We start from the raw sequence: 57,671 nt of genomic DNA, 5'->3' as shown, positions 1-57,671 counted from the left end.
TTTACACTATCATGAAGTGGACGTAGAAGAAGTGCAGCAACAACTCACAAAAGATAAACAAAGCTATAAAGCAGCTATGCTACAAGTACCACTTGCAAAGGAAACAAATTGGTCAAACGAAGATATTCAAAATGAATTAGATAATAGCTGTCAAACATTGCTCGGCTATGTCGTGCGTTGGGTGGATCAAGGTATAGGTTGTTCCAAAGTTCCAGACATAAATCATATTGGCTTAATGGAAGATAGGGCAACCTTACGAATTTCCAGCCAAATGTTAGCCAATTGGCTCTATCATGGCATCTGCAGTGAAGAACAAATGATGGATGCATTAAAAAGAATGGCGCAAATGGTCGATAAGCAAAACGAAGGAGATGCAAATTATCAACCAATGTCTGTAGACTTTCAGGCTTCCATTGCTTTCCAAGCTGCTTGCGACCTAGTGTTCAAAGGAAAAGAGCAGCCTAATGGCTATACAGAACCCATTCTTCATCGACGTCGACTTGAAGTGAAGAGGGAAGGTCAAAAAGTTAGGTGAAAATGAACCATCACACTTTCTAAATGCTGTTTTACACTTGTTGTTCTCTAGCTTCTTATTTATGTTACATGCAAAAAGGAAAGGTTTTTGTATAGCCTTCCCTTTTTTTGTTGTATAGGTAACTATAAAATGAGGTGCTTGTGGATAACGAAATAACCGAATAGTCACGCTCGGCGCATGAGCTCAGCAACGATGTGACTTTAGAAATGCGCCCTACGATAAGGCCTCATCGGTTCGTCGCTAAGGGGAAGGCCGACTAAAAACGGGCTTGCCGCTCAGGCGTCGGCATACCCCTGTTTTTAGTGGCATGATTCCTTTATCTTTAGTTGATTCGTTCCATTCGCTACGTTGCTAAACGGGCGCCCCGAGCCTTTGTTCCACTATAGGGAAGTATAAGATTTTTTTGGTTTATAGTATAAGAAAAACAAAGGCTTCCGCATAAGACTTGGCGACAAGCCAAGTTTTTCTAAGAGAATAAGAAAGCATAAAATTTGTTGCTTTGGGATAAGGGAATAACTGAATAGCCACGTCCGGCTTCAGCGCCCAGCAACTAGGCGACTTCACGAAATCGCCCTACGATAAGTCATCATCGGTTCGTTACCTCACCGTGATTCCTTTATCTCCGTTGATTCGTTCCATTCGCTACGTTGCTAAACGGGCGCCCCGAGCCTTTGTTCGAACAGGGGTTTTGTGTGATACTATCTACAACAGTATGGCATCTCTCTCAATGACAGGACAAGATTAATCAACCTTTTCCTCTGCAACAATTTTTTCATATCCATGCATATGAAATAACCAATAGGAACTAAAAAACAAGAACAAGAAGATAAAAAAGTCATAAAATGTTGACCAATCTTTTGGATTATAAAAATCAAGGGCATTAAAAACATTCATCCCACCGAACGCAGCAATCGCTGCAAAGATGCTTCCTTTTAAAACCGGATTTGCCCTAGGCTTGATTTGGAGGACAAACATAATAGCGACAGGGGCTAGTGCCAAGTGATAAGGAAGAAAAAGGATTGGAGATATGGGTGAAAATTTCATCGGATAGGACCATAAACCATAAGACAAGGATATAAGATCGATAAGTAAGGATAGTGCAATGGTTAGGAAGGCACATCCTAATAAACGCCCAGTGCTGCTTTTTTTTCTAAATAGAATCCATAGTGCCCAAGGAACGATAAATAAAATAACTCCTAACCACCACTGCCATGTGAATAAAAAAGCATGCAACAGGGCATCTGTAATCATTTGATTGACTTCTATTAATTTTAGTGAGGCTCTTTCTGTTTGCTCTAAACCTTCTCTTACCGTCATCCAGAATACTCCTTTTGAAGCGTATTTATTATGGTAGTTATTATGCTCTCAATGGTGTTTATTATGTATAGAAGAAGAGTATATTTGGATTAGTCATTTTATGTAATGATGCTAAACGAAAGCTATACTAATTTAGCGGAGGAAAATATGACAAAGGGGAAACGATTTTTACTCGTGATGGCAATCATCGGTTTGTGTTGGCAGTAAACCATTTTTTCAAACCTGACACAGATCAAACAGAAGATACTCTGAACAAAGAATTAGAAAAAAGTATAATGACATCTATTTAAAACACTTAAATTTAAGAAAAGAAAACAAGCAACTACGTGAAGAAATAGATCAATTGAACGATCACATTTTTGAGATAAATCAAGTTATGCTGGAAGGCAAAAATAACATTATTCCAGAAAATGCCGATGTATTTTATAAAGATTTGGATAAAGAAAAAACGATAATCTTCTTTAAGGAAGCTGAAATAAAACATACATTAATAATCTTTATGAAAAAACATTATATAAGTGGTCAAATGGATCTGCCATCCATACGACCACAAAGCGGGTTTGCTTGGACAATGGCGCAATATCCTGATTTTGCTTTTTATGCTGGTGTGATGACAGATGAAAATATGAACGACGTGCAAGTAACTTGGAAAGGATATGTCGAAAAGGTAATTACTATTCCATTAAATATGCGAACTTATGTTTGATTCGTTTTGCTTCCTTCAGGTTTGGGTTAAGCGGAGGAGATAAAAGTGCAAGCTCTGAATAAAGCTGGAGCAGTTGTCAGAGATGAAAATGTATTTGATCCCCCGCCTGCAGATTAACGTAAGGTAAACATGCAAAAGATGACGGTAACATGAATACTTGACTTTGAATGATAATGTAGATGTGAATTCAAGAAAGTAAGCAGCTTTTTTCCCACCCCTTATCCGCTTTCTGCTGCTATATGTTCGTCTGCATGAATAAAATGCCATACTAAAAAAAACAACAACAATCCGATGCCCCCCATCGTAATATAACTGACATGTATATATTGGCGCATAGCCATCGATATAACAGGTGGTCCTAGAGCCACACCGATAAAACGCGAGGAGCTATAAAAGGCAGTAATAGTTCCGCGTTCTTCTTTATCAATTCCTTGTGTAATCATTGCGTCAAGCGTAGGTAAGACGGCACCAATTGCAATTCCCAAAATAGACGTAACGATAAGCAAAATGTATAAATTACCACTTGAAAAGCCAACAAATACAACACTTGCCGCAGTAATAGGCAAGCTAAATAATAACACTCGTTTCATCGTTGCTAAATCACCTTTTATTTTGCGCCCAGTAATGAAAGAAGCAAGGCAAAGGCCAAATAATGGGATCGCTAATACAAAACCTTTGGTCACGCCATATAACTGATGTTGTTTTTCAAAAACATCCGATAGAAAGAATAGTACCCCAAATAAAATTAGCATTAAATGAATACCAATGAAAAACACCGTATATAACCATTTACCCTCTGTTTTGAAAGTGCTTTTCGTTTTCTGAAGAAATTCCTGAAATGGCTGCACCTCTTCTTTTTGTTTTGGAACTTTAATAAATAGATAAATGAGCACAATCGATATAAGACTGAACAAAGAGATGGAAAAAAAGGGGATATACCATAAAAAAGACGCAAACAGTGCACCTAAAATAGGACTTAACACTTTTCCAAAGGTGTTGGAGGTCTCAACGATCCCAAGGCAAGCACTAGCTTTTTCATCATCCCCTTTAAACAGATCTCCAACTAAAGGCAAAATAATTGGGAAAGCTCCTGCTGCGCCTATACCTTGCAGTACTCGACCGATAATAATCCAAGTAAATGGATCTGAAAGCTTCCATGAGGCGAACCCTGCAATTAATCCACCAATAAACGCTAATACTAAGCTGGTTAAAATGACAATTTTTCTACTGTAGCGATCGGATAAATAACCTGCCACTGGAATGAGAAAAATGGCGGCAAGGGAATAGCTCGTAATGATCATACTTGATTGAAAGGTAGTGATTCCTACTTGTTTTTCAAAAACAGGTAGTACAGGAATTAGCATAGAATTTCCTAATGTCATTACAAGTGGTATTGAGGCAAGACTAATAATACTCCATGTTTTAACAGGTTGCTTGGTCATAACTAAACGCTCCATTTCTTTCTGCTTTCTTTCCGCTTATTCCTATATCATGCCAATAGTAACTTTTCTTATGCATAATTATAAATGGCGGGTTGAAACTAGTATAGAGCCCGCCATTATGAAATTTGCCAAAAGCTAAAATAGCAATAAGCAAGCAGTAAGCATCATTCATGCGAGTGCAAGATGCTGGAGAATGTTGGTTTACCTTGTTTTAATTAACTAGAAGAACAAATGATATTTCTTAGGGCAGACTTATATACGGTAAAATCAGTTTCTGAAAAAAGCACCATCCTTACCTGACCGAAATCCACTGTCTGTAAGTAATTGGTGATTGTTCTCATTGCTATCTTCGCTGCCCGCTCAATGGGAAAACGATATACACCAGTAGAAATAGAAGGGAATGAAATGCTAGTTAGCTTATACTCTTTAGCAAGCTTGAAGGAATTTTGATAGCAATCTGCCAACTGAATGTCTTGGATTGGATTATGTGTATTCCAAATAGGACCTACTGTATGGATCACATAACTAGCAGGTAATTTAAATCCAGGAGTAATAACAGCTTCTCCAGTGCCTAAAGGCTCCTCATTTAACTGCTCTTTTCGAAGTCTTCTGCAAGCTTGCAACAATTCTTGTCCTGCCGCTTTATGAATGGCTCCATCTACGCCTCCACCGCCCATCAACGATCCATTAGCTGCATTAACAATCGCATCTGTTGCCTGTTTAGTAATATCCCCAATTAACAGCTCTAATGTATTTTCACCTATCGTGATTTGCAAATCAAATACCTCCTTTTATTACCCTCTCCTTATATTTTGAATAAAATAACTACTATTGTCTAATTTTTGAGTGTCCATGACGATGAATTAAAGGTTTATTAATAATAAGTGCTTTTAAGGAAGTAACTATGGATGAAAACGCCCTACAATTAGTTGTTAAATTGTTTATTATCCATTACTTATACGGGCATTTCAGCAAATGAAATCATCACTTCCATTTCGCCTTTTAAAGGCTAGTTCCCCCTTCTTCAAACCTCATACAAAAGTATTTAACATTCGTATAAATACTAGACCGCTTACAGAAATAACGGTTTCTAACATAGTCCACGTTAAAAATGTCTCTTTGATCGTTAATCCAAAAGATTATTTAATGATCCAAAACCCTGTATCATTCACATGCGATGCAATGAGACTACCAGTTCCTGTTGCTATTACCATGAAAGCCAAAACAACATCTGTTCCAAACATCAATGGGATAACCAATCCTGCTGCAATTAGTGCAACGAATGTATCTGCCCCTTGAGCAATTCTTAATACTGCTGCAATTAATCATGCTAAGATAATCGGCGAAATAGAACTCCCTTGGAATAAAACGGCAACATAATCACCGAATCCGCCCCACAGTAATAAAGGGGGTATAGGGTCTGTGAATAAGTGAGAATAATTGTGTGTCACTATATTTTAGCTTAGCATTAGGAATAGAAAAAATGAGTACGGTTTCTTGTGTTGGAGAGCGTATACTAAAGGTAAAGGATGAAAAAGAGAGCCTAATCTATTTCAAATATTCTTTTTATAACAATAAGAAGTATAAAATGAGGTGCTTGGGGATAACGAAATAACCGGATAGCCACGTCCGTCGCATGAGCCCAGCAACGATGCGACTTTAGAAATGCGCCCTACGATAAGTCATCATCGGTTCGTCGTAAAGAGGAAGGCCGACTAAAAACGGGCTTGCCGCCCAGACGTCGGCATACCCCAGTTTTAGTGGCATGATTCCTTTATCTTTAGTTGATTCGTTCCATTCGCTACGTTGCTAAACGGGCGCTCGCTCCTTTGTTAAACAGTTTGTTCTTTAAGTATAGATGAATGTTACGTATAATTTTCCATAGCTATTCCATTAATGAGTCGAGATTTTAGCAACTAGTGTATACCCAATAAGTAATAAATGATTGAAAATGGTGCGATTTGCAGCGATTAATTTTATTTTAATAAAAGGGGGGAGTGTAACAAATGGGCAAGCTAATTAATGAAGAGATACCAAAGGAAGCGGTTCAAGCATTAAAAATTACGATGGAGTTGCAGGGACAAACCGTAATTGGTGTATATATGTTTGGTTCTGCCGTAATTGGTGGCTTACGCATCAATAGTGATGTAGATATCCTAGTTGTCGTAAATCACCGTTTATCAGAAGAGATGCGAAGAAAACTGACAGAGAGACTCATGCTTATCTCGGGAAAGGTAGGGAATACAAAGTCTGTCCGACCGCTGGAAGTAACGGTAATCAACCATAGTGATGTGGTACCCTGGAGATATCCGCCAAGAAATGAATTTTTGTATGGAGAGTGGCTTCGAAGTGAGTTTGAGGCAGGTCAGATTCCCGAACCAACTTGTAACCCTGATTTAGCTATTGTCTTAGCTAAAACAAGAAAAAATAGTGTTTCTCTATATGGTCCTGATGCTTCAGATATACTTGATCCCGTTCCGAAAACAGATATTCGAAGGGCGATTAAAGATTCCTTACCAGATTTAATAGAAGGGATGAAAGGTGACGAACGTAATGTAATTTTAACGATGGCTCGCATGTGGCAGACAGTAGCTGATGGAGAAATTTCTCCAAAAGATGTGGCTGCAGATTGGGCGATACCTCGGTTGCCTCAAGAATATGCGAATTTACTTGATTTAGCTAGAAAAGGCTATCTAGGAGAGTATGCTGATAATTGGGAAGGACTGGAATCAGAGGTGCGTGCACTCGTTAATTATATGAAGAACTCTATAGCATCTTATGTAAGTATTTGAGCATAATCTCAGAAAAGCGGTAACTATTCAATAAAAACAACAAATCTACTTGAATTAAAAAGAAATTGCAAAGTAACGTACTTAAACAGACAGGAACTTTTTCTGAAGTTAAAGATGTTGATGCAAATGAGCTAATGCATAAAAAATAGATAGATGGAAGCTGGTACTCACCCCGCTCGCTCATCTATCTTTTTCTTTTGCTTTGCTTCATGGATCCCATCTAATAAGTTGAGACATATGTTTCTAATATTTACAATAAACAAGGTGCCCCCTTTGCTGCATAAAAAATGTAAAAAACTACAATTATAACGCTTTCACATCTAATGTCTCGATAAACTGAACAAAAGCTTTTACAATGTTTAGCTGTAACGTGTCTTCGTGGTAATACATCCATGTTTTACGGGTAATAAATCTACCGGACGGCAGGGGAAGGGGTTTGATAATTAAATCCGTGTATGGGCGAACAACTAGATTAGCAATAATAGCATAGCCGAGACCGTTAATGATCATTTCCTTGCACGTCTCTACTTGGTTAACTTGGATATTAATATTTGGATTTTGTTTATAGTTGCTGTACCACCAATGATCAACAATACTTCTCATTTTTTCGTCTGTATGATAGTCAATCCGAGGTAAGTGAGGAAGTTCCTCCCATGTGAAATCCCAGGGCGATGCAACACAAATTTCTTCTTCGTAGAGTAAATGTTTCGTTTCGTTCCAAATGTAATCTCCTTTAATGAAGGCTATATGAACATCATGATTTAAAATGAGCCGGTGCATTTCACTACTCCACCCAGTAACGACTTGAAATTCGACATCGGGGTAGCTTTGCTTAAATAAACGCAGCAATTTTGGCATTTTATTTAAAGCAAAAAAATTCGATACGCCAACCCGAATAGTGCCGGAGACTTGATCCTTCATATTGTGAAGCTGTTCTTCAATTTTTCTTTGCTCATATAGCATTTTTTGTGCATGAAGTGCCAATTGTTCCCCTTCAGGCGTAAACGTAATGCCGCGTTGCTTGCGAATAATGAGCTGGACCCCGTAATAGCTTTCCAGTTTTTTTAATCGCGACGTTAATGTCGGCTGAGATAAAAACAGGCGTTGCGCAGCTTGAGTAATATTTTCCGTACGATAAAGTTCTGCTAACATTTCCCAATCCTCAGTTCTCATAAATTAACACCCCACTTAGATTATTTTGATATTGAAAAATTTTATGCCTATTAATTAAAATTATATATTTTCCTAATCTTCATTTCAATTTTATAATAGGAATAGAGGGAAAAAAGAAAATTATCGAATAACAAAGGAGGATGTTTATGAGTACGAAGCAGCAGTTTGTCCCTGGTTTGGACGGAGTTATTGCAGCAGAGACAGCAATCTCTTTTCTTGATACAGAGCAAGAAAAAATCATTATTCGAGGTCATGAACTAATCGATTTGTCGAAAAGCAACGATTATATTGATGTTGTCCACCTTTTATTAGATGGAAAATTACCAAATGCCTCAGAAAAAACTGCACTTGAAAAAAAGCTAACCTCCAATTACGACATCCCAGATCAAGTCATGCAAATTTTATCTCTGTTACCAAAAGAAACACATCCAATGGACGGATTGCGCACAGGATTGTCAGCGCTTTCGGGATACGATAAAGATATTGATAATCGTTCATTGGAGGCGAATAAAAGCAGAGCGTATGCATTACTAGGAACGTTGCCTGCTATTACGGTGAATAGCTATCGTCTCATTAATGGGAAGGAGGCTGTGAAACCGGATCAATCGCTTTCTTATAGTGCAAATTTTCTATATATGATAACAGGAGAAAAGCCAACTGACTTTGAAGCGGAAATTTTTGACCGTACATTACTTCTTTATAGTGAGCATGAGATGCCAAACTCAACATTTACTGCCAGAGTAATTGCTTCGACGAATTCTGATCTTTATGGCGCATTAACGGGTGGAGTTGCCTCTTTAAAAGGAAATTTGCATGGTGGAGCGAATGAGGCGGTCATGTATATGTTAAATGAAGTGAAAACTGCTGCTGCTTTTGAAGAGCTTATCCAAAGGAAACTCGCCAATAAAGAAAAGATAATGGGCTTCGGGCACCGTGTTTATATGAAAAAGATGGACCCGCGAGCCTTAGTTTTGAAAGATTCCTTAAAGCAATTATGTGAGAAAAAAGGCGACTATATGCTATTAGAAATGTGCGAAGCAGGAGAAAAAGTCATGCGAGAGGAGAAAGGATTGTATCCAAATCTCGATTATTATGCAGCCCCGGTTTATTGGATGCTAGGGATTCCGATTGGTTTGTATACACCAATTTTCTTCAGTGCACGTACAGCTGGGTTAGCTGCACATGTCATTGAACAGCATAACAATAATCGGATTTTCCGTCCACGTGTGCATTATATTGGAGAAAGCTATTAAGGAACTAGAAGGAGCGAATGTAATGGTACAAGTTAAAGATGAAAGAAAAACAGATGTATTATTAGAAGAGATAGCTGATTATGTATTAAATAAAGAGATTACTAGTGAAGAGGCTTTTTCAACCGCCCATTATGTATTAATCGACTCAATTGGCTGTGGAATTCTAGCCCTTAATTACCCAGAGTGTACGAAGCATCTTGGACCAATTGCCCCTGGAACAGTTGTACCGAACGGGGTTCGTGTGCCTGGTACATCTCATGTGCTAGATCCTGTGCAAGGGGCTTTTAATATCGGCACGATGATTCGTTGGCTCGACTATAATGATACGTGGCTTGCAGCTGAGTGGGGCCATCCTTCCGATAACCTTGGCGGTATTTTAGCGGTTGCTGATTTTATTAGTCGCCAGAACGTGGCGAATGGGAAACCCCCACTAAAAGTCAAAGATGTATTGGAAATGGCTATCAAAGCTCATGAAATTCAGGGAATTCTAGCGTTAGAGAACAGTCTGAACCGAGTAGGGCTCGATCATGTACTATATGTTAAAATTGCTACTACCGCCGTGGTAACGAAAATGCTTGGTGGTAACAGGGAAGAGATTATTAATGCATTATCCAATGCTTGGATTGATAATTCAAGTCTACGTACGTATCGTCACGCACCAAATACTGGCTCACGTAAATCATGGGCTGCTGGCGATGCTACGAGTCGAGCTGTTCGATTAGCATTCATGGCTATTCAAGGTGAAATGGGTTATGCTACGGCTTTAAGTGCTCCAGGATGGGGCTTTCAAGACGTGTTGTTCAACAAGCAAGAGCTTGTGTTAAAACAGCCGTTAAATAGTTATGTGATGGAAAACGTGCTCTTTAAAGTATCTTATCCTGCTGAATTTCATGCCCAAACAGCTGCCGAAGCGGCGATTGAATTACATCCTGAGGTAAAGGATCGTTTGGATGAAATTGATTATATTACGATTTCCACACATGAATCGGCTATTCGAATTATTGATAAGCAAGGAACATTGTATAATCCTGCCGACCGTGACCATTGCTTGCAGTATATAACAGCAATTGGTCTATTAAAAGGGGACATTGTCGCAGAAGATTATGAGGATGATGTAGCCGCAGATCCACGTGTTGATATGCTACGAGATAAAATGGTTGTAACGGAGAACAAAGCATATACAGTAGATTATTTAGATCCGGAGAAACGCTCGATTGCCAATGCAGTACAAGTCCATTTCAAAGATGGTACCCAAACAGCAGCTATTGAACGTGAATATCCGTTGGGGCACCGTTTCCGCAGAGAAGAAGCGATTCCAAAGATCTTAGAAAAATATGCAACGAATTTAGCTACGCAGTTTGCAAGTAAGCAGTTACGGGAAATTGAAGCTGTGAGCTACGATTATGATAAACTAGCAGAAATGGACGTTCATGAATGGATGAAACTATTTGTGAAGTAACGAGGAGGTCTCCGAAAGATGGCATGGATTGTTGATGAACCAAAAACGCAAAAGGAATTGGCAAAAAGCTTTAAAGAGCTTATGCAAGCGGATGAAATTTTGCAAATTCCAGGAGCTCATGATGCTATGGCAGCACTCGTAGCCCAACAAACGGGATTCTCTGCACTGTATCTGTCAGGTGGTGCATATACGGCAAGTAAGGGCTTGCCGGATTTAGGGATTGTCACATCGACCGAAGTAGCAGAGCGGGCAAGAGATCTTGTCAGAGCTACGAATCTACCTGTTTTAGTAGATATAGATACAGGCTTCGGTGGCGTCTTAAACGTGGCGCGTACTGCGCGAGAGATGTTAGAAGCAAACGTAGCCGCCGTCCAAATAGAAGATCAACAATTACCAAAAAAATGCGGTCATTTAAATGGAAAACAGCTTGTCACTAAAGAAGAAATGGAACAAAAGCTGCAAGCAATTAAAAAAGTAGCCCCTTCGTTAGTGATTGTAGCCAGAACAGATGCACGGGCAAATGAGGGATTGGATGCAGCGATCGAACGCGCTAACGCATATGTAGCAGCTGGAGCTGACGCTATTTTTCCTGAAGCGTTGCAAACAGATGAGGAATTTCAAGTTTTTGCTCAAAAGGTCCAGGCACCATTACTGGCAAACATGACGGAATTTGGAAAGACGCCGTATATATCAGCAGAAGAATTTCAGCGGATGGGGTTTCATATGGTTATTTATCCGGTAACCTCTTTACGAGTGGCAGCTAAAGCGTATGAGCGAATCTTCAAGCTGATTAAAGAAGAAGGAACACAAAAGAACGGTGTTACGGACATGCAAACGAGAAAAGAATTATATGAAACCATCTCCTATGACGATTTTGAAGCATTGGATAAGAATATTGCCAAAACGGTATTGGGTGAATAAATAGAGAAGTGGGCTTTACTGAGTTTTCGGTAGAGTCCTTTTTTTGGGTATTTTAAAAAGGGCTCAAGGCAGATAAGGTATATTGGATAAGTAAATGTATCATTCGTAATGAAGGAAGCAATATATTATAAAAGTAACTATCTGCCTCATCTATATAGGGGTAAAGAAATAATCGTTGATCTCTCATGTTCTAAACCCGCTTTGGTGGGTCATATTGATTTATTAATCTGGTTGTTCCATGAAAGGTGTCCTACGTAGTGGAACTTGAAAAATTGCTTGATTAATACAAATGTGAATGATTATTCATTCATGAAAAAACTAAGCAAGAAAATAAAAAAAGATAAAGCTTGTTAAGTATAATGGTCTTAAACTATGATGTAAATTTAATAATGTATCAAGCTGTTGGCTGCATTTTACTGTTCTTCGATCTGTTAACCCGTACTTTAAGCCTAGCGCAATCATTTCTTGCTTTTTCTTATTGATCCTTGCGGCTAGCCGAGAGGGATCTGGTTCAATCACTTTCATTGTTTTAAATCTCCCTTTCTATCGAGAATTTTATAGAGTTATGTCGGAAACACACAAAAATAAGTATGCTCATTAACCAAAAAAAAAGCAATAGATTCAACAAAGGTTGTCAAAACATCTCAAAATATGACAAAATTTAAAGTATAATTAGACTTAATGAACGTAATTTTGGATCAATCTTCCGCTGGATCTAGGGAAATGGAATCAGTTGTAATGTAAATTATTCGACGTTATTTACTTACGCGTAATCCATTTTTTCTCTGTGTTACTAATCTTGTAGCAATCTATATGTAAATATTCGTGTAAGCTGTTACAATGGAAAGAGTAAATGATACTTGTAAATGAGGTTTCGATAATGAGTAGAATAAATGAAGTAAAAGAGTTGCTTCAGACAGATACAGGAAAGAACGGAGGATTGACTGCTAAGGATGTCAGTCTAAAACTACATATTGATCGTTCTACCGCTAGTCGTTACTTAAACGCATTAGTAAAGCAAAATAATGCTGTGAAAGTACCGGGGAAACCAGTAAAATACATCGGACATACTCCTGCTGAGGAAGAAGCTGATCTTATCGATTTAGAAGGCATCGGCAAAAGCCTACGCCCCATTTTAGAACAGGGGATGGCAGCTCTATTATATCCCTCTCGTAATATCCCCATTTTACTTACTGGAGAGACTGGTACAGGAAAAACGTATCTTGCGGAAACATTATGTGAATTAGCGAAAAAACGTATGAGTGATCAAGGTGAAGTACCTTTTGTAGCTTTTAACTGTGCAGATTATGCACAAAATGCAGAGCTATTGGTTGGACAAATTTTTGGAATTAAAGAGGGGGCCTTTACAGGGGCAATCGAGGATCGGGTTGGTTTAGTAGAAAAAGCAAATGGTGGGATTCTATTTCTCGATGAAATTCATCGCTTACCGCCTTCTGGACAAGAAATGCTCTTTTATTTGATGGATAAGGGAATTTACCGCGTACTAGGAGAGGCAACCAAAGATCGTTATGCGAATATTACTATTATCGGAGCGACAACTGAAGATCCACATAAGGCCCTGCTGCCTGCTCTGGTACGCCGCTTTTCTATTAAGTTGACGTTGCCATCGCTAAAAGAACGCACTCGTAAAGAAAGGGAAGAGCTAGTTAACCATTTTTTAAAGCAAGAAGCGAATAAAATGGATACGAGCTTAGCCATTACAGATAATAGCCGCGAAGCATTGCTTCATTACCCATGTCCAGGAAATATTGGTCAATTAAAAAGTGACATTCAGATTGCTTGTGCCCATGCCTACTTACGTTATTTAAATAAGCATGAAGAAAAAGTAATTATCCAAATTGCTGACCTGCCAGATAATATTGCAAGCTTTGCAAATTCCTTATCATTTGATCAACAAGAAGTGACCTCAACAATAGAAAGTGAAAAGAAAATTAGTGAGCATTTGCCTAATATTTATCAAAAAATAGCAAGTCAAGAAGATTATCATTCTATTCATGCAACGATTAAAAAATATATTTCTGACTTATCAAAGAAATACCGACAACCCCATTTTGTCCAACAAGGGTGGCAACAATTAATTGATGAGGACTTATTTCATGCCTTATCGGAAGCAAAAAGTCATTTATCTTATTTGCCGTTACATTTTAACAACAATCAGTTATATGTTATTGGACTGCATTTGCAGAATTACCGTAATCACCAGTATGAGGCAAAAAAAGAGCTGCCGATTGTAACGCACCCAAATCCGATTTACAGAGAAGCTGCCCAACAATTAGCTGCCTATTTAAACACAACCATTGGTCTGCAATTACCTAAAGAAGAAATTGCATTATTGGCGCATTTTTTAACAACGGATGAAAAGAATACCGTTCATTCCGAACAATCGATAGCCGTCATTTTAGTGACGCATGGTGCCTCAACTGCTTCTTCCATGGCCGAAGTGACCAACACATTACTTGGAAATAAAGTTATTCAAGCCATTGACATGCCGTTACATGTTTCAGCAACGGAAATATATCAGCACGTCAAACAAAAAATTAGTGCTATGACTCACATAAAAGGTGCACTTCTGCTTGTAGATATTGGCTCTCTTATAACAATGGGAGATGCTATTCAACATGAGTTAGATGTAGAAGTGAAAACTTTATCCAGTGTCAATTTACCGATGGTATTGGAAGCAGGTAGGAAATCACTTATCTCCAATATGTCGTTGGAAGAAATATACCATGATACCAAAAAGGCTATGACTATCTTTGTGAAAGAAAAAACAACATACTCACCTGTGGAAAAGAAACGAATGATTACAACAGTATGTTTTACAGGTGAAGGAGCCGCCCAATTATTAGAATCCTGGATTGAGGATCAGCTTGCTGATGTGGATGAAGATGTTCTCATTCGTTCGGTTCGTATTGATCCGACTACGAAGGATACGTCAATTTTAGAAGAATTAAAGCAACACTATGATATCGTTGCTATTATCGGAACGGTTCCAGTTACTATAGAAGGGGTTCCTTATATTCCTGCTTGGGAGCTTTTGCAGGAGGAGGGGATATCCAGAATGACGAAATTATTAGAAGTCACTCGAAAATCCCCTAAGCTACGTGAAGGAGACATAAAGCGTAACGAAATATTTCCGCTCGTTTCCAAAGGACTTGCTGAAATCGTTACCTATATTAATCCGCAATCTTTAGCTACTATTCTAAACGAATATATGGAACCAATTGCTGCCTATTATAAATGGGATGTGAATAGAAAATTAGGTATGTGGATGCATATTGGCAGTTTGATGGATCGTTTAGTAGGAGCAAAGCTACAAAATAATATGGAGCAATTACTTTCGTCTGTACCGATTGATCGCAAATTTTCAATGGACGACGAAGAGATGAAAGTTTGGGAGCCTTTGTTTACAAAATTGGAAGCCACGTATCATCTTCCGATCTATGTTCCTCTCCGAAAAGCATTGCTAAAATTATCACGTTAATGTGTGCAGATTTTCTGCACACATTTTTTAATGCGCTCTAGTCCTTGCTATTAAGGGGTTTATTTGTGTTGGCATGAATTTTGCATAATAGTAAGTGGAAGGGCACAAATCAGAGAGGAGGGAGGAAAGTGAAGAAGTTTTTAACCGTTTATGCTTCTGTTTTTACGGCTATATGGATAGGCTATGGCATCTATGCATTGTGGTCAGGACAGGAATCAGCCAGTCTCATACTAGGGTTCGGCATTGCTTTTTCTGTCGTTATCAGTTTAGCATCCTGGTTTTCTTATTGGCTTATGTGCCACTATAAAAAAGTTGATCGCGTAGCAAAGAATATTTTAAGCAATGCGCAAAACAAACAATAAAAAATGACAGATGGGAGTTTTGAAAATGGAAACAAACAAAGACATCAAATTAATCATTCTATGCAGTTGGGGGGCTACATCCAGCCAACTAGCTAAAAAGGTACAAGAAGCTGCCGAGAAAAGGGGTTTCACCATGACAGTTGACGCTGGTGGGACAGGAGAATTTAAGCAAAAAGCGGAAAAATACAATGTTGCGTTGTTAGAGCCACAAGTACGTCACCTAAAAAAAGAAGTTTCCAAAATTGCTGATGCATACCAGATTCCTGTTGAACTTGTTGATCAACGAGCATTCGCATTAATGGACGGAGACAAAGTATTGGATCAGGTCTTAAAAATGATAAATAACTAGGAGGCGTTTTAAATGATTGAATGGTTGGAAAATCACTTAATGGAACCGTTGGGGAAAATTGCACAAAATAGATATTTGCAAGCAATTCGTGATGCGTTTGTTATTTTTGCACTTCCTGTTATTATTACTGGAGCAATCTTTCTAATTATTGCCAACCCGCCAACATCTTTAGATTGGGGGATCATTAATGCGTGGGAAGATGCGGTCACCCCGATACAGGCACAGTTACTCTTTCCGTTTAATTTAACATTCGGTTTGATGGCTTTAACCGTAGCCTTTGGTGTTGGTTACAGCTTAGCCATTCGCTATGATATGGATGCGGTGATGGCTGGAATTCTTTCCATGCTGGCATTTTTCATGACAGCATTTCCTGTAACCGACATTACGCAAGTTCCATTTGGTGAAATTTTAAATTACCTTGGTGGACAGGGGTTATTTATTGCTATCATTTTAGGGATTTTAACAACAGAAGCGATGCGCTTTTTAATAAATAAAGGAGTTACCTTTGAAATGCCTGCAGGGGTTCCGCCATATGTTATGCGGACATTTCGCGCATTAATTCCTTTTATGATTATTTTACCATTGGTTTGGGCGATTGCCTGGATTGTGTGGGCGAATTTTGAAGTAACGCTGCCACAATTAGTGCTTGATTTATTTAGCCCATTAGTAAGTGCATCTAATTCATACTGGGCAGCACTTGGTATGATTTTATTAATGTTAATTTTATGGTCTATAGGAATCCACGGAATGAACGTTGTTTCTTCTGTAGCGTATCCATTTTGGATGACGCAATTAGCCGAAAATGCGGATGCAGTTAAAGCTGGAACGGAAGCAACTGGTATTGTAACAGAGCCATTCTTCCATATGTTCACACATATCGGTGGATCTGGTGCAACGCTTGGACTTGTCATTTTCATGTTATTTTCCGCTTCCGTCCAATTAAAACAAGTTGGGAAAACAGCAATCATTCCGTCATTATTTAATATTAATGAACCAGTTATTTTTGGATTACCGATCGTATTAAATCCTATTTTAATTATTCCGTTTGTTTTAGGTCCAGCAGTAATCGTTACCATCAACTATATTCTATTTGCAACCGGCATTTTACCGCCAGTCGTTATTCAACCACCGTTTACGGTGCCGATTTTCTTTGGTGGATTTATTGCAACAGGTGGTTCTTGGTTAGCCGGGCTTGTACAAATTATGAATGGTGTTATTGCCACCATTATCTACTATCCTTTCTTTAAGAAATATGAAAAACAATTAGTGCAACAAGAACAAGAGGAAGCAGCTGAAACAAGCGTCAACTAGAGGAGTGTTTGAAGATGGACTACGAAACAATTATGATGCAGCTTATCTTGCACGGCGGTAATGCCCGCGGTGCAGCATATGAAGCATTGGATGCCGCAGAAGAATATGATTTTACCGAAGCAGAAAAGAAACTGGATGAAGCGCATGAGGAGTTTGTCAAAGGGCATAAATATCAAACCGAACTGATTCAAAGCCAAAATGAAGACAAAACGCCAAGCTTTTTCATGATTCATGCGCAGGATCATATTATGACAGCGCAAGCAGAAATTCAGTTAATTAAGCGCATGGTTGGTCAACTGAGAAAAACAGAAGCATTGGAGAAGCAATTGAAAGAGTTGAAGATGAATTAGCGTCTATAAGCGTGCCTCGTAGATTTGTCGTGAAATCTACGGGGCAGTTTTGTGTTTGAGCGGATTCGAATGGTTGTGTGGTAATTCATTATAGGTAACTCGCTATTATAATTTCAATTTACTTGAGCAAGAAGGGGTTGAGCTTTGTCAAACAAAAGAAGTATTTTTCTTTTTCAAGAACGTCTTCGTTCCTACTCCTTTGACCTAATGTACTAGTGAAGAAAAAAGAAAACCCTGCTGATTAAAGATTTACTTTATATTTAGTTATTTTGATACTGCTGAGCGTCACCTGATCTTTTCCATTTTCTAATTTTAGTTCTAAATGATTTGAATGGTGCAACTGTATTTATATGTATCCATTTCCAAATGGGCCAGCTAGAAGGAGTTGTAGTTGCCCATTGTCTACCGCCCTGTTCAAATAGTTCCTTATCATTATAGCTTTCTACTAGTTGAATAATTTTATTTACATCGCAATTAAACATATCAATTAACGTTTCCAACGAATAATCAGCATACCGATCATAAAAGTTTTGATAAAGTCCACCAAGGTTATTCCATTTATAATTTCTTGTCGGTGTTATGACTTCTTTCCCATCTTTATTATCTTGTTCCCACGATAATATTAAATTTAGCCATCCTAATTGGTAAGCAATCATTTGGGATGGCGTTCTATCAACTTCATCTACAAAAACGTCTTTACCAAGATTATTAATAGAACGAAATTCATCTATAAATAGCTTTGCTCTTTTCGTAATTTCATTAACCAAGGCTTGTTTATCAGCATATGCTTGCAATTGAACCCCTCCTTTTCTAATTCATTTTAGTTTATAATATTCTCATTCATTATACATGTAATCTGCTGAGCAGTTAACGTGTATGTTAATGACAATTGATAGATTAGTGTTGCGTTAGTCTTATTAAATAAAGGTGATAGCAAGGTAGCGATTAAACAGATTTTTTGTTTTCTTCGCCTATCTAGCTAGTTGAATCGGAGTGACGTTTATACTGTCATATTATTCCTTAACCACATTGTCTTCTAATCGGCTCTGATAGTAATATTTCTCTGTCTGTAAGCCTATAAAATATTGCCTTCATACATAACAGTACGTTTGTTATGTATTTCTATTTTTATTTGTTTGTCTAAAATCTTCAGCTAAAATTCATGATAGGAATTACGAAGACCACTGAAAAAGTCCTTAATTTAAAAACACAAAAAATCAATTCCTTCCAAAAATTACGTGATATATTAGCATATTGTGGGGACTAAAAGTCTATTTAACCCCAAACCCCATTAATTGTGGGGGGTTCATAGGCCTGATTTTCAAATGTTCTACTTTTTCAGTGGGCGCGGGATTACAGGGCATCCTCTTGCTTCACAAAGCTATTATGTATGAAACAAGAGGATGTATGCTTTATATGGAATTACATATTATTATCAACATAGTAGTCCAGTTAACTTTTTAACCCTCTTTTTTCAGAATACCTGGGTTAATGATGGTAACATTAAAGTCAGTTTAACGCTCGCTTGTAAAACCATTGAGACAAGCGATAGCTAAAACCAATAAAAACCCAATAACTGACCAAGTAAGTAGTGGTGTACGTATTAATTTCTCCATGAAGCCAAAACATGAAAAGTGAGGCTGGGAACAGGAAAAAAGGGATTAGACACTTAAAATAATATAGCGCTTGTACTTCTAATTTCCGCCAATCCTTTTTAAAGAAAAGATGAATAATGGAAATGGTTACAGCAAGTATGCCTGCAGTCAGACCTCCAAGATTGTAGATGTCTAGTAATTGTGCAAGTAGCCCACCACTTCCCGCTACCCATAGGTTAATAACAAAAAAAGATACTGTAAGTTGGTCGAAGTTGCTTTGGCTAGATGTCGTTACATATGCTTCTGCTAAGTCTTTGGGAGATTTAAATTGGTGAATTACCTTCCATTCGGCGTCTTCTTTGCTTTTTCCTTGATGCATTTGTTCCATTATTTCATTGGAGAAATGGTCTTCAATTTCAGCTACGATGGCTTTGCGTTCTTTTTTTGGTAATTCAATTAACTCTTCTTCCAATTTTCTTAAATAGGTATCAGTATTCTTAATCCTCATCTTTCTTAACCTCCTCCTGTAATTTCCATAACATATCGATAGACTGTTGAAACACATTTAAACGTTCCGTTAAAACTTGGGCGCCTTTTGTAGATAGTTGGTAGTACTTTCTTCGTAAGCCCGTATTTGGATTATCCCAATACGTATCTACTAGTTGGTTAGCTTCTAATCTTTTTAAAAGTGGATAAATGGACCCATCAGAAAGCTCGAACATGGGGTTGGACTTTAGTGCTTTGGTGAGTTGATATCCATAAACAGCACTGTCTTTCATCAGAATCATAACAGCGAGTTCAGCGAGCCCTTTTCGAATTTGGATAAACCATCTATCATGATTTGACAATTTTACTTACCTCCTTTTTACACTGATGAGGGAATAAAACTCTATGGCTTATAGTTTAAGAAAAACGATGAAGACTTGATGACAAGCCAAGTTTTTCTAAAAGTATAAGAAAGTATAAACTTAGGTGCTTGGAGATAACGAAATAACTGAATAGCCACGTCCGGCGCATGAGCCCAGCAACGATGCGACTTTAGAAATGCGCCCTACGATAAGGCCACATCGGTTCGTCGCCTCACCGTGATTCCTTTATCTCCGTTGATTCGTTCCATTCGCTACGTTGCTAAACGGGCGCCCTGCGCCTTTGTTCAATAGGTGGCATTGCTACATATATATCTTTGCTATCTATTATAGCAGGAATTGCTCGAAGTTCACAATTAAGTCGCCGAAGTTCACAATTCGTTCGGTGAAAGTAGAAGTAATCCCTGAATTTTTTCTTTTCCATAAACGTGCACATATTGCTCGTAACATTATGGTATAATTTCCTATGATTAGAAATAGTCGAAAAAATAAAGCTAATGAAAGGAGCACATCTATGCGAACAGAACAGGAAATGATGCAGCTTATTATGCAAACAGCGCAACAGGATGAGCGGATACGCGCAGTAGTTTTGAATGGTTCGCGGGCAAATCCAAATGTGGAAAAGGATATGTTTCAAGACTTTGATATTGTTTATGTGGTAAAAAATATGGCTTCTTTTACTTCTGATCATACATGGGTGGATATTTTTGGTGATCGGATCATGATGCAAATGCCTGAGGAAAAGGTTACGCCACCGCCTGAGAATAAAGGTCATTTTGTTTATTTAATGCAATTTATCGATGGAAATCGGCTTGATTTAACATTGATTCCGGAAGAGAAACTGGCTTTATTTCAACCGTTTAACAGTCTGAGTATGTTACTGATGGATAAAGATCAGCTTATTGGGAACTTACCGCCAACCAGTGAAAAGGATTATTATATTCAAAGACCAAGCGAGCAAGAATTTGCAGATGTGTGTAATGAATTTTGGTGGATATGCTTAAATATAGGCAAAGGGCTATGGCGAAAGGAAATAACCTACACGATGTTCATGTACGAACAAATTAACCGAAATGTGCTTGTGCAAATTATCGATTGGCATATTGGTGTGAAAACTAATTTTTCGGCTAGTTCAGGAAAACTTGGAAAATACTATCCCACATACTTAGATAAACAGGACTGGGAAAACTACATGAAGACATATAGTGGCGGTAATGATTTTGAACAAATTTGGCAAGCTTTATTTACCATGTGTCAGCTGTTTACTAGGTTATCTAAGCATGTGGCACATACACTTGATTTTGCATTCCCGCATGAAGACGTAACCAATGTCACGATGTATTTAAGGCGAATAAGGGAGCTGTCAAATCATGCATAAAACCTATATTGTATCGTTATCAGGCATTTCTGGTAGCGGCAAAACGACCATAACGAAAACAATTGGAAGTCGAGTATGATAACGCAACAGCGTTATATTTGACGATTATCATTTTTCTAATGCCCCTACTGATTTTGCTAGTTGGATAAAGCGTGGAGCGAATTATAATAAATGGAAACTGGATTCTTTCGTACATGATGTGAAACGCCTGTATGAAACTGCTAATCTGGACTATATTTTTCTAGATTACCCTTTTGCTTATTTAAATGAGGCTACAAAGGCTATGCTTGATTTGGCAATTTACATGGATACTCCATTGGATATCGCGATGGCAAGGGGAGTAATAAGGGATTACCATGAACTAGATGTAGTTTCCTATATGAAAGAATATTTATTGCACGGAAGAAATGTGAAAGCTTCCGCTGACGAAGTTGTTAATGGTTCTTTGCCAGTTGCAAATATAATCAAGGTTGTGAAGGAAAAGATTCATTTTAAAAAAGGGAGTGGAAAACTTGTTAATAAAACCAAATAAACTGCAAAAAGGTGACTGCGTGGCAACGGTCAGCCCAAGCTGGGGCGGGGCAGGTGAACCAGAGCTTCGTTATCGTTATGAAATTGGTGTGAAGCGGTTAAAAGAGGTGTTTGACCTCGAAGTTGTTCCAATGCCTAACAGTCTTAAAGGTGCTGCGTATTTATATGAAAACCCACAAGCTCGCGCAGAGGATATAATGCAAGCCTTTCAAGATCCAACGATAAAAGCCATTATCGCTAATATTGGTGGAGAAGATAGTGTTCGACTTTTGCCTTATATCGACTTTTCTGTCATTCGCAATCATCCGAAAATCTTTATGGGTTATTCCGATGCAACAATCGTGCATTTATTCTGTTACAAATCCGGACTGTCTTCTTTCTATGGACCAGCGATATTAACCGATTTTGCTGAAAATGTGGAAATGCATTCGTATACGATTGATTTCATCGAGCGAACCCTGTTCTCTAATGAACTGATTGGAACCATTGAACCAGCAAAGGAATGGACGAGTGAGTTTTTAGATTGGTTTGTCCCTTCAAACAGCCAGATAAAAAGAAACATGCAACCGAATCACGGGTATGAGTTGCTACAAGGAGAAGGGATTGTTTCTGGGCGTTTAATAGGTGGATGTATGGAAGTATTGGAGTTTGCCAAAGGAACAGAGCTTTGGCCGAAGATGGATAGTTGGAAGAATGGAATTTTATTTTTTGAAACATCAGAAGAAAAACCATCTCCTGAGCTTGTGAAACGCTGGTTAAGAAATTATGCTGTCCAAGGAATTTTACAAGTAGTAAAAGGTATAATTTTTGCAAAGCCGCAAAATGAGAAGTATTATGAAGAATATAAAGCTGTGATTAGGACTGTATTACAAGAATATGATTTAGAGCATTTGCCAGTCCTTTATAATTTGAACTTTGGTCATACAGAGCCGAAATTTATTTTGCCATATGGGGCAATAGCTGAAATAAACTGTGAAGCGAAGACATTTTCGATATTAGATAGTGGAGTAAAATAGGAAATGAAGTCAGTTCAGTTCTCACGAAGTAAGGATGCATAGTTTTAACCCGATGATGGATACTAATGGTAAAATAATAGCGACGCAAGTTAATTTACCGCAGATGTCAGCGAGGTGTGTTGGCAGACTTGTTCGTGATCCACATTGCTAAAAATGACTATGGATAAAAGTTGAACATCAAGAAAGGATGAGGACGCATGTACATGACGATACCTGAAACAGCTGAATATCTGTCGATAGATGAAAAGCAAATACATGCTCTCGTATTGCAGGGAAGAATCCGCGCCGTTCATGATGGTGAGCAGTTTCTAATTAACAGCGAACAATTTCAAACACATTTTGAACAGGTGGAAAAGTACCGAGCAATGATCCAAGACTATTTAAATGAGCCAATTCCTGAAGATTTGGACGTAAAAGATGAAGACTAACTGAGAGTAGTTTATCTAATAAGATAAGAAACCACCATGGCTCGCCTAGAGCGCGAGCTACCATCTATGATGAAAAATGTTGCTTTATAATGTTTAGATTATTGAAATACTACCTAAAATAAATAAGTTATATAATGGTAAATAGCGTTTTTTCATACAAAAGTATAAAATGAGGTGCTTGGGGATAACGAAATAACCGAATAGCCACGTCCGGCGCATAAGCCCAGCAACGATGCGACTTTAAAAATGCGCTCTACGATAAGGCATCATCGGTTCGTCACTAAGAGGAAGGACGACTAAAAACGGGCTTGCCGCCCACACGTCGGCATACCCCAAGTTTTAGTGGCATGATTCCTTTACCCCGGATATAAGGTGCTATAGACTCCCACTTCAAGAATGGAAGATGCGAGCGGAGCAAGTCGAAGTGGGAGGTAAAAGCACCTAAATCCCCGATTCGTTCAAGGGCCTTTAGGTCATACCCTGGTGGTACTAACCACCAGCGGGGGTGAAGAAAACCCCGCTGATGGAAGGTTCACTTTATCTTTAGTTGATTCGTTTGTTCTGTAGCCCTATTCCATTGCTTGCAAAAAAATAATCCGAGGTTAGGGCATAAGTAAAAAATAATTATTATAAAATGTATTAAAAATGAAGCTGCATGATAGTAAAGCTAACATTTACTATCATGCGGCTTCGTCATTTTTCCTTAGCTTAAAAGGAGGTGGTTAAGTGTAGAGCCAATAGAACCCCTCCGTAACTAGCTTGTAAGAGCCTCTCTGTCAAGCCTACAAGGGTAAGCAGGAGATGTTGCAAGCCAAATACATGATTAGTTGATTTTCAAGCAGTGGGGGATAAAACTCCACTGCTTGAAAGTTCACTTTAGGAGGATAACCCCATAATTGCTTTCACTTCAAGATATTCTTCAATCCCAAAGTCGCCCCACTCTCTACCAATGCCAGATTGTTTGTAGCCTCCAAATGGAGCAAAGAAATCTGTTTTTCCATTGTTCACTGTAATTTGTCCTGCTTTCATGTTGTTGGCTACATAAGAAAGAGTATTTTCATCTTTACCGACAACGTAGCCTGCCAGACCATAAACTGTATCATTGGCAATGTGTAAAGCTTCATCTAAATCATGGTAGGTGATGACAGAAAGTACGGGTCCAAAAATTTCTTCTTGTGCAATTACCATATCATTTGTTACATCTGTAAACACGGTAGGTTTTACATAATAGCCAGTTTTCAGTCCCGCTGGTTTTCCCGTACCTCCAACGAGTAGGGTAGCCCCTTCATGAACGCCCTTTTCAATATAAGATTGTACAGTGTCCCATTGCTCCTTAGATATAAGTGGTCCTGTTTGAACATCTTCCTGCTTTGGATCACCATATTTAAAAGTAGAAAGTGCTTGTTTTATTGCTTCTTCAAAAGGTTTCTTTATTGATGCAGGAATAATAGCACGGGTTGCTGCGGAACAGACTTGACCTGTGTTCATCATAATATTCCAAGCTGCAGTTTTAGCGGCTTTCTCAATGTTTGCATCTTCTAAAACAACAAGCGGTGATTTTCCGCCGAGTTCAAGTGCAACTTTTTTAATCGTTTCCGCGCCGTTTTTCATGATCTGCTCCCCGACTTTACCTGATCCTGTAAAGGAGACAAAGTCAATATCCGGGTGAGTGCTAATTCCTGTTCCGATAGTTGAGCCAGAGCCATTTACTAAATTAAATACGCCTTTGGGAACACCAGCTGTATTCATTATGTCAGCTAACAGCATGGCTGCAAAAGGTGTCATCGAAGCTGGTTTTAACACAGTTGGGCTACCTGCTGCAATCGCACCTGCAATTTTGGTCGATGTTTGATTGGTAGGAAAATTCCAAGGTGTAATTAATCCACTAACACCAATCGATTCTTTGCGGATTTTGTGTCCACCTCGGTCCTCTTCAAAGGAAAAGTTTTTTAATGCTTCTGCTGCATGTGAAAAATGGTTATATCCCATGTGATAATGGACTTTTTCTGACATAGATATAGGCGAGCCTAATTCTTCGGTTATTACTTCGATAAGCTCGTCTTTTCTGTTTTCATACTCAGCTGCTATCGATTTGAGCAATTCCATTCTTTCTTCTTTTGTGGTTTTCGAAAAGGATGGAAATGATGTTTTTGCTGCCGATACTGCTTTATCCAAATCTTCTTTTGTGCCAGAGCTAATTTCACCAATGACTTCTTCCGTTGCTGGGTTAATCACCTGGATGGTTTCGGAACCTGTTGAAGCGACCCATTCCCCGTTGATGAAATGGTTTAGATTTGTACGCATGCGATTCATCACTCCTTACTAAAAATAGTTGTAGAGGAGGTGTTCCCTGAGATAGGTACATTTAAACTTTGCTAGGTTAAATTTATCCCACATATAAGGTGCTATAAGACTTCCAACTCAAGAAGTGGAGAATCCATACTGCAACAAGTCTAAGTAGGAGATAACAGCACCTAAAATGCCTTATTTCGTAAGCGAAACTTTAGGTCATACCATTACATCATTACTGTACGAATAAGTCGTGGGGGGCCCCCCCTCACGGCTTGAAGGTTGACTTTATAACGGTGCTTTTTCTACAATTCTTCCCATTCGTCCTACCGTTGTTTCCGCCATTTGTAAAGAGCGTATAATGGATTCTTCAACGATTTCGACGACTGCTTGAAAAAGTTGATTCATAAGCGGATGGTCGTCTCGCAAAAAATTAATGGTATCGGTGATCTGCTTCCATGTGTGAGAAACGGTAGTTGCTGTTGAAAAAGCAAACGCAATATCTCCGCTCCCGTTGTCCAAATGGCTTCCAGTCCGCCCTAAACCTGCTGCGCAACGTTTGGACAGACGCTGCAATTGTCTTTCCTGAAGTGGAGCATCTGTTGCTAAAATAATCATTATTGAACCATCTGGGGTATCCTGTTTGATAGGCCCCCAGTCAGCAAATAACGCATCCTCGCGTTTACCGAAATTACTTAATACAAGACAACCAATCTGGTAGCTTGTTGATTCGTGTTTAACGATACGTGAAGCTGTTCCAATCCCACCCTTGTACCCAAAGCAAACCATCCCTTTTCCAGCGCCAACAGCACCTTCTACTACTGGGGAAGGACAAGCTAATTCAATAGCTTTTATGGCATGCTCTGGTTTAACGGAAGGGTAACGAGCAGTGTTTAAATAGCTGTCATTACATTCGCCAACAACGATATTAATCGAACTCGTTGTATCGCCAATTTCTTCGGTTGTGCCGAGCATATAATCGAGTGCACCTTGCCAGACAGCCCCGACGCTAAATGTATTAGTAAGCATAATCGGTGATTCAAGGAGTCCGAGTTCATTCACTTGGATTAGACCTGTTGTTTTACCAAACCCATTTAACACAGCGCTTCCCGCATGAACTTTATGGTGAAACAGATTGTTATGGTGTGGCAAGATCGCTGTTACGCCAGTGCAGATGGTTGTTTTGTTATCTAATTTTTCATATAACGAAATATGACCGACTTGGACTCCACGTATATCGGTAATACAGTTGTTTTTTCCTTTTTTTAGCTTCATATCATCATACTCCTATTCTATATCTATATATGACTAGAGAAAATCGGAAACAACACTTATGGAATCTAGCTCAAACATCATGTATGCTGTAATAAATGGAATTATAAGAATATTACTTACTAGTCTAATGAATTAGCGTCTAGGTTGCAATTAAAACTTTCCTTTATCAGAATTCAAAAAGGAGGAAGATGCAGTGAATGATATAGTTGGTAGAAGGAAAATAAGAGAACTGCAAAAACGGTTATACTTAGCCTTTTTCTCGGCTAGCGCTCTTTTTATGTTATTCGTCAGTTTTGGATGTTCCAATTCCAATTCCAGTTCGAACCCCAATTCCAATCACGATGAAAAAGGAACAATAGAAGCTGTCATTAACATAAATGACCCAGATTTGGAAGAAACATATATTATTAGAGTGAGGCCGGAGGAAACTCCAACTTATGTGGATTTTAAATCAGGTGATTATTATGCTGTATACGAGGAACAAGGGTTAACACTTACCTTGGAGAAAAATTTACTATATCAAATCTCTGTATATAGCGCCAGCGAGCAGCTGGATGCAGATTATAAGGGAGTCTTATATAATTATGTGGGTGAAGAACTAGCAAATATGGAGCATCGATTTAACAAGGATACGAAAACGCTTGTTATTGATTTAGAATAACTCCGTGCATTCAAGGAATTACGTTTGTAAACTGACAGATTATTAATCGAGAAAATTAAACCAAAGCAGCTTATTTTGCAACATGGTAAAATAAAGTTAGTAACAAATAAGTAGGTGACGGCATTGGAAAATATTTTGCTGCAAACGGATCAGTTATACAATTCGATAGTTCAAGAAATGAATCGGCTCATTAATGAAGAAGTGATTGTAACCGATCAGCAAGGCTTTATTGTAGCGAGTACAGATGCAAAACGGATCGGAAATTATCATGAGGGTGCTTCGATAGCAATGCAACACCAAGAAAAAATGATTATGTCAAAAGAGCTTACAGAAAAATTGTATGGTGTAAGGGAAGGTGTTGTTTTCCCCATTATAATTAATAAAATCCCTTTAGGAGTATTAGGGATCACTGGAGACCCAATGATTGTGGAACCTTATGCAAGGCTGGTGCAAAAAGTGACCGAACTTTTTATCCAAGATACGGTTATGAGGATGAATCAGGAAAGTAAAGCTCGCGATTTAGAATTTTTTGTCTTTGACTGGCTGAACCATACAAGCAGTTATCCGAGCTTGATGGAAAGAAGTAAATTTTTCCACATTGATATGGAAGCGTATAAGCAAGTTGTTGTATTAAAACGCGAGGAACTCCAGACGGGTCTATCTTACCATCGATTCGAAAAGTTAAAATCCACTTGGGACTATTCCATAGAAGCTTTATTCGTTCGGTGGGGGCAAGATCGGATTGTTATGCTAATAGAGCCTGTGAACGAATCACGGCTAGAGCATCATCTTTTGAGGTTTATGGACTCTGTATATGATGAGCTAGGAGAACGTCTATATGCGGGAGTAGGGAATGTTACGGAGTCAGAGCAGCTATCTAATTCATTTTCCCAAGCTGTAAAATCCAGTGAACATGCTAACGAGAACGATCCGATTGTATTTGAAATGGACTTACGCTTTGAAATGCTGGAGCATGAAATCAGTGCGGAGACGAAGGAAAAATTTATGAAGCGTACATTAAAGGAACTTTCAAAAGAACAAGAGCTAATGAAGACATTAGCAAGCTGGTTTTCCCATGATTTGCAAACACAAGTAACAGCGAATGCTTTACATATTCATAAGAACACACTGCATTATCGGTTAAATCGAATTGCTGAAATCACGCATTTAAATTTAAAAAATATCAATGATGTTATGTTATTGTATATCGCATTTCGTTTTCATACGTATGCTGTAATATACAGTGAAAAATAATTCGCTGTTATGCTAATTATGTCTTGTTATGAATAAGACGCAATTTTTGACGCTGAATTTGACATAAAGCAGGGGACAGATGAGGCAAATGCACAACAGAATTGACAAAATCCTGAGAGCTTAGCGGACCTCGGGATTTTATCTTTTAGTATAAAGTGGAAAATAGCCGAAGTTCACAGCGAGTCCGCCGGAGTTGACAATAAAATCGCCGAAGTTCATAAGGAGGTTGCTCGAAGTTCATAACTAATTCGCCGAAGTTCACAATTGTGACCGGAATTAAAGCACAACTTTTGCTAGATAGCGTTTTTAGGGAATTTTTTATTGTATAGGAAACGATAAAATGAGGTGCTAGTGGATAACGAAATAACCGACTAGTCATATCCGGCTCCATCGCTCAGCAATGATGCGACTTTAGAAATGTGCCCTACGATAAATCATCATCGTTTCGTCGCTAAGAGGAAGGCCGACTAAAAACGGGCTTGCCGCTCAGACGTCGGCATACCCCTGTTTTAGTGGCATGATTCTTTTATCCCGTAAAAAGGCGTTGTAGACTTCCACTTCAGGAATGGAAGCGGTAAGCTAAACAAGTCGAAGTGGGAGGTAACAGCACCTAAATCCCCGATCGTTCAAGGGCCTTTAGGTCATACCCTGGTGGTACTAACAATCAGCGGGGATGAAGAAAACCCTTGATTGAAGGTTCACTTTATCTTTAGTTGATTCGTTCCATTCGCTACGTTGCAAACGGACGCCCTGCGCCTTTGTTCGTCAGTTCAAAAAAGAAAAAGTTTTGGAATTACAAAGATGCCGATATCTTCTTGAAAATACAGTTGTTCATCTTCCACTTCAATTTGCACCTCACTTTCTGCGTATGAACTTCCGGTTATTTTAAATTAGATTAAGTCAACACCATCTAATAATTGGACTTTCGAACAAAGGAATTCGTTTTCAAAGTCATTTTTTTGTTCGTTCGTACATATCTTTTTCTTTGAATTTTTCTTAAAATGGAATTATTACTATGTAGGAGAATGTGTATGTTAAAAAGGGATGTAAGAGAAAAGTTAATCGCCATTGTAGGGGAAGAAAATGTAGAGGATAACAATGCTAGCTTGTTAGCGTATTCGTATGATTCAACTGCCAGGTATCAAGCATTGCCTGATGCGATGGTGGCCCCGCGGAATAAACATGAGGTTGCGGCGGTTGTAAAAGTGTGTAATGAACATCGGATTCCGATTGTACCTCGTGGATCAGGAACCAATCTATGTGCAGGTACAACACCTTCAGAAGGTGGAATTGTGCTTATTTTTAAGCATATGCGAAAAATTTTGGAAATTGATGAAGAAAATTTAACGATAACTGTACAGTCTGGGGTATATACAAAAGATATTTTAGAAGCAGCCCAACAAGTTGGTCTTTTCTATCCTCCAGATCCAGGGTCGATGCATATATCGCAGATTGGTGGCAATATTAGCGAAAACTCTGGAGGACTGCGAGGCCTTAAGTATGGTGTAACAAGAGATTATGTACTTGGTCTGGAAATCGTCTTACCAAATGGTGAAATTATTCAAACAGGCGGAAAACTTGCCAAAGACGTAGCTGGTTATGATTTGACGAGATTGTATGTTGGGGCAGAGGGGACATTAGGTGTAATAACAGAAGCAATTTTAAAATTAATACCACAGCCAGAAACGAAGCAAACAATGCTTGCTCTCTATCATGATTTAGAAGCAGCTGCTGAAAGTGTGTCAGCGATTATTGCGAATCGGATTATTCCGGCAACCTTGGAATTTTTAGACCAAGCGACGGTGCAAGTGGTAGAAGACTACGCTAAAATCGGCTTACCAACGGAAGCAAAGGCTGTGCTGTTAATCGAACAGGATGGTGCAGCTGAGGTGGTAGCTCGTGATATGGAGAAGATTGCTACGTTATGTAGAGACAATCGGGCATTTGACGTGCAAGTTGCGCAAACAAATGAAGAGGCAGAGCAATTGACAGCAGCACGGAGAACAGCATTATCTGCTTTATCTCGATTGAAGCCAACGACGATTTTGGAAGATGCGACGGTTCCACGCTCGAAAATTGCTAAAATGGTAAAGGCAATTGGCGAAATTGCTGAAAAGTACCAATTGACAATTTGTACATTTGGGCATGCAGGTGATGGGAATCTGCATCCGACTTGCTTAACTGATGCCCGTAATGAGCAAGAAATTGAACTGGTAGAAAAAGCATTTGCAGAAATCTTTGAAAAGGCTGTTGAGCTTGGGGGAACCATTACAGGTGAGCACGGTGTTGGGATGATGAAGCTTCCATATTTACATTTAAAAGCAGGAGAGCATGGGTTAGAAGCGATGCGTAGTATCAAAAAAGCGTTAGATCCTAATGCGATTATGAATCCTGGGAAAATGTTTGACCCGCACACGAAGCAGAGCACGGGGGTGGAAAAATAATGGATACGCAAGAAAAACAACGCATTCAGACCGCCTTTCAAGAGAAAATGGATTACGATGAATTAATGAACTGTACCCGTTGCGGCTTTTGTCTTCCGAGTTGCCCGACGTATGTTGAAACAGGTAGAAATGAGGTACATTCACCTCGTGGACGAATTGCTTTAATGAAGGGGTTAGTGGATGGTGTTATAGAGCCAAGTGAAGAAGTGAAGGAATCGATTGACTTGTGTCTCGGTTGCCGAGCTTGCGAACCAGTTTGTCCTTCTGGTGTCAATTTTGGTCGATTACTGGAACAAGCAAGAGATGCTATTTATCAAAGTAAAAAACCTACATTGCCTGAAAAAGTCATGAAAGGAATCTTCCTGAAAAATATATTTCCACAGCAAAACCGAATGATTGGTCTTACTGGATTACTTAGCTTTTATCAGCGTTCTGGCGCACAAAAGCTTGCGCAAGCTACGGGAGTCATGAAGCTTTTCCCTGAGACGATGCGGACAATGGAAAAGGTTCTTCCAACTGTTCCCAAACGCGCTGAAATGAAGGAACGCCCACGCCACTTACAGCCGTTACATACAACCCGTAAAAAGAAGGTTGCCTTTTTCTCTGGTTGCTTAATGGATACGATGTTTATGAAAACGAACGATGCAACGATCAAGTTGTTGCAATATGCGGGCTGTGAAATTGTCGTGCCGGAAACGCAAGCATGCTGTGGAGCATTACATGGGCATAGCGGTGAACTGGACCAGGCTAGAGAAATGGCCAAACGCAATATTGCAGCTTTTGAAGAAGCGGAAGTGGATTATATTATAACGAATGCTGGTGGATGTGGTGCTTTCCTAGTTGAATATGCACATCTTTTAAAAAATGATCCGGATTGGGATGAACGTGCAGATCGTTTTTGTGCAAAAATTAAAGACATTACGCGGATATTAGTAGAATTAGACTTTCATAAACAACCGCTGTCTCTGCCAGAGCAAATCGTTACGTATCAAGACTCCTGCCATTTGAAAAATGGGCAAAAAACGTTTATGGAGCCTAGACAATTATTGGAGTCGATTGCCGGTGTTAAGTATGTTGAGATGACCGATGCTAGTCGCTGTTGTGGCTCAGCTGGAATCTATAATATTGTCCAATCGAAAATGTCGATGCAAATTTTAGACTATAAAATGGAGCAAGCTATGAATACCAAAGCCAAAACGATCGTAACTGCAAACCCAGGTTGCTTGCTGCAAATGAAGCTCGGAATTGAAAGAGAAGGCTTGTCTCAGGTCATGGATGCCGTCCATATTGTCGATTTTTTACTGGCAGCTTATGAACGAGCAAACGATAACAAAAAGGCAACTAAGCAAGTTGCTGCTGCTCAAGTATAGGGGACGAAAGTTGTTTCACATCATTAAAAGCAGGATTAAACCAAAACAATATAAGTGAAAGCGAAGGCCGTAGTGATCATGCTGCGGTCCTTCTTGCAGAATAAGAAAGTATAAAATTAGGTGTTTGGAGATAACGAAATAACTGAATAGCCACGTCCCGCGCATGAGCCCAGCAACTAGGCGACTTTAGAAATGCGCCCTACGATAAGTCATCATCGGTTCGTCGCCTCACCGTGATTCCTTTATCTCAGTTGATTCGTTCCATTCGCTACGTTGCTAAACGGGCGCTTGCGCCTTTGTTCATTGGCGAATACGCAAGTCTCATTCTAGATAGTACGTATGGTATTGTATTTAGCTCCAACAGCTAGCAAACTATTTACGCTATGTTAATATGGTCACTTAGATTTCTCAGTAGCTTAGCTTGTCGGGAATTCATCTTTATTGCAACGAGCTGTTACTAAAAATGGTATATTTTCTATTGTTGACAAAATACCTACTAGGGTATATTATGGAGTAGGAATAATGAAAAAAACTATTCAATCTATTGCTTCATATTTTATTAAAAGGAAATGTCAAATTTTGATTTCAGTTATAAGCGCTTTATTTTGTTCCAAATTCTAATCTAGAGAATTACATTTATTGTAACGAAAAAGGCTTAACCTAAATGGAAGAAAGGAGAGTTAGTAGCCATGAAATATGATACAAAAGTGAAAAATCGTATGAAACGGATTGAAGGCCAAATCAGAGGGATTATCAAAATGATGGAAGAAGAGAAAGATTGTAAAGATGTCGTGATGCAATTATCAGCAGTGAAAAGCGCCTTAGATAGAACTTCTGCTATCGTAGTCAGCAAAAACCTTGAAGCTTGTATTCGTCAGGCAGATGATGAGGACGCAGAACCGTTAATTAATGAAGCAGTGAATCTGCTTGTAAAAAGCAGATAAGCATCGTGTTTGACAAAGGGAAAAGTAGATTGGTATAGTAATGACTGTCTTTATAAGAGCTCTATATTTTATGTTTACACGAATTCTAAGTCTTTTGTTCCTGGAATAATACCCCCACCCCTATTTTGAAGGAGAGAAGCGTATGGAAATCATTCAATGGGTAATCATTGCTTTAGCAATTATCTTTATCATTAGCAGATTTATGCCGGTAAAAGGCATCACACAATTGACATCGCAAGAAGTGAAAAAGAAATTGAAAGATAAACAAGTCCAATTTATTGATGTTCGGACGCCACAAGAATATAAATCGAATCACCGAAAACCATTCAAAAATATACCTTTGCATGAACTTGCAAAGCGGACCGGGGATTTAGACAAACAAAAAGAAGTTGTGATTATTTGTCAAAGTGGCATGCGGAGTATGCGTGCCGCGAAAATGTTAAAAAAGCAAGGTTTTGAAAAAATTATTAATGTAAAAGGTGGCATGGGTGCCTGGGTATAATAGATATATGCTGCCCCTGACCTATAAAGGAGCTGTAATATGGAGTTGCTATTAATTGGGATAGTCGCTTTTATTCTATATGTTGTATATAAAAGATATATCCCGGTGCGGGGAGTTAGAAGTATAGAAAAAGACAAACTTATCGCCCATAGTGATCATACCGTGTTAGTGGACCTAAGAGATTATAATACGTCCTATAAAGACAAGCTCGATCAAGCCTTGTGTTTACCGCTAGCATATTTAAACCGCCATTACCAAGATATTCCTGGCTGTTCAGTTATTCTAGTTGCTTCAAGCAAAGTAGAAAAAAATATGGCAACTAGATTTTTACGTAATAAAGGATTTTCTGTAAAGGGATATTATTTTATTGGATAGACAACTATAAAATGAGGTGCTTGTGGATAACGAAATAACCGAATAGCCAAGTTTTTCTAATGTAACGAACATTGCAAGAACGTTCATAATTAACAGGGTGGCTGCTCTAATGAAGAGCAGCTTCATCAAAAAAGCCGATTTGGTTCCAAGTAATGTCGCCATTTATAAGTAAATATTTTTGGGATTTACAGTTGACAAATGATTTGTTGTTAAATTATGATAACAGTAGTGATGATAACAATCGCTTATTTTTTTACAATTCACTATACCCGTACACCTATATGTATACGAAGAGAGGAGTTTGAGTATGCCTGAAAAAAAGAGAACAACCATTATCTTATTTAGTGGTGAATACGATAAAGCAATGGCTGCTTATATTATCGCAAATGGTGCTGCTGCCTATGATCATGAAGTAACAATTTTTCATACGTTTTGGGGCTTGAACGCGTTACGTAAAGACAATCAAGTTCCTCTGAAAAAAGGATTTATGGAAAAGATGTTTGGAAAAATGATGCCACGTGGCGCAGATAAAATGGGCTTATCCAAGATGAATTATCTAGGCATGGGTCCCAAAATGATTAAACAGGTAATGAAAAAACATAATGCTATGCCGTTGCCAGATTTAATTTCTATGGCACAGGAGCAGGATGTGAAGTTACTTGCTTGTACGATGACGATGGATTTATTAGGACTTCAAAAAGAAGAATTGCTGGACAATATTGAATACGGTGGCGTCGGAGCATATGTCGGGGATTCCGAAGACGCAAATATTACGTTATTTATTTAATGGTTATACACGTATTTGTATATAACTATTGCAAATGCGAAAAACATTATGGAGGGATAGAAATGAAGGAAATTACAACGAAAGAATTAATGGAAAAATATAAACAAGATAAGCAAATTAATATTATTGATGTTCGTGAGGATGATGAAGTAGCGTTAGGAAAAATTCCAGGGGCACACCACATTCCATTAGGAGAAGTAGCAAAGCGTGTAACGGAATTAAATAGAGAAAAACATTATTATATCATTTGTCGTTCTGGTGGCAGAAGTGCAACGGCGTGTGAGGTTTTAGCTGAACATCACATCGATTGCACAAATGTTGCTGGTGGCATGCTTGCATGGAATGCTGAAGTAGAAAAGTAAGGGGGAATAAAGGTGAGTATTACAGCAAATGAAGTATTGGATGCAAAAGGACTATCGTGTCCAATGCCAATTGTAAAAACAAAGAAAGCAATCAGTCATTTAAAAGCTGGTGAAGTGATTGAAGTGCAAGCTACAGATCAGGGATCTACTGCAGATATAAAAGCTTGGTCTGAAAGTACAGGGCATCAGTATATTGGTACGGTAGAAAACGGAGATGTGCTGAAGCACTATATCCGTGTGGCGAGTGAAGCAGAGAAAAAAGATGAAACAAAACACGATAACGTGGTCGATGTAAATGAATTACGTGCAAAAGTAGAAGGAGACGAAGCAGTCTCCATACTTGATGTTCGTGAGCCGGCGGAATTTGCTTTCGGTCATATTCCAGGTGCGATCAATATCCCTCTAGGTGAACTGGAAACAAGAATAGACGTATTAAATAAACAAGATGGATTATACGTTATATGTCGTACAGGTAGTCGTAGTGATTTAGCTGCACAAAAATTGACTGAACAAGGATTTAAAAATGTAATCAATGTTGTTCCCGGAATGACAAAGTGGGAAGGACCGCTAAATCACGATAATTAATCAAGGAGGCATGGAAGAATGGCAAATACTAAAGTAGCGATCATTGCATCAAATGGAGGTCTATTTGATGCGTATAAAGTATTTAATCTGGCAACTGCAGCTGCTGCATCCGATGCTGAAGTAGGTATTTTTTTCACATTTGAAGGTTTAAACTTAATTCATAAAGAAGCACATAAAAATCTGCCATTGCCTGAAGGAAAAGAACATTTTGCAACAGGATTTACGCAAGCAAATGCTCCTTCCATTGAGGAATTATTAACTATCGCCCAAGAGCTAGATGTGAAAATGTTAGCATGTCAAATGACCATGGATGTTTTGAAATTGGAAAAAGATCAATTTATCGATGGTATTGAAGTTGCTGGAGCAGCATCCTTCATTGAATATGCCAAAGATGCAAATATGACATTAACATTCTAATAGGCATAAGGTCGAAAAAACTTATATTTAAGCTAATATGATGGAAAAACATGACTAGCAAATCGTTCAGATTTAAAGTAAGGATCTAACATTTCAAGAGAGTTGACGAGTAAAGTGCTTACATTTTACCCCGTATATAAGGTGCCGTAAGACTCCAGCTTCAGGAGTTGATCTATACCTGTAACAAGTCTAAGTGAGAGATAACAGCACCTAAATGCCCGATTCGTTTAGAGGGGGGCTTTAGGTCATACCATTACGGTACTAAGAGTGAGGGTGAATGAAAACACCCACTGATGGAAGATTCACTTTATAGGATAATAACAAATTGTAGCCCGACTAAACTCGGACAGAAAAAAATATTAGAAATTCCTATTAACAATAAAACTACAATAAGATGAAACCGACATACGGTTTGAGATAATTTAAAGGAGGATATAATCATGGAAGCAGTAAAAGTATTAGATGCAAAAGGGTTGGCATGTCCAATGCCGGTCGTGAGAACAAAAAAGGCAATTGAAGAAATAAACTCCGGAGAGATTTTAGAAGTGCATACGACAGATCAAGGTTCGAAAAGTGATTTAACGGCTTGGGCTAAGTCTGGTGGGCATGAATTAGTAAAAGAAGCTGAAGAAGGCGATGTATTTAAGTTTTGGATTAAGAAGGCATAATAACTTTCCGGGCCATGCCCGGGAAAGTTATACCAATTTAATAATCAGATTCAAAAGTACGCTTTAAATATTAAATGACAAACCTAACTATACGAATAGTATGATGTGTAATCAGAATATCGTTATCTATCTGTAAAAAGTACGTTTACAAGAAAACTAAGTAAGACTTGATCGGCAGAGTTGGATTTTTATCCCATATATAAGGTGCTTAAGACTCCCGCTTCAGGAGTTGGATCATTTGTACCGCAACCAAGTCTAAGTGGGAGATAACAGCACCTAAATGCCCGATTCATTCAGAGGTCTTTTATGTCATACCAGTACGGTACTAACAGTCAGTGGGGGGGGAATGAAAAATCCCACTGATGGAAGATTCACTTTATACAAGCATCTTTTTTCATTAAGTTTGTATGAATAAAGCGATAGAAAAAAATGTGTCCATAGTTTAATAAAACAGGAATTTTTTGGAAGTATATGCTGTTACAGAGGAGGGATATAACGTATGAGTATAGAATTTTTTATCATTATTTTTATTATTGGTTTTGTAGGCTCGTTTATTTCAGGTATGGTGGGTATCGGGGGTTCTATTATAAAATACCCAATGCTATTATATATTCCTCCTTTGCTTGGATTTGCCGCCTTTAGTGCGCATGAAGTATCGGGTATTAGTGCTGTGCAAGTGTTTTTTGCTACAATCGGAGGGGTATGGGCCTATCGTAAAGGCGGGTATTTAAACAAAGATTTAATCATATATATGGGAGTTAGTATTTTGATTGGTGGTTTAATCGGAGGCTATGGTTCGAATTTGTTGTCAGAATCTGCAATTAACATTGTGTATGCCGTTTTAGCTACCATTGCAGTAATCATGATGTTTATGCCAAAATCAAATGATAATCAAGAAAATTTGACTGATGTGACGTTTAATAAATCCGTTGCTGCTGGATTATCCTTTATTGTAGGGATTGCAGCTGGGATTGTAGGTGCTGCAGGAGCCTTTATACTAGTACCTATTATGATTATTGTCTTAAAAATACCAACACGGGTAACCATTGCAAGTTCTTTGGCTATTACGTTTATTTCTTCTATTGGGTCAACTATTGGAAAAGTAGCCACAGGTCAGGTATTGCTCATTCCTGCTATTGTAATGATTGTTGCAAGTTTAATTGCTTCGCCTATTGGAGCAGAAGTTGGAAAACGTGTGAATACGAAACTGTTACAATCCATACTCGCATTTTTAATTCTGGCTACAGCAATTAAAATTTGGTGGGATTTACTTGTTTAAAATACCTGTTATGATAACAGGGCAAATGTTAGGAATTATTTTCTCGGGTTACTAGGGACAACGATGTACCTAAAGAGGATATGAAACAATGTATTTTTTTACATTAAATAATACCTGCGTGGGTATTTATTTGATCGGATTATTCGTTACCTAAATGAATCGAAACACCTAGTTTCTACTGATTGTGGATAAAATATAATGTTTAACGGAGGAATGAAAATGTCTTTTAAAGCAATGAAGTCTCAAGTATTGGCAAGAAAGGTTATTCAAAAGGAAGAACTATTTATTTTGGATGTTCGTAATAATAGTGACTTTGAAGATTGGAAAATAGAAGGGGAAAACTTCTCCTATCTAAACGTTCCTTATTTTGATCTTATTGACGGTGTAGAAGATATTTTAGATAAACTGCCAACGGATAAAGAAATTTTAGTTGTTTGTGCAAAAGAAGGCTCTTCTGTCATGGTTGCTGAAATGTTATCCGAACAAGGAATAAATGTTTCTTATTTAGAAGGTGGTATGAAAGCTTGGAGCGAATATATGGAGCCGGTTAAAGTTGGAGATTTAAGCAATGGTGGCGAGCTGTACCAATTTGTTCGGTTAGGAAAAGGTTGCCTGTCTTATATGGTTGTATCAAATGAAGAAGCTGCGATTATTGATCCGACTCGAATGACAGAGGTTTTCACTGGGTTTGCGCAGGAACTTGGAGTAACGGTTAAACATGTATTAGACACACATTTACATGCAGATCACATTTCTGGGGGGAGAGCGATCGCAAAAGAAACTGGAGCTACGTATTGGCTGCCACCTAAAGATGCCGGAGAAGTTGTATTTGATTATCAACCATTAGAAGATGGTGAAGAAATAAAAATTGGACATACGACCATAAACATCTATGCTCTATACAGCCCAGGGCATACCATTGGCTCTACTTCCTTTGTTGTTGATGAAAAATATTTACTAACCGGTGATATTTTATTTATTGATTCCATTGGAAGACCTGATTTAGCTGGACTTGCGGAAGATTGGGTGGGAGATCTTCGGGAAACGTTATATCATCGCTACCGTGAATTGTCCGATGAGTTGATCGTTCTTCCAGCTCACTATATGATTATTCAAGAACTGAATGATGATGGTACAGTTGCTGAAAAACTTGGCAAACTATTTGCCGATAACCACGGTTTAAATATTGAAAGCGAAGCTGAATTCAGAAAAATGGTTACCGAAAATTTACCGCCTCAGCCAAATGCATATCAGGAAATTCGCCAAACTAATATGGGTAAAAATACACCTGACGAAGAAAAGCAACGCGAGATGGAGATTGGCCCAAACCGCTGTGCGGTCAGATAAATAATCAATATTAGACTGTCTCAAAAGTTTTGGGGCAGTCTTTTTTCGTTGTATAGGAACCAATAAAATTAGGTGCTTGTAGATAACGAAATAACTGACTAGTCACGTCCGGAGCATGAGCCCAGCAACGATGCGACTTTAGAAATGCGCCCTACGATAAGGCCTCATCGGTTCGTCACAAAGAAGAAGGCCGACTAAAAACGGGCTTGCCGCCCAGACGTCGGCATACCCCTGTTTTAGTGGCATGATTCCTTTATCCCGTAAAAAGGCGTTGTAGACTCCCACTTCAGGAATGGAAGCGGTAAGCTAAACAAGTCGAAGCGAGAGGTAACAGCACCTAAATCCCCGATTCGTTCAACTAACTTATCAGCGGGGACGAAGAAAACCCCGCTGATGGAAGGTTCACTTTATCTTTAGTTGATTCGTTCCATTCGCTTACGTTGCTAAACGGACGCCCCGCGCCTTTGTTCTTCTATGGATAGGCTTTAACCTTTGCTTCAGTTAGTAAGAGAAATGCTCGATATAAGGAGAAGGCTGCTTGAGGAAGGAGGAACATGCTCGATATAGCCGAGTACAGGATTGAAAAAGGAAGGAGTATGCTCATTTTTGTATGTAACATACTAGGTTTATAAAATTGTATTACTAGAATGGTTGATACAGGTTAAGCCAAAGCTAATATTGGCGCTCGTTTTTGATCCAGTAATTTACATATATTGAAGAAGAAATTTATGTTAGTAAGCTCTGCCGTCAGTGCTATAAATTGAGGGGGAAGTGTGAGATCAACCTATAAGTCAAATGTCCTATTCTGTTTAGAGCCCTATAGGTCTTCCTTTATGGTACTAATCATCAGGGAAGGGTAGAAAAAGCTCACTGACCTAATATTTTAAGGTTTGTTTTATTTCAGAGAATATTATTTTCATAATGTATTCAAATAAAGTCTTTCTAAGATCTATTGTAGGAAAAAAGCAGCGAATTAATGTAAAATATAACCAATTGTCATTGTAGATATAAATGAACAAAGGGGGAGACAACATGATTTTTAAGAAAAATAGCAAGGTATCATTTTTTCAACCAAATGTAGTAACCGAGTCTCAGGTACGCTTAAATGTAGGAGAGGATAGTGACGTTGCAAATCAAATTCATATGATTGGTTTAACATTGTCCGATTTATCATTGATTCATCAGTTAAAACCTTATGTAGTAGACAATATTCACTATATCGTAGATCGATTTTACGATAATTTAGCAACGGAACAATCTCTTCTGAAAATCATTGATCAGCATAGCTCCATTGAAAAGCTAAAACAAACATTAGAACGACATATATGTGAAATGTTTGATGGCGTGATTGATCAAGCTTATTTCATTAAACGAATAAATATTGCTAACATGCATGTGAAAATTGGTCTTGAGACGAAATGGTATATGAGTGCTTTTCAAGACTTGTTTTTATCTATAATGGATATCATCGAACAAAACGTCCATATGAAAAAGGAGTCTCTATTAGCCATACGGGCATTATCGAAAATAATCAATTTAGAGCAGCAGCTTGTGTTAGAAGCATATGATGAACATATGAATAAAATTAAACGTGAAGCTGACCTACAAAGAGAAAAAATTAGTCATAGTGTTGCTGAGTCCTCAGAAAGCTTGGCAGCGATTTCTGAAGAAACTAATGCTTCTTTTCAGCAATTGCAATCACAGTCAAAAGAAATAATTTCGATTGCTAACAATGGCACATCGCTCTCTGAGGATGCTTATGATAGAGCGAAAACAGGAAAAAAACAGTTAAATAAACAAGATAAAAGTATGGCTAAATTGTATGATTCGGTACATTACTTAGAAGGCGATGTGCATCATTTAATAGATATTTCCAAGCAAATGCAATCGATTGTGAACATAGTTAAAGAAGTAGCAGAACAAACGAATTTACTTGCCTTAAATGCATCTATCGAGGCAGCCAGAGCTGGAGAATACGGACGTGGCTTTGCGGTAGTTGCTGATGAAGTTAGGAAGTTATCCGAACAAACAAAAGAATCCGTTACCAATGTATCTTCACTCATTTGGAATATGAACGGACAAGTAGAAAAAATTGCTAGTTCCTTACAAACGGTAGGCATAGAGATAAAAAATGGTAACCAAGGATTACAAGAAATAGAGCAGCACTTTTCACAAATAATGGGAGCCATGCATGAAACGAAAGACCAAAACAATGTAATTGAACAAGAAATTATATCCTTTATAGAAATTATTACTGAATTAAGTAGAGCTGTAGATGAGGTAGCTGCTTCAGCCGATCATTTGACTACTATTACACATGAATTAAACGATAACTAAAATAAAAACTCACTATATTGGATTGGATATAAAATTTGCAAAACGACTGCATTTTCGTTTATACTTAACAGCAATACAATAGTATATGATTCCTTCGGGGCAGGGTGAAATTCCCGACCGACGGTAAAAAGTGGTACAACACTTTAAGTCCGTGACCCGTTTGATATTTATGCAAACGGTGGATCTGGTGCGAATCCAGAACCGACAGTTAAAGTCTGGATGGGAGAAGGAAAACGAAAGAAACTGCATATCTGGATAACTGTTTTGGAAGCTGGATTGCTTTACTACCTCATTTATCATTACGGTCAAATAGTGTTTTAAGCAATCCTAATGTTAAAAACAGTTACTTATTTGGGATGAATGTGTAAAAGAAAGCGCTAACCGACTATATGCAATGGTATTTTCTTTTTGAGGTATCAAAAAACGGGTTATTTTTAATCTGTAGTATGGTCGTGCCTTCTTTTAAAGACTATGTTAAAGAAAAGGGTATAGTTATGGTGGTAAAGTTTGAAGTAGCTAAAGCTTGCCTTTTGAAAATAGCTGCAGAATTAAGGCAATAACGCTATGCAACCAGTGACTTTTATACACTTAACCCTTTTTATTCCAACTAACCTCCCAAAAGCAAAAATATGTAGGATGATATTCTGACCTTTTCAAGCCCCTAAATTTACGTTTAGGGGCTTTTTCCTGTTATTCAGCTTGATATTAACAGCGGTTTGTTTTTACGTTTATGATGTGCCCCTTTTTGCAGACCTTCTCCCAAAAGCAATAGGCTATAAAATATTGTTCATAAATAAAGGAGAGGATGATTCGTTTGTTTACTGGAATTATTGAAGAACAAGGACAGGTAGCTTCGATGAAACATATTTCTGATCAGGCAATCGTATTAAGAGTAAAAGCTTCTACTGTTTTAAATGATGTCCAAATGGGAGACAGCATTGCTATAAACGGCATCTGTCTTACGGTAACCTCATTTGATGAGCACAGCTTTACAGTGGATGTCATGCCAGAAACGGTAAACGCAACTTCCTTACGCTCGTTGAGAGCAGGCTCTTCTGTGAATTTAGAGCGTGCTATGGCTGCTAATGAGAGGTTTGGTGGTCATATTGTTTCCGGGCATGTAGATGGAATAGGAGAAATTATTCGCAAGCAACGGGAACAAAATGCTATTTATTATGATATCGAAATACCAGCTAGTCTGGCGAGGTATGTCATTACGAAGGGATCCGTTGCTATTGATGGAGTTAGTTTAACCGTATTTCAAGTAAAGCAGAACTTCTTTACTATTTCTCTTATCCCTTATACAGCTTCAATAACGATATTAGGCGAAAAGGAAGTTGGAGACGTTGTTAATATAGAATGTGACATGCTTATAAAGCATGTAGAACATCTACTTACATTTGCATCAAAAAAAGAAATATTGGATGAAGCATATTTAAGAGCGAATGGCTTTATGTAAGAAACTAAACGGCAATAATTGCAGATGATAAAAGCTTATATGCCTTTTTAAAATAGGAAGATGTGTTGTTTTCCGTTGGGTCAAATACTATTGAAAAGGAAGGAGAAAAACATGCATACAATAGAAGATGCAGTCAAGGATTTGAAAGCAGGCAAGCCAGTTATTGTGGTTGATGATGAAAGTCGGGAAAATGAAGGTGACTTTGTTGCTTTATCAGCATCAATTACTCCAGCAGTCGTTAATTTCATGATAACGCATGGTAAAGGATTAGTATGTACAGCAGTGGGTAGCGAAATAGCAAAGCGGCTTGGATTGACATTAATGCCATCAACACAAACAGACTCATATGCTACCGCATTTACCATTAGTGTCGATCATAAGGAAACAACAACAGGGATTAGTGCAATTGATCGAGCAACAACGATTCGAGCACTCGCTAACTCATTCGCTGTAAAAGAGGATTTTCATCAGCCCGGACATGTATTCCCATTAATTGCTCGAGATGGTGGAGTGCTTGTACGCCAAGGTCATACGGAAGCAGCTGTAGATTTGGCTAAATTATGTGGAGCTAGTCCTTCAGGAACTATATGTGAAATTATAAATAGCGATGGTTCCATGGCAAGGCTAGCAGACTTGGAAAAAATCGCTGAACAATTTAGTTTGCAGCTCATATCTGTACAGCAATTAGTAGCATATCGAATAAATGAGAACGAGGAGTGTGACGTCATTGAGTAACGTTAACGTATTACAAGGGAATTTAGTTGGAACGGATTTACGGATTGGAATCGTTGTTGGTAGATTTAATGAATTTATTACTGGGAAACTATTAGAAGGTGCTAAAGACACATTAATGCGACACGGGGTAGCCGCTGATCAGATTACGGTTGCTTGGGTACCTGGAGCTTATGAAATCCCATTAATTGCTAAAAAGATGGCTATGCAAGAGCAATATGACGCGGTTATTACTCTCGGAGCGGTGATTCGTGGTGCTACGCCACATTTCGATTATGTTTGTAATGAAGCGGCCAAGGGCGTATCGCAAGCATCATTGCAAGCGGGAAAGCCAGTTATTTTTGGAATCTTAACAACAGAAACAATTGAACAGGCAATTGAAAGAGCGGGTACAAAAGCTGGAAATAAAGGTTCCGAAGCAGCCAGTGTAGCGATTGAAATGGCGAATTTGCTTCGTAACATGTAAAGCTGTACACTTAGATAGCTAGCAGTATTTAAATAGGCAGTCATGTTTTAGAACTGTAACGCATTGCTATTATTAGTATACAAGGGTTATTATAATATACAATGGGATAGAGATTGCAGACGGTTCTCTCATACCATCTTTTATGCTACTCCATAGCAGTGATAAGGTCCTTCGGCGATAGTGCTATGGAGTGCATCATTTCACAGTAATCAAAGAAAAATGACATATTGTTTTTGGGGATACTAGGTTTCTAGTATAGGGCGAGTTGTTTTTTTAATATGAACGACGATACATATATGGGGGAGATTGTTTTGAAGCTCTTAATAGCACAGCTAGTAATCATTGCTGTTGTTTGGGTTGGCATGGCTTTTTTCTTCTCAGACATGACAGAACCAGCAAAGGTGATTTTTTATTTAGTAACTTCATGGATGCTATTGTTAATTGTGCTTATTACTAAATCTTGGTGGAAAAACAGAAAGAATGAAGGATGATGAAACATGCTATCGATAGAAAATCTATCAAAATCATTTGGTGATAAAACACTTTTTAATTCGATTACCTGTCATATTATTGGTGGTGAACGAATTGGCTTGATTGGTGTTAACGGTACAGGAAAGTCCACCTTATTAAAAATTATTGCTCGTATAGAACCAGCAGACCATGGGGAGATTCACCATGCGAACGATTATCGCATTCAATATTTGGCCCAAGCCCCGACTTTAGACCCGAATTTAACTGTGATGGAGCAAATCTATTATGGGAATTCAGCGATCATGAAGGTTATGCGAGAATATGAGCAAGCACTGCTTCAATTACAGCGTGATTCAGAAAGTGAAAAGGCGCAAACCAATTTATTAGCTGCACAGCAAAAAATGGATGAATTGGGTGCGTGGGAGGCTAATACAACCGCGAAGACAATTTTGACGAAATTAGGGATTACAGATTTCGATAAACCGACAGCAACGCTTTCAGGCGGTCAAAAAAAGCGAGTCGCACTTGCGACTGCGCTAATCCAGCCTGCTGATCTGCTTATATTAGATGAGCCGACCAACCATTTGGATCATGCAACCATTGAATGGCTGGAGAAATATCTACAGACCTATCCTGGTTCGCTTTTACTCGTAACCCATGATCGTTACTTTTTAAATCGTGTAACTAATCGGATTTTTGAATTGGATCGTGGCAACTTGTACACGTATGAAGGAAATTATGAAGTATTTTTAGAGAAAAAGGCAGAGCGTGAAGCGTTAGAAAGAAGTGAAGAGGTCAAGCACCAAAACACGTTACGACGAGAGCTAGCGTGGCTGAAAAGCGGTGTGAAGGCACGTTCAACAAAACAAAAGGCTAGAATTGAACGTGTGCATACCATGCAGCAAAAGACATTTGATACGAGACAGGAAAATGTTGAAGTTCCTATTGGTTCGGCTAGGCTAGGTAAAAAAGTCATTGAATTAAAACAAGTTTGTAAATCGTTCGGTAATAAAGAAATTTTATCGAATGTCAATCAATTATTGACACCTGGTGATCGTGTAGGAATTGTTGGTCCGAATGGTTCTGGGAAATCTACCTTTTTGCATATTATGGCACAACGCTTGTCACCTGATGATGGAGAAGTCATTGTTGGCGATACGGTGAAAATCGGTTACTATACGCAAGGAGAAGAAGAGTTAGACGGAGATTTACGAATCATTGATTATATTAAAGAAATAGCTGAAGTCATTCATACGAAAGATGGGTCTGTTATTACAGCAGAGCAAATGCTAGAGCATTTTTTGTTTTCACGAAAACAGCAATGGACGTATATCCGTAAATTATCTGGTGGAGAGAAGCGGCGTTTATATTTGCTGAAAGTGTTAATGCAAGAACCAAATGTGCTGTTTTTAGATGAACCAACGAATGATTTAGATACGCAAACGTTAAGCGTGTTAGAAGAGTATTTGGATCACTTTCCAGGCGTTGTCGTAACGGTTTCCCATGATCGCTATTTCTTAGATCGTGTTGTGGATCGGTTGCTTGTATTTGACGGAAAAGGCAATATTACTTCCTACCATAGCAATTATAGTGATTTTTTAGCCCACCAAGAAAGCACCCATATCGCTGCTAAATCGGCAGAAAAGTCCAAGAACCAACGACAATCACCGAAACCTCAAAAGAAGAAGCTGTCCTATTTGGAGAAAAAAGAATGGGATGAAATAGAAGATGTTATTACTTCGTTGGAAGAAAAGCTAGAATCGATTAAAAATGATATTGTCGCTGCGGGGAGCGATTCGCAAAAGGTGCAGGAACTATATGCAGAGCAAATGAATGTAGAGAAAGCTTTAAATGAAAAAATGGACAGATGGGAAGAACTATCTTTGCTTATAGAAGAATAGTGTCTCCTTATTTTACGCATCCATGCTTGGCTTATTTTGTGAACTATAGGCTATTGCGTCGTAAATAAGCAAAATAAGCAACATAAATAGCAGGTTGGCATCATTGCCGACCTGCTCTATTATCGTATTTAATTTATTGTTCAGGGGTCGTCGTTAATCCTTCAATGCTAATTGTCTCGACGATCGCCGTTTGATTGTCCCTAATATTTGCTTCCAGTTCTACTTTATCTCCAGTCTGTAAGAAAATGGCTCTTGGAGCTTTTCCGGAATTAACAGTATAAATAATTGGGTCATCCTGAAGCAGAAATTGGACAACTTGATTTTTATCTTGGGTTGTGACTAGTACACGTTCTACTGTACCGTTACGCTTTTCTAAGCTTGCTTCCCCAGTAGATTCCACATTGCTTGGATCTTGTGCCAAGGCGAGTCGGTAAGACTCTAGTGTACTTCTGGCTGTATCTCCAAAGACGACAAAATCAGAGTCAGCTGCTTTAATGTAAGCATAGTGCTTGAATAGACCGTTCGGATCCAAAACGTTAACCACCCAAGTGGGATTGCCATCAATATTATAAAGAATTGGCATGGATCCAGTCCATTTCTTTTCAGGAAACTCTTTATTGACGATTTCTTTTGCACCTTTACTGTCCATAATACCATTATTCTGCTCGCCATTATAATAGGTTAATTTACCCGTTCGCGCATTGATAAGGGTGTAACCTAGAGCCGAATCGATATTTTCCTTTGGCGAGGACATGTCTGTAAAGTAATACATTGCTCCATTCTCATCAAATAAAGGCGTTACACTTGTCTCTGTACCTGATTCATTTGGTATTTTTACATCTTTTTTTCCAAAAATGGAATTAAGCCATCCGTGAACATATTTGCCGAAATATTCATTTTCCTCTGAAGCCATTTCAGAGCTGATAGACCCTTCAATGAATTCAGGTGCTTGATCTGATTTATACAGCTTCACATCTCCAGTAACCGGGTCGACAACTGCAGCATGTAGTTTTTGCAAGTTAGGTTTGTTTGTCAAGCCAATTGGTTTATATAATGTCTGTACATACCAAGGCTTGCCTTCCTCATCTACTTCAATTTGGGGTTCCCCATTTTGAATGTAGTTTGGGTGCGCATTGTAAATCGTACGTGACACTTGATGATTAAAGTAACTGGAATTTGTATATTTCATTTTGCCTTCAATAAACTTTGGTTGTGCATTGATATCTGTAGCAGAAATAGTGAAATATCCTTCTGTTTCCTTCCCGCGAAAATATTTCCAAAATCCAGTAAATTCTACAGGAGCCACAAATACGATGTCATTGTTGACTTTTTGCACCTGTAATTTTCCTAGATCATAGAATTGTGTATTTGGAACAACACTCATCGCTTTTTGCACTTTGTTTCGAGCAAATTCCGGTGAGACAACGATTGGTGTAGCGTCTTGATCTAATGGCTTTGCTTCTTCAACTTCTTTGGTAGCGATGGACTGATGTGCATCATCTAACGAAAGGATACCTAAAAGAATAAATCCGGGAATGGCAATGATTGCAAATAGAATAAGGGCACCTGTAATCGTATCGAAATGCTTGGTAGATTTGGTAAATGGCTTACTCTTGGTTAATGCATATAAACTTATCATTCCTGCAGTCCCTATAACGAGGTTCGCAATTGTCATGTTCGGTATGGTAATCGGCGGCATTAAAATGTATACAGTAATAACACCGAGTATAAACAGCGTTGCAAAAACCAGACCGACTGCTTTTACTGTCGTCACCCGGTATTTTTTGTTTTGAATAATAAAAAATACAGCGATGACAGCATATAAAATAAATGAAAGTATCGTCGTTGTTAAAATTCCTGTCATGTTTTCACTCCTAATTATAAACTCTATACTTTTACTACGATAGCTATAGATGAAAGGTTTCATTTAAATACATATGGATTTTCAAATGAAAGATTAAAGATTACAATGAAGGATGAATGTGCGAGAAAGGTGGGAACTTCATGCAATCGATCTATAGTGATGTAATACAGTACCGGGGCAGACACTATGATTTTGGTTACGAGCAAGGAATAGACTTAAAGCATTCCTATATATTAGAAAATAGGAAAAAGCAATGGAAGATTAGACGACCGAGATTCATTATCAAAGAAGATGAAGTGAAGCGAATGATTCAACCGATCGCTCCTGGGATTTGGGAAGAGCTATGTGGATTAATGGATGCACTTCAGTGGGACATGGAGGAGATACTGCAAGAGTTTGGCGGATATCGACTAGCATATCAAAAAAGTGGTTGCTCCATTTTCACAAATTCAGACTATATGATTCGCAACTACGATTATCATCCGAAGACATATGAAGGCCGCTATACGGTTTTTCAACCGACTGATCAAGGCTATGCAACGATTGCACCGTCCCAGCGTATAACTGGCAGGATGGACGGCATGAATGAACACGGGTTAACCATTGGTTATAATTTTGTTCATCGTCGACATCCGGAAGATGGGTTTATTTGTAATATGATAGCCAGAATAGTTCTGGAAAATTGTAAAGATGTGGAGCAGGCTATTGCTGTATTACAGGAAATTCCACATCGTCATTCCTTCAGTTATGTTTTATTGGATAAAAATGGGGAAACCTATATTATAGAAGCTTCTCCTCGAGCTGTAAAAATACGTACAGGACAAGTCTGTACCAATCACTTTGAACATTTAACCGAAGAAAATCGGCATCATTTGGCAGATTCCCAGCGTAGACAGCAAACGATTCAGGACAATAAGGGACAAATTACGAATGCGTATGACGCTTTTAGACTGATGAATGATTCGAAGCGTGGCGTTTTTTCTACAAAATATAAGCAGTGGGCTGGGACGATTCATACATCAGGTTACTTCCCGAAGCAATTAAAAGCGTGGTTTGCGTTAGGAGGCGACAGAGAGCCGGTTATTTTTGATTTCAATAAATGGCTAAAGGGACAAGATTTTTCCATTAAGCGTGTCATCGGCAAAGTAGATACTTCATTACCGTTTGTTCATATGGAAAAAATGTGAATCTAACGCTGTTCTGAGTTATTTTTTAAAGAATAAAATGTTTCAAATATGTGGATTAAAAGGAATATCAGTTTAGGACTTTCTTTTTTTGCTACAGTTGTAATATACTCTAATGGAACATCATTATAGGAGGTAGTCTAATGAAGCTTTTTCAAGTGAGAAAAGGGCAGTTTGTTTTTTACCGAAATGAATTGCACCAAGTGTATTCAGTAAAACCGATGTTTAAGAAATCTGTGCATTTATATCGTTTAAAGGACATGCAGCAGATATTAACGAAAGCAAGCGAAATTGAATTATGTCGTCCACAGCATAATGATACATTCATTTTTTATGGTAAACGATATACCATCGATAAAAATAAACGACCAGAGCCAGGTGATTATATTTTAATCATCAAGCCAGCGCCGGATTTTCTTGATCACTATTCACTGAATGCGATTGAAAAAGTTGATAGTGTAGAGGATGGAAACGTAGTTACTACCAGAGATAATGGTGTAAAGCATAGTGAGTATGTTGTGATGGTTCCGGGTAAATCAGAAGCTAGTCGGGAAATTGCATATTATGATAAAAGTTTGGTTCCTGAGGAGCAGCAAATCCAAGATGAATCGATCACCTATTTAGCTGAAAGTGATACGAATCTAAAACCTGCTGTTGGGGACATATATATTGATGTAAATAAAGAAACGAAAGCAATGATTGTTGCGATGACGGAGGATGAAGTCATTTTTGGACATGGCGTCCGTATACATGTGGTAGATTTATTAAATGAAGAAAAGTATAAATTAGTTTATCGGTTTGAAGAAGATTTGTAATGGATAGCTAGCTCTACAGAAAGGTGCTAAAAAGGTGCTTTCGTAGGGTTAGCTATTTTAATTTGCCTCCGAGTGCCTCCGAGCTAAAGTTCCAGTTTCGCTCTAAGTTTGCTCAAGCTAAGTAGCTCGAATAGTTATTTTAAAGAGCTGATTTATTAAAAAAATGTGAAATTAATCACGAAAAGCTTGTATAATCGCTTCCACCATTGTTATACTAAACATGTGTATGTAATACTATAATTGCTTTGATTCAAATAGGGAGCAGGTATATAGAGCCTAGTTTAAATGATCAACGGCAAAGCTAATGCATTTGCTTTTCTTTCGTATGGATGGCTTTTGAAGAGCCTGTCTATCCTTATCTTGAATTGCTAGCAGAAGGGGCGATGACAATGTCAGAGATTATTTTTATTTCACCAAGTAAGTATATTCAAGGAAAAGATGCTTTAAAGAGTCTAGGAAAGCATGTCAAGCCAATTAGTCAGAAACCATTAATTTTGTCTGATGATGTAGTATGGGAGATTACGAAAGAAACCATTGAGACAAGTATGAAAGAAGAGAATCTAGCTTATCACTATGTTCCATTTAATGGAGAAGCTTCCATAGCGGAAATCGACAGGGTTGTCAAAGTAGGAAAAGAAGCAAGCGTTGATGCCGTAATAGGTGTAGGTGGTGGGAAGACATTAGACACTGCTAAAGCAATCGCTGATGGCTTAGAAGTAAGCGTTATTATTGTTCCAACAACAGCATCTACGGACGCACCTACAAGTGCTTTATCGGTTATCTATAGTGATGAAGGTGTATTTGAATCATATAAATTTTACGATAAAAACCCAGACTTAGTGCTGGTTGATACTGCAGTTGTAGCTAAAGCTCCAGCAAGACTATTTGCTTCCGGGATTGCCGACGCAATGGCCACGTGGGTAGAAGCAAGAGCGACACTAAAAAGTAATGGCGAGGCCATGGCCGGTGGAAAACCAAGTATTGCCGCAAAGGCAATCGCCAAAGAATGTGAGAAAACATTATTTGCATATGGCGAGGCAGCATTTCAAGCCGTTAAAAAAGGTATTGTGACAAAGCATGTTGAAGCTGTTGTCGAAGCAAATACATTGTTATCTGGACTAGGCTTTGAAAGTGGCGGCTTAGCTGGAGCGCATGCTATTCATAATGGCTTTACTGTATTGGATGGAGATATTCATCATTTAACACACGGAGAAAAAGTAGCCTATGGCACGTTAGTACAGCTTGTTTTGGAACTGCATCCAAAAGAGGAATTACAAAAATACATTGATTTTTATAAGAAATTAGGCTTACCAACAACATTAAAAGAAATGCATTTGGATAACGTATCATACGAAGACCTGCTTCGTGTTGGGGAGGCTGCTACACAAGAAGGCGAGACGATGAGCAACTTATCTAATGATGTAACTGCAGACGATGTTGCAGCTGCTATTCTTGCTGTGGATCAATTAAGCGAGGAATAAAGTAATTAATATGTGTTACAACTACCAGAAGATGAATGAAAACGTATAGGTTGGATTAATATAAAGAGAACCGTCCGAAATGGACGGTTCTCTTTATACGTCGGCGGTAATAGACTATCCTGATTCTTACCAATTACTAATTTGCTAACATAGAAGCTGCTTTGTATCCAAGGATATTTACGGGGTCTTTCGGGCTGGAATAAGGAGGAGCGTAAGCGAGCTCCAATTCAGGTAAATCGAAAACAGTCATCCTTCCTTTAATAGCAGTGGATAGGATGGCCAAACGTTTGTCAGCTCCAGCATACCCTACAGCCTGACCTCCATAAATACGCCCATTTTGCGCATCAAATAAAATTTTAATCCATAGCTTAGCTGTAGAAGGGAAATAATTTGCGTTTGATAATGTTTCGATTTTTGCCTCTTTATAAGGGATACCTTTTGCTTCTAATTCGATACGATTCGCTCCGGTTGCTCCAATTGTCATCTCAAAAAGTCGTAAAATACTGGAACCTATCGTTCCTTGATACGGGATAGGTTGCCCATGTAAATGGCTAGCAATGATAAACGCCTGCCGATGGGCTGGCCAAGCTAATGCGATATTTCTCGGTTCTCCAGTTATCCAATCGGTTGTTTCCACAGCATCTCCTAAAGCATAAATGGCAGGATCATCCGTTTGCATATATTCATTTACGATAATTGCACCAGTTTTACCAATAGATAAGCCTGCCTCTTGTGCTAGTTGAACGTTTGGCTGAATTCCTACAGCCATGATCGTCATATCGGCAGCGACTGTTTTTCCACTAGCTACATGCAATGTTTTTCCTTCATTAGAAAACTCCTTCAATCCATTATTAAGCAGCAAATGGACTTGCTTTTCGTTTATATATTCATGAACCATTTCAGCCATATCTTGATCAAGTGGATTCATCACTTGGTCAGAGCGGTCAATTAAGGTACAATTCAGCTCTTTTGCGTGTAAGTTTTCCAGCATTTCTAATCCGATGAAGCCACCACCTACAATAGCAGCAGATTTTGGATGTTGTTCTTCGATGTATGCAGCTATTTCATCCATATCGGCTATTGTGTGTAGAGAAAAAGTTCGTGTCTGGTCCATTCCTGGGATCGGTGGCATGACCGCCGTTGCGCCAGGTGATAAAATGAGTTGATCATATGTTTCTGTATACTGTTTTGATTCCGTAAGATAGGTAATTGCTTTTTGCTCTCGATGAATTGCCGTTACCTCAGCTTTTGTTCTTACCTGAACACCATATTTAACGGCAAATTCTTCTTTCGGGTATAAAATTTGTTCACGGTCTTTCACCGTATTTCCTAAGTAATAGGGCATGCCACAATTAGAAAAAGCGATATATTCATCTTTATCAAAGATAATAATCGTTGCATCTTTGTTTTTTCTACGTATTTGTGCTGCAACTGTAGCGCCTCCACCAACTCCACCAACAATGAGGATTTTTTGTGTCATTGAAACACTCCTTTAACTTTCCCATTTCTAAAGCGATGCAATACACCTTATCATGTTACGTTTAAAGCAGATTGGAATGTGAAGTCATCATGGTGCAATACATGGCTATTTGAAAAAGAGGTTGCTACAGTTATTTTACCCTATAAATAATGTTCAAAACGGTCTGTTCAATCACGGCAGGAAGTTCTAAAACGCTAACCTACCGTAAAACATGAAATAACAGCTATTACGCTCAGCAACTACGCCTTATAAAAAGCCGAGGGAACCTAGAAAAACAATAATAATTGTTAATGGAGCGAGCCAGCGGATTAATTGAAACCAAGCATTATATATTGGGTCACCTAACTGATTCCCATAGCGAAACTCTTGCTGAATTAGCTGTTTATCCATTTTAAAGCCAACAAATAAAGCAATAAATAGACAACCTCCAGGTAACATAATATTACTGACTAGAAAATCAGAGGCATCGAAAAATGTTTTTCCGAAAATAGTCACATTAGATAAACTACTGGAAGAAAGTGCTGCTGGTATTCCGGTAAAGAATACCAGCAAACCAGCAACTAAAGCTGTTGTACGTCGGGAACGTTGCTTTTTAGCGGTAACTGCTGCAGTAACGATTTCCAGCATGCTAAACGAAGAAGTTAATACGGCAAACAAAAACAGCAATAGAAATAAGCTTAAAAATAGCTCTCCAAACGGCATTTGTGCAAAAGCTTCTGGTAAGACGATAAATAATAGCCCTGGACCTTCTGTTGGCTCCAAACCAAAGGCAAAGACCACAGGGAAGATAGCTAGCCCTGCAAGTAAAGAGACAAATATATTCATAATTGATACAGAAGCTGCTGACATTGGTAGGCTAACATCTTTTTTTAAGTAAGAGCTATACGTAACCATTACAGAAACACCAACAGCCAAAGAGAAAAAGGACTGTCCGAGCGCATAAAGGATGTTTTCGGTATTTAATTTTGAAAAATCGGGTTGTAGAAAGAACCGAAGCCCCTCCATTGCTCCATCAAATGTAATGGAACGAATAACAAGAATAATGAAAAAGATAAATAATAATGGCATTAAAATCTTGCTCGTTTTTTCAATTCCATCCTTAACACCAAACGATACAACAACCACATTTATCATAATAAATAAGAAGTGTCCTAAAATCGTTAAGAAAGGACTGCCCGTAATAGTTGCGAACAGATCCGCATAATTAGTTCCGTTGCCGATAATCATGCCAGGGATGGATAATAGGCTATAGGTGAGCACCCATCCACCGACGACACTATAGAAAGACATTAATAAAAAAGCCCCTGCGACGCCCCAATGTCCAATAAATCTCCATAGACTTCGTTTGGGAGCTAATGTTTGGTATGCAGAAATGGCTTCTTTTTGCGCCCCTCTACCAATAATAAACTCAGCAATTAATATCGGTAAGCCAATAATGATTGTAAAAGCGATAAATAATAAGAAAAAGGCGCCCCCACCATTTTCTCCTGTCATATACGGGAACTTCCAAATAGCTCCAAGGCCAATGGCAGCTCCAGCTGAGGAGAGAATAAATCCAATTTTACTTGCCCATTGTTCCGGTTTCTTTTGCATAAGATGTCTGTCTTCCTTTCGAGTGGGTTTATGATATCAAGTGAAAACGAAAACAGAGAGGAGTTTACCTCTCTTGTTTTTGTAAATTATGTTTTACTTTATTTCTATTGTTCATAAAAGTCAAGTCATTTTGGCGGAATTTCTTTCCCAATATATGCTTCAATGAGGATATTGGTTTAAAAAATTTTATCCCGTATATAAGGTGCTGTAAGATTTCCACTTCAGGAGTTGGATAATCAGTAATGCCACAAGTCTAAGTGGAAGATAACAGCACCTAAATGCCCTATTACAGTTTTACCTCATATTTTACTGCGTATTTCCCATAATTCTGGGAAAAAGTAATGTTCAAGAACCTTCTTTAAATAATGGACGCCAGAGGATCCTCCCGTACCTGTTTTGAAGCCAATAATGCGTTCGACTGTTTTCATATGCCTGAATCGCCATTGCTGAAACCAATCTTCAATGTCTACTAATTTTTCAGCAAGCTGGTATAATTCCCAGTATTTATTTGTATTTTGATAGACGGTTAACCAAGCCTGCTCAACAGAAGTGTCCTTTTCATAGGATTTCGAAAAATCACGTTGCAAAATGTCCGTGTTAATGGATAATCCATGATCTGCCAATGCTTGAATAGCAACGTCATAAAGTCCAGGTGCATGATAAGCCTTCTCTAATGTTTGATGAAACTGTGGATCGTTTTCATATATTTTTAAAATATACGGGGTTTTGTAGCCAAGCACAAATTCGACAAGTCGATATTGGTAAGATTGAAATCCGGATGCATTACCAAGGCTTTCTCTAAATTCCATGTACTCTGCTGGCGTTAAGGTGGATAAAACGTCCCATGCTTGAATGATTTGCGATTGCGTTTTGGAAACACGGGCAAGCATTTTAAACGATGCTTGAAAATTGCCTTGTTGAATCGATGTAATTGCTGCCTGAATTTCATGGATAATCAGCTTTAGCCAAAGCTCACTTACTTGATGGATAATGATAAACAGCATTTCATCATGATGATCGGACAATCGCTTTTGACTGGTTAATAACGTATCTAATTGCAAATAATCGCCATACGTCATTTTTTCCTTGAAGTCTGTGTAGATACCGTCTTCTGAACCAAAAACTCGATTCTTTTTATCTGTCATTACTCATGCTCCCCTTTCTGATTGGGCGAATAACCGCTCGGACGGGACTGCCATCAGCACCTTGGATGGGCAAAGGAAGGGCAATGAGTTCATATTCCCCAGCTGGAACCGTATCAAGCATCACGTTTTCCAGAATATAAATTCCATGCGCAGCTAATGCATGGTGAGTAGCTAAGTCCTTACTATCTGGTGCATCGACTGAAGGCATATCTACTCCTAGTAAATGAACTCCTTTTGCTTGTAAAAAGGGAGCAATATCTGGATCTAAGTAAGGGAGTTTTGCTGGAAAACGATCCGGTTGATTCTCCAAGCTTGTGTGTAATAAAATCCTTTTTGTGTTGCTAGGCCAATCCATTGCTGATAAAACTTGTGCATTAATTGTTTTTGTATGACTTACATCGATGACAACAGCTCTTCCAATATAGGGCTCGATAGGTAATTGATCCACCGTTTTCCCAGTAGCTGAAAAATGATATGGTGCATCGATATGTGTACCGATATGTAAACTCGTATGGATATTCCCAATATTAACAGACTTCGTTTCTTCTATGGAAGCTGTGAGACGATACTGAAACGGAGTGTCTCCAGGCCAATGCGCAATCTGAGGTGAAAGTGGCTGTGAAATATCTATCCAGTCAGTCATTTAGGCAATCACTCCCCGCTTATTTTCATATGCTTTGTAGCTTTCATCTTTCATAATTGACTTAAGTAGCTGAACCATTTGCCAAACTTCCGTATATGTATTGTATAAAGCAACAGGTGCTAAACGAATACCATTTGGTTTACGGAAATCTGGGATGACGCCATTTGCTTTCAACGCTTTACAGATTCGGGCAGCTTCTGCGTGCTCCAAGTATACATGCCCGCCACGTATAGAATCTGAGCGAGGATTTGCTAT

General features: G+C 38.5%; 54 protein-coding genes, 2 pseudogenes and 1 riboswitch (2 of these 57 cut by a window edge). Of the genes and pseudogenes, 38 read left to right on the top strand and 18 right to left on the bottom strand.

Annotation, left to right across the window (positions count from 1 at the left end; translation table 11 throughout):
* On the top strand, positions 1-535 hold the final stretch of the coding sequence (locus BKP57_RS05775; protein ID WP_156875280.1) for a malate synthase G. Its footprint begins 1,643 nt before the window's first position; only the last 535 of its 2,178 coding nucleotides appear in the window; its start codon lies beyond the left edge, outside the window; its stop codon occupies positions 533-535.
* Between the two features lie 741 nt (positions 536-1,276).
* On the opposite strand, the gene BKP57_RS05770 is transcribed toward BKP57_RS05775, so the two are convergent.
* Positions 1,277-1,852: a CBO0543 family protein gene (locus BKP57_RS05770; RefSeq protein WP_072741147.1), complete on the bottom strand. Its 576-nt coding sequence runs from the start codon at positions 1,850-1,852 to the stop codon at positions 1,277-1,279.
* A gap of 343 nt (positions 1,853-2,195) precedes the next feature.
* Here BKP57_RS05770 and BKP57_RS05765 point away from each other — a divergent pair, with 343 nt between their 5' ends.
* On the top strand, positions 2,196-2,558 hold the full coding sequence (locus BKP57_RS05765) for a hypothetical protein (protein ID WP_072741146.1): 363 nt from the start codon (positions 2,196-2,198) through the stop codon (positions 2,556-2,558).
* A gap of 218 nt (positions 2,559-2,776) precedes the next feature.
* Here BKP57_RS05765 and BKP57_RS05760 read toward each other — a convergent pair whose 3' ends face one another.
* The 4 genes and pseudogenes from BKP57_RS05760 to BKP57_RS21615 all read right to left on the bottom strand — a co-directional run.
* Complete coding sequence (locus BKP57_RS05760) at positions 2,777-4,015, bottom strand: MFS transporter (RefSeq protein WP_083547203.1); 1,239 nt, start codon at positions 4,013-4,015, stop codon at positions 2,777-2,779.
* A complete protein-coding gene (locus tag BKP57_RS21930) occupies positions 3,981-4,172 on the bottom strand; it encodes a hypothetical protein (protein ID WP_156875279.1) in 192 nt (63 codons plus the stop codon). Before BKP57_RS21930 ends, BKP57_RS05760 begins: the two co-directional genes overlap by 35 nt.
* A 43-nt stretch (positions 4,173-4,215) precedes the next feature.
* The gene (locus BKP57_RS05755; RefSeq protein WP_050351646.1) at positions 4,216-4,776 is read right to left on the bottom strand and encodes an O-acetyl-ADP-ribose deacetylase; all 561 of its coding nucleotides are present in this window, start codon (positions 4,774-4,776) and stop codon (positions 4,216-4,218) included.
* 255 nt (positions 4,777-5,031) lie between these two features.
* Positions 5,032-5,406, bottom strand: a pseudogene (locus BKP57_RS21615) (GntT/GntP/DsdX family permease); the annotation flags it as partial.
* Between the two features lie 600 nt (positions 5,407-6,006).
* On the opposite strand from BKP57_RS21615, the gene ant(9) reads away from it, so the two are divergent.
* On the top strand, positions 6,007-6,792 hold the full coding sequence (gene ant(9), locus BKP57_RS05740; protein WP_050351645.1) for an aminoglycoside nucleotidyltransferase ANT(9): 786 nt from the start codon (positions 6,007-6,009) through the stop codon (positions 6,790-6,792).
* 303 nt (positions 6,793-7,095) lie between these two features.
* On the opposite strand, the gene BKP57_RS05735 is transcribed toward ant(9), so the two are convergent.
* Positions 7,096-7,965, bottom strand: coding sequence for a LysR family transcriptional regulator (locus BKP57_RS05735; protein ID WP_050351644.1), 870 nt, complete (start codon positions 7,963-7,965; stop codon positions 7,096-7,098).
* A 146-nt stretch (positions 7,966-8,111) separates the two neighbouring features.
* Here BKP57_RS05735 and mmgD point away from each other — a divergent pair, with 146 nt between their 5' ends.
* From mmgD to prpB, 3 genes are read left to right on the top strand one after another with little or no spacing between them, the layout of a single operon-like run.
* Positions 8,112-9,218: a citrate synthase gene (gene mmgD / locus BKP57_RS05730; RefSeq protein ID WP_072741144.1), complete on the top strand. Its 1,107-nt coding sequence runs from the start codon at positions 8,112-8,114 to the stop codon at positions 9,216-9,218.
* Between the two features lie 22 nt (positions 9,219-9,240).
* The gene (locus tag BKP57_RS05725) at positions 9,241-10,677 is read left to right on the top strand and encodes a bifunctional 2-methylcitrate dehydratase/aconitate hydratase (RefSeq protein ID WP_072741143.1); all 1,437 of its coding nucleotides are present in this window, start codon (positions 9,241-9,243) and stop codon (positions 10,675-10,677) included.
* A gap of 18 nt (positions 10,678-10,695) precedes the next feature.
* On the top strand, positions 10,696-11,598 hold the full coding sequence (gene prpB / locus BKP57_RS05720) for a methylisocitrate lyase (RefSeq protein ID WP_050351641.1): 903 nt from the start codon (positions 10,696-10,698) through the stop codon (positions 11,596-11,598).
* A gap of 318 nt (positions 11,599-11,916) precedes the next feature.
* On the opposite strand, the gene BKP57_RS05715 is transcribed toward prpB, so the two are convergent.
* Entirely contained in the window at positions 11,917-12,123 is a 207-nt protein-coding gene (locus BKP57_RS05715) for an aspartyl-phosphate phosphatase Spo0E family protein (RefSeq protein ID WP_050351640.1), read from the bottom strand.
* A gap of 355 nt (positions 12,124-12,478) precedes the next feature.
* On the opposite strand from BKP57_RS05715, the gene BKP57_RS05710 reads away from it, so the two are divergent.
* From BKP57_RS05710 to BKP57_RS05690, 5 genes are all read left to right on the top strand, one after another.
* On the top strand, positions 12,479-15,100 hold the full coding sequence (locus BKP57_RS05710; protein ID WP_072741142.1) for a sigma 54-interacting transcriptional regulator: 2,622 nt from the start codon (positions 12,479-12,481) through the stop codon (positions 15,098-15,100).
* Between the two features lie 128 nt (positions 15,101-15,228).
* Positions 15,229-15,462, top strand: coding sequence for a hypothetical protein (locus BKP57_RS05705; RefSeq protein WP_050351638.1), 234 nt, complete (start codon positions 15,229-15,231; stop codon positions 15,460-15,462).
* A 25-nt stretch (positions 15,463-15,487) separates the two neighbouring features.
* Positions 15,488-15,811, top strand: coding sequence for a PTS sugar transporter subunit IIB (locus tag BKP57_RS05700; protein ID WP_050351637.1), 324 nt, complete (start codon positions 15,488-15,490; stop codon positions 15,809-15,811).
* Between the two features lie 12 nt (positions 15,812-15,823).
* Positions 15,824-17,122, top strand: coding sequence for a PTS sugar transporter subunit IIC (locus BKP57_RS05695; protein ID WP_050351636.1), 1,299 nt, complete (start codon positions 15,824-15,826; stop codon positions 17,120-17,122).
* A gap of 14 nt (positions 17,123-17,136) precedes the next feature.
* A complete protein-coding gene (locus tag BKP57_RS05690) occupies positions 17,137-17,472 on the top strand; it encodes a PTS lactose/cellobiose transporter subunit IIA (protein WP_072741141.1) in 336 nt (111 codons plus the stop codon).
* Between the two features lie 260 nt (positions 17,473-17,732).
* Here the strand turns inward: BKP57_RS05690 and BKP57_RS05685 are convergent, their stop codons facing one another.
* The 3 genes from BKP57_RS05685 to BKP57_RS05675 all read right to left on the bottom strand — a co-directional run bounded on the left by BKP57_RS05685 (position 17,733) and on the right by BKP57_RS05675 (position 19,915).
* Complete coding sequence (locus BKP57_RS05685) at positions 17,733-18,266, bottom strand: ClbS/DfsB family four-helix bundle protein (RefSeq protein WP_072741140.1); 534 nt, start codon at positions 18,264-18,266, stop codon at positions 17,733-17,735.
* Between the two features lie 715 nt (positions 18,267-18,981).
* Complete coding sequence (locus BKP57_RS05680) at positions 18,982-19,575, bottom strand: HAAS signaling domain-containing protein (protein ID WP_072741139.1); 594 nt, start codon at positions 19,573-19,575, stop codon at positions 18,982-18,984.
* Positions 19,565-19,915: a PadR family transcriptional regulator gene (locus tag BKP57_RS05675; protein ID WP_232231329.1), complete on the bottom strand. Its 351-nt coding sequence runs from the start codon at positions 19,913-19,915 to the stop codon at positions 19,565-19,567. The genes BKP57_RS05680 and BKP57_RS05675 overlap by 11 nt, the downstream gene beginning before the upstream one ends.
* Before the next feature lie 532 nt (positions 19,916-20,447).
* Here BKP57_RS05675 and BKP57_RS05670 point away from each other — a divergent pair.
* The 4 genes from BKP57_RS05670 to BKP57_RS05655 all read left to right on the top strand — a co-directional run bounded on the left by BKP57_RS05670 (position 20,448) and on the right by BKP57_RS05655 (position 23,286).
* A complete protein-coding gene (locus BKP57_RS05670; protein WP_072741138.1) occupies positions 20,448-21,311 on the top strand; it encodes an aminoglycoside 6-adenylyltransferase in 864 nt (287 codons plus the stop codon).
* Between the two features lie 199 nt (positions 21,312-21,510).
* Positions 21,511-21,843, top strand: coding sequence for a nucleoside/nucleotide kinase family protein (locus BKP57_RS21610; RefSeq protein WP_050351631.1), 333 nt, complete (start codon positions 21,511-21,513; stop codon positions 21,841-21,843).
* Positions 21,824-22,858 carry a S66 family peptidase gene (locus BKP57_RS05660; protein WP_072741137.1) on the top strand — a complete coding sequence of 345 codons (1,035 nt, stop codon included), beginning with the start codon at positions 21,824-21,826 and terminating at the stop codon, positions 22,856-22,858. Before BKP57_RS21610 ends, BKP57_RS05660 begins: the two co-directional genes overlap by 20 nt.
* 197 nt (positions 22,859-23,055) lie before the next feature.
* On the top strand, positions 23,056-23,286 hold the full coding sequence (locus tag BKP57_RS05655) for an excisionase family DNA-binding protein (protein WP_050351629.1): 231 nt from the start codon (positions 23,056-23,058) through the stop codon (positions 23,284-23,286).
* Between the two features lie 876 nt (positions 23,287-24,162).
* On the opposite strand, the gene BKP57_RS05650 is transcribed toward BKP57_RS05655, so the two are convergent.
* Together BKP57_RS05650 and BKP57_RS05645 are read right to left on the bottom strand one after the other, a co-directional pair.
* Complete coding sequence (locus BKP57_RS05650; protein WP_050351628.1) at positions 24,163-25,590, bottom strand: aldehyde dehydrogenase family protein; 1,428 nt, start codon at positions 25,588-25,590, stop codon at positions 24,163-24,165.
* Between the two features lie 273 nt (positions 25,591-25,863).
* The gene (locus tag BKP57_RS05645) at positions 25,864-26,850 is read right to left on the bottom strand and encodes a DmpA family aminopeptidase (RefSeq protein WP_072741136.1); all 987 of its coding nucleotides are present in this window, start codon (positions 26,848-26,850) and stop codon (positions 25,864-25,866) included.
* 193 nt (positions 26,851-27,043) lie between these two features.
* Between BKP57_RS05645 and BKP57_RS05640 the strand changes: the two genes are divergently transcribed.
* The 20 genes and pseudogenes from BKP57_RS05640 (at position 27,044) to BKP57_RS05545 (ending at position 47,211) form a co-directional block, all read left to right on the top strand.
* Positions 27,044-27,511 (top strand): hypothetical protein, encoded by a 468-nt coding sequence (locus BKP57_RS05640; RefSeq protein ID WP_072741135.1) that lies wholly within the window; start codon positions 27,044-27,046, stop codon positions 27,509-27,511.
* 123 nt (positions 27,512-27,634) lie between these two features.
* Positions 27,635-28,765, top strand: a complete 1,131-nt coding sequence (locus tag BKP57_RS05635; RefSeq protein ID WP_050351625.1) for a CdaR family transcriptional regulator — start codon at positions 27,635-27,637, stop codon at positions 28,763-28,765.
* Positions 28,766-29,796: 1,031 nt separating this feature from the next.
* Positions 29,797-31,209 (top strand): glycolate oxidase subunit GlcD, encoded by a 1,413-nt coding sequence (gene glcD, locus BKP57_RS05630; RefSeq protein ID WP_050351624.1) that lies wholly within the window; start codon positions 29,797-29,799, stop codon positions 31,207-31,209.
* Complete coding sequence (locus tag BKP57_RS05625; protein ID WP_072741134.1) at positions 31,209-32,579, top strand: (Fe-S)-binding protein; 1,371 nt, start codon at positions 31,209-31,211, stop codon at positions 32,577-32,579. The genes glcD and BKP57_RS05625 overlap by 1 nt, the downstream gene beginning before the upstream one ends.
* 689 nt (positions 32,580-33,268) lie before the next feature.
* A complete protein-coding gene (locus BKP57_RS05620) occupies positions 33,269-33,523 on the top strand; it encodes a metal-sensitive transcriptional regulator (protein ID WP_050351622.1) in 255 nt (84 codons plus the stop codon).
* Between the two features lie 142 nt (positions 33,524-33,665).
* Positions 33,666-34,025, top strand: a complete 360-nt coding sequence (locus BKP57_RS05615) for a rhodanese-like domain-containing protein (protein ID WP_050351621.1) — start codon at positions 33,666-33,668, stop codon at positions 34,023-34,025.
* Positions 34,026-34,064: 39 nt separating this feature from the next.
* Positions 34,065-34,400 carry a rhodanese-like domain-containing protein gene (locus tag BKP57_RS05610; RefSeq protein ID WP_050351620.1) on the top strand — a complete coding sequence of 112 codons (336 nt, stop codon included), beginning with the start codon at positions 34,065-34,067 and terminating at the stop codon, positions 34,398-34,400.
* A gap of 307 nt (positions 34,401-34,707) precedes the next feature.
* On the top strand, positions 34,708-35,187 hold the full coding sequence (locus tag BKP57_RS05605; RefSeq protein ID WP_050351619.1) for a DsrE/DsrF/DrsH-like family protein: 480 nt from the start codon (positions 34,708-34,710) through the stop codon (positions 35,185-35,187).
* Between the two features lie 62 nt (positions 35,188-35,249).
* Positions 35,250-35,549 (top strand): rhodanese-like domain-containing protein, encoded by a 300-nt coding sequence (locus BKP57_RS05600; RefSeq protein WP_072741133.1) that lies wholly within the window; start codon positions 35,250-35,252, stop codon positions 35,547-35,549.
* Positions 35,550-35,561: 12 nt separating this feature from the next.
* Entirely contained in the window at positions 35,562-36,134 is a 573-nt protein-coding gene (locus tag BKP57_RS05595; RefSeq protein ID WP_072741132.1) for a sulfurtransferase TusA family protein, read from the top strand.
* A gap of 18 nt (positions 36,135-36,152) precedes the next feature.
* Positions 36,153-36,551 carry a DsrE/DsrF/DrsH-like family protein gene (locus BKP57_RS05590; protein ID WP_050351617.1) on the top strand — a complete coding sequence of 133 codons (399 nt, stop codon included), beginning with the start codon at positions 36,153-36,155 and terminating at the stop codon, positions 36,549-36,551.
* Positions 36,552-36,991: 440 nt separating this feature from the next.
* On the top strand, positions 36,992-37,219 hold the full coding sequence (locus BKP57_RS05585; protein WP_050351616.1) for a sulfurtransferase TusA family protein: 228 nt from the start codon (positions 36,992-36,994) through the stop codon (positions 37,217-37,219).
* Between the two features lie 499 nt (positions 37,220-37,718).
* Positions 37,719-38,498: a sulfite exporter TauE/SafE family protein gene (locus BKP57_RS05580; RefSeq protein ID WP_050351615.1), complete on the top strand. Its 780-nt coding sequence runs from the start codon at positions 37,719-37,721 to the stop codon at positions 38,496-38,498.
* 219 nt (positions 38,499-38,717) lie between these two features.
* Positions 38,718-39,845 carry an MBL fold metallo-hydrolase gene (locus BKP57_RS05575; RefSeq protein ID WP_050351614.1) on the top strand — a complete coding sequence of 376 codons (1,128 nt, stop codon included), beginning with the start codon at positions 38,718-38,720 and terminating at the stop codon, positions 39,843-39,845.
* A 1,032-nt stretch (positions 39,846-40,877) separates the two neighbouring features.
* Entirely contained in the window at positions 40,878-42,182 is a 1,305-nt protein-coding gene (locus BKP57_RS05570) for a globin-coupled sensor protein (protein WP_072741131.1), read from the top strand.
* An 86-nt stretch (positions 42,183-42,268) separates the two neighbouring features.
* A riboswitch (FMN riboswitch) is annotated at positions 42,269-42,417 on the top strand.
* A 579-nt stretch (positions 42,418-42,996) separates the two neighbouring features.
* The gene (locus tag BKP57_RS05565; RefSeq protein WP_050353450.1) at positions 42,997-43,641 is read left to right on the top strand and encodes a riboflavin synthase; all 645 of its coding nucleotides are present in this window, start codon (positions 42,997-42,999) and stop codon (positions 43,639-43,641) included.
* A 111-nt stretch (positions 43,642-43,752) separates the two neighbouring features.
* Positions 43,753-44,340 (top strand): annotated as a pseudogene (gene ribB, locus BKP57_RS05560) (3,4-dihydroxy-2-butanone-4-phosphate synthase); the annotation flags it as partial.
* A 28-nt stretch (positions 44,341-44,368) separates the two neighbouring features.
* Positions 44,369-44,839, top strand: coding sequence for a 6,7-dimethyl-8-ribityllumazine synthase (gene ribH / locus BKP57_RS05555; protein ID WP_399478878.1), 471 nt, complete (start codon positions 44,369-44,371; stop codon positions 44,837-44,839).
* A gap of 311 nt (positions 44,840-45,150) precedes the next feature.
* On the top strand, positions 45,151-45,330 hold the full coding sequence (locus BKP57_RS05550) for a hypothetical protein (protein ID WP_050351610.1): 180 nt from the start codon (positions 45,151-45,153) through the stop codon (positions 45,328-45,330).
* A 6-nt stretch (positions 45,331-45,336) separates the two neighbouring features.
* A complete protein-coding gene (locus tag BKP57_RS05545) occupies positions 45,337-47,211 on the top strand; it encodes an ABC-F family ATP-binding cassette domain-containing protein (RefSeq protein ID WP_072741129.1) in 1,875 nt (624 codons plus the stop codon).
* Positions 47,212-47,344: 133 nt separating this feature from the next.
* Here BKP57_RS05545 and BKP57_RS05540 read toward each other — a convergent pair whose 3' ends face one another.
* Positions 47,345-49,075 carry an APC family permease gene (locus tag BKP57_RS05540; protein WP_050351608.1) on the bottom strand — a complete coding sequence of 577 codons (1,731 nt, stop codon included), beginning with the start codon at positions 49,073-49,075 and terminating at the stop codon, positions 47,345-47,347.
* Between the two features lie 140 nt (positions 49,076-49,215).
* Here BKP57_RS05540 and BKP57_RS05535 point away from each other — a divergent pair, with 140 nt between their 5' ends.
* The 3 genes from BKP57_RS05535 (at position 49,216) to BKP57_RS05525 (ending at position 52,555) form a co-directional block, all read left to right on the top strand.
* Positions 49,216-50,262: a C45 family autoproteolytic acyltransferase/hydrolase gene (locus BKP57_RS05535; protein WP_050351607.1), complete on the top strand. Its 1,047-nt coding sequence runs from the start codon at positions 49,216-49,218 to the stop codon at positions 50,260-50,262.
* A gap of 140 nt (positions 50,263-50,402) precedes the next feature.
* Positions 50,403-51,074, top strand: coding sequence for a hypothetical protein (locus BKP57_RS05530; RefSeq protein ID WP_050351606.1), 672 nt, complete (start codon positions 50,403-50,405; stop codon positions 51,072-51,074).
* A 389-nt stretch (positions 51,075-51,463) separates the two neighbouring features.
* Entirely contained in the window at positions 51,464-52,555 is a 1,092-nt protein-coding gene (locus BKP57_RS05525) for a glycerol dehydrogenase (RefSeq protein WP_050351605.1), read from the top strand.
* A 136-nt stretch (positions 52,556-52,691) separates the two neighbouring features.
* Here BKP57_RS05525 and BKP57_RS05520 read toward each other — a convergent pair whose 3' ends face one another.
* The 5 genes from BKP57_RS05520 to kynU all read right to left on the bottom strand — a co-directional run.
* Complete coding sequence (locus BKP57_RS05520; RefSeq protein ID WP_072741128.1) at positions 52,692-54,035, bottom strand: CoA-disulfide reductase; 1,344 nt, start codon at positions 54,033-54,035, stop codon at positions 52,692-52,694.
* Between the two features lie 246 nt (positions 54,036-54,281).
* Entirely contained in the window at positions 54,282-55,628 is a 1,347-nt protein-coding gene (locus tag BKP57_RS05515) for a sodium-dependent transporter (RefSeq protein WP_050351603.1), read from the bottom strand.
* A gap of 299 nt (positions 55,629-55,927) precedes the next feature.
* The gene (gene kynA / locus BKP57_RS05510) at positions 55,928-56,773 is read right to left on the bottom strand and encodes a tryptophan 2,3-dioxygenase (RefSeq protein WP_050351602.1); all 846 of its coding nucleotides are present in this window, start codon (positions 56,771-56,773) and stop codon (positions 55,928-55,930) included.
* Positions 56,763-57,416, bottom strand: coding sequence for an arylformamidase (gene kynB / locus BKP57_RS05505; RefSeq protein ID WP_050351601.1), 654 nt, complete (start codon positions 57,414-57,416; stop codon positions 56,763-56,765). Before kynB ends, kynA begins: the two co-directional genes overlap by 11 nt.
* Positions 57,417-57,671: the 3' portion of a kynureninase gene (gene kynU / locus BKP57_RS05500; RefSeq protein WP_072741127.1), read on the bottom strand. It continues 1,017 nt past the right edge of the window; the window shows 255 of its 1,272 coding nt (coding positions 1,018-1,272); its start codon lies off the right edge, out of view — the gene reads right to left on this strand; it ends in the stop codon at positions 57,417-57,419.

Origin of the sequence: Virgibacillus sp. 6R (assembly GCF_001895305.1) — a bacterium.
Classification (GTDB): domain Bacteria; phylum Bacillota; class Bacilli; order Bacillales; family Amphibacillaceae; genus Virgibacillus; species Virgibacillus pantothenticus.
Note: the sequence above shows the minus strand (reverse complement) of the source record. Positions and strands in the feature narration are given on the sequence as shown.

Excerpts from the sequence above, each read along its gene's own strand:
- BKP57_RS05680 (WP_072741139.1), bottom strand. The coding sequence starts at position 19,575 with ATGAGGATTAAGAATACTGATACCTATTTAAGAAAATTGGAAGAAGAG.
- BKP57_RS05580 (WP_050351615.1), top strand. The coding sequence starts at position 37,719 with ATGAGTATAGAATTTTTTATCATTATTTTTATTATTGGTTTTGTAGGC.
- BKP57_RS05610 (WP_050351620.1), top strand. The coding sequence starts at position 34,065 with ATGGAGTTGCTATTAATTGGGATAGTCGCTTTTATTCTATATGTTGTA.
- BKP57_RS05735 (WP_050351644.1), bottom strand. The coding sequence starts at position 7,965 with ATGAGAACTGAGGATTGGGAAATGTTAGCAGAACTTTATCGTACGGAA.
- BKP57_RS05710 (WP_072741142.1), top strand. The coding sequence starts at position 12,479 with ATGAGTAGAATAAATGAAGTAAAAGAGTTGCTTCAGACAGATACAGGA.
- BKP57_RS05605 (WP_050351619.1), top strand. The coding sequence starts at position 34,708 with ATGCCTGAAAAAAAGAGAACAACCATTATCTTATTTAGTGGTGAATAC.
- BKP57_RS05650 (WP_050351628.1), bottom strand. The coding sequence starts at position 25,590 with ATGCGTACAAATCTAAACCATTTCATCAACGGGGAATGGGTCGCTTCA.
- BKP57_RS21930 (WP_156875279.1), bottom strand. The coding sequence starts at position 4,172 with ATGAATGATGCTTACTGCTTGCTTATTGCTATTTTAGCTTTTGGCAAA.
- kynA (WP_050351602.1), bottom strand. The coding sequence starts at position 56,773 with ATGACAGATAAAAAGAATCGAGTTTTTGGTTCAGAAGACGGTATCTAC.
- kynB (WP_050351601.1), bottom strand. The coding sequence starts at position 57,416 with ATGACTGACTGGATAGATATTTCACAGCCACTTTCACCTCAGATTGCG.
- BKP57_RS05700 (WP_050351637.1), top strand. The coding sequence starts at position 15,488 with ATGGAAACAAACAAAGACATCAAATTAATCATTCTATGCAGTTGGGGG.
- BKP57_RS05615 (WP_050351621.1), top strand. The coding sequence starts at position 33,666 with ATGGAAATCATTCAATGGGTAATCATTGCTTTAGCAATTATCTTTATC.
- BKP57_RS05645 (WP_072741136.1), bottom strand. The coding sequence starts at position 26,850 with ATGAAGCTAAAAAAAGGAAAAAACAACTGTATTACCGATATACGTGGA.
- BKP57_RS05545 (WP_072741129.1), top strand. The coding sequence starts at position 45,337 with ATGCTATCGATAGAAAATCTATCAAAATCATTTGGTGATAAAACACTT.
- BKP57_RS05540 (WP_050351608.1), bottom strand. The coding sequence starts at position 49,075 with ATGACAGGAATTTTAACAACGACGATACTTTCATTTATTTTATATGCT.
- BKP57_RS05725 (WP_072741143.1), top strand. The coding sequence starts at position 9,241 with ATGGTACAAGTTAAAGATGAAAGAAAAACAGATGTATTATTAGAAGAG.
- BKP57_RS05590 (WP_050351617.1), top strand. The coding sequence starts at position 36,153 with ATGGCAAATACTAAAGTAGCGATCATTGCATCAAATGGAGGTCTATTT.
- BKP57_RS05655 (WP_050351629.1), top strand. The coding sequence starts at position 23,056 with ATGTACATGACGATACCTGAAACAGCTGAATATCTGTCGATAGATGAA.
- BKP57_RS05625 (WP_072741134.1), top strand. The coding sequence starts at position 31,209 with ATGGATACGCAAGAAAAACAACGCATTCAGACCGCCTTTCAAGAGAAA.
- BKP57_RS05515 (WP_050351603.1), bottom strand. The coding sequence starts at position 55,628 with ATGCAAAAGAAACCGGAACAATGGGCAAGTAAAATTGGATTTATTCTC.
- BKP57_RS05760 (WP_083547203.1), bottom strand. The coding sequence starts at position 4,015 with ATGGAGCGTTTAGTTATGACCAAGCAACCTGTTAAAACATGGAGTATT.
- BKP57_RS05585 (WP_050351616.1), top strand. The coding sequence starts at position 36,992 with ATGGAAGCAGTAAAAGTATTAGATGCAAAAGGGTTGGCATGTCCAATG.
- BKP57_RS05695 (WP_050351636.1), top strand. The coding sequence starts at position 15,824 with ATGATTGAATGGTTGGAAAATCACTTAATGGAACCGTTGGGGAAAATT.
- BKP57_RS05575 (WP_050351614.1), top strand. The coding sequence starts at position 38,718 with ATGTCTTTTAAAGCAATGAAGTCTCAAGTATTGGCAAGAAAGGTTATT.
- BKP57_RS05620 (WP_050351622.1), top strand. The coding sequence starts at position 33,269 with ATGAAATATGATACAAAAGTGAAAAATCGTATGAAACGGATTGAAGGC.
- BKP57_RS05690 (WP_072741141.1), top strand. The coding sequence starts at position 17,137 with ATGGACTACGAAACAATTATGATGCAGCTTATCTTGCACGGCGGTAAT.
- BKP57_RS05715 (WP_050351640.1), bottom strand. The coding sequence starts at position 12,123 with ATGAAAGTGATTGAACCAGATCCCTCTCGGCTAGCCGCAAGGATCAAT.
- BKP57_RS05530 (WP_050351606.1), top strand. The coding sequence starts at position 50,403 with ATGAAGCTTTTTCAAGTGAGAAAAGGGCAGTTTGTTTTTTACCGAAAT.
- BKP57_RS05570 (WP_072741131.1), top strand. The coding sequence starts at position 40,878 with ATGATTTTTAAGAAAAATAGCAAGGTATCATTTTTTCAACCAAATGTA.
- BKP57_RS05600 (WP_072741133.1), top strand. The coding sequence starts at position 35,250 with ATGAAGGAAATTACAACGAAAGAATTAATGGAAAAATATAAACAAGAT.
- BKP57_RS05770 (WP_072741147.1), bottom strand. The coding sequence starts at position 1,852 with ATGACGGTAAGAGAAGGTTTAGAGCAAACAGAAAGAGCCTCACTAAAA.
- BKP57_RS05525 (WP_050351605.1), top strand. The coding sequence starts at position 51,464 with ATGTCAGAGATTATTTTTATTTCACCAAGTAAGTATATTCAAGGAAAA.
- BKP57_RS05535 (WP_050351607.1), top strand. The coding sequence starts at position 49,216 with ATGCAATCGATCTATAGTGATGTAATACAGTACCGGGGCAGACACTAT.
- prpB (WP_050351641.1), top strand. The coding sequence starts at position 10,696 with ATGGCATGGATTGTTGATGAACCAAAAACGCAAAAGGAATTGGCAAAA.
- BKP57_RS05670 (WP_072741138.1), top strand. The coding sequence starts at position 20,448 with ATGCGAACAGAACAGGAAATGATGCAGCTTATTATGCAAACAGCGCAA.
- BKP57_RS05520 (WP_072741128.1), bottom strand. The coding sequence starts at position 54,035 with ATGACACAAAAAATCCTCATTGTTGGTGGAGTTGGTGGAGGCGCTACA.
- mmgD (WP_072741144.1), top strand. The coding sequence starts at position 8,112 with ATGAGTACGAAGCAGCAGTTTGTCCCTGGTTTGGACGGAGTTATTGCA.
- glcD (WP_050351624.1), top strand. The coding sequence starts at position 29,797 with ATGTTAAAAAGGGATGTAAGAGAAAAGTTAATCGCCATTGTAGGGGAA.